52 protein-coding genes (1 of these 52 only partly in view) are annotated in these 56,174 nt (G+C 65.0%); 29 read left to right on the top strand and 23 right to left on the bottom strand.

Annotation, left to right across the window (positions count from 1 at the left end; all coding sequences use genetic code 11):
- Nucleotides 1-8 precede the first annotated feature (8 nt).
- The 5 genes from SOM28_RS05915 to SOM28_RS05895 all read right to left on the bottom strand — a co-directional run bounded on the left by SOM28_RS05915 (nt 9) and on the right by SOM28_RS05895 (nt 5,529).
- Complete coding sequence (locus tag SOM28_RS05915) at nt 9-665, bottom strand: phage tail protein (RefSeq protein ID WP_320467529.1); 657 nt, start codon at nt 663-665, stop codon at nt 9-11.
- Between the two features lie 209 nt (nt 666-874).
- Nucleotides 875-2,923, bottom strand: coding sequence for a sodium:solute symporter family protein (locus SOM28_RS05910; RefSeq protein WP_320467528.1), 2,049 nt, complete (start codon nt 2,921-2,923; stop codon nt 875-877).
- Nucleotides 2,920-3,249 carry a DUF4212 domain-containing protein gene (locus tag SOM28_RS05905; protein WP_320467527.1) on the bottom strand — a complete coding sequence of 110 codons (330 nt, stop codon included), beginning with the start codon at nt 3,247-3,249 and terminating at the stop codon, nt 2,920-2,922. The genes SOM28_RS05910 and SOM28_RS05905 overlap by 4 nt, the downstream gene beginning before the upstream one ends.
- Nucleotides 3,227-4,792, bottom strand: coding sequence for a sensor histidine kinase (locus SOM28_RS05900; protein ID WP_320467526.1), 1,566 nt, complete (start codon nt 4,790-4,792; stop codon nt 3,227-3,229). The genes SOM28_RS05905 and SOM28_RS05900 overlap by 23 nt, the downstream gene beginning before the upstream one ends.
- Nucleotides 4,789-5,529 (bottom strand): response regulator transcription factor, encoded by a 741-nt coding sequence (locus SOM28_RS05895; protein ID WP_320467525.1) that lies wholly within the window; start codon nt 5,527-5,529, stop codon nt 4,789-4,791. The genes SOM28_RS05900 and SOM28_RS05895 overlap by 4 nt, the downstream gene beginning before the upstream one ends.
- Before the next feature lie 293 nt (nt 5,530-5,822).
- Here SOM28_RS05895 and recA point away from each other — a divergent pair, with 293 nt between their 5' ends.
- The 6 genes from recA to SOM28_RS05865 all read left to right on the top strand — a co-directional run bounded on the left by recA (nt 5,823) and on the right by SOM28_RS05865 (nt 11,364).
- Nucleotides 5,823-6,899 carry a recombinase RecA gene (gene recA / locus SOM28_RS05890; RefSeq protein WP_123069054.1) on the top strand — a complete coding sequence of 359 codons (1,077 nt, stop codon included), beginning with the start codon at nt 5,823-5,825 and terminating at the stop codon, nt 6,897-6,899.
- Nucleotides 6,900-6,983: 84 nt separating this feature from the next.
- Entirely contained in the window at nt 6,984-7,451 is a 468-nt protein-coding gene (gene recX, locus SOM28_RS05885; RefSeq protein ID WP_123069055.1) for a recombination regulator RecX, read from the top strand.
- Between the two features lie 436 nt (nt 7,452-7,887).
- Nucleotides 7,888-8,451: a DUF2889 domain-containing protein gene (locus SOM28_RS05880; protein WP_005664964.1), complete on the top strand. Its 564-nt coding sequence runs from the start codon at nt 7,888-7,890 to the stop codon at nt 8,449-8,451.
- Nucleotides 8,452-8,519: 68 nt separating this feature from the next.
- Nucleotides 8,520-9,689 (top strand): ADP-forming succinate--CoA ligase subunit beta, encoded by a 1,170-nt coding sequence (sucC, locus tag SOM28_RS05875; protein WP_147935615.1) that lies wholly within the window; start codon nt 8,520-8,522, stop codon nt 9,687-9,689.
- An 18-nt stretch (nt 9,690-9,707) separates the two neighbouring features.
- Nucleotides 9,708-10,589 carry a succinate--CoA ligase subunit alpha gene (gene sucD / locus SOM28_RS05870; protein WP_320467524.1) on the top strand — a complete coding sequence of 294 codons (882 nt, stop codon included), beginning with the start codon at nt 9,708-9,710 and terminating at the stop codon, nt 10,587-10,589.
- A gap of 304 nt (nt 10,590-10,893) precedes the next feature.
- A complete protein-coding gene (locus SOM28_RS05865; protein WP_221176151.1) occupies nt 10,894-11,364 on the top strand; it encodes a pilin in 471 nt (156 codons plus the stop codon).
- Between the two features lie 66 nt (nt 11,365-11,430).
- On the opposite strand, the gene SOM28_RS05860 is transcribed toward SOM28_RS05865, so the two are convergent.
- Complete coding sequence (locus tag SOM28_RS05860) at nt 11,431-13,500, bottom strand: S9 family peptidase (protein WP_320467523.1); 2,070 nt, start codon at nt 13,498-13,500, stop codon at nt 11,431-11,433.
- A 140-nt stretch (nt 13,501-13,640) separates the two neighbouring features.
- The gene (locus SOM28_RS05855; RefSeq protein WP_123069059.1) at nt 13,641-14,096 is read right to left on the bottom strand and encodes a fasciclin domain-containing protein; all 456 of its coding nucleotides are present in this window, start codon (nt 14,094-14,096) and stop codon (nt 13,641-13,643) included.
- A gap of 272 nt (nt 14,097-14,368) precedes the next feature.
- Here SOM28_RS05855 and SOM28_RS05850 point away from each other — a divergent pair, with 272 nt between their 5' ends.
- On the top strand, nt 14,369-15,331 hold the full coding sequence (locus tag SOM28_RS05850) for a MerR family transcriptional regulator (RefSeq protein WP_229414895.1): 963 nt from the start codon (nt 14,369-14,371) through the stop codon (nt 15,329-15,331).
- Between the two features lie 27 nt (nt 15,332-15,358).
- Here the strand turns inward: SOM28_RS05850 and SOM28_RS05845 are convergent, their stop codons facing one another.
- From SOM28_RS05845 to moaC, 3 genes are all read right to left on the bottom strand, one after another.
- Complete coding sequence (locus SOM28_RS05845; RefSeq protein ID WP_123069060.1) at nt 15,359-15,754, bottom strand: VOC family protein; 396 nt, start codon at nt 15,752-15,754, stop codon at nt 15,359-15,361.
- Between the two features lie 36 nt (nt 15,755-15,790).
- Nucleotides 15,791-16,126 (bottom strand): hypothetical protein, encoded by a 336-nt coding sequence (locus SOM28_RS05840; protein ID WP_123069061.1) that lies wholly within the window; start codon nt 16,124-16,126, stop codon nt 15,791-15,793.
- Between the two features lie 117 nt (nt 16,127-16,243).
- On the bottom strand, nt 16,244-16,750 hold the full coding sequence (gene moaC / locus SOM28_RS05835) for a cyclic pyranopterin monophosphate synthase MoaC (protein WP_320467522.1): 507 nt from the start codon (nt 16,748-16,750) through the stop codon (nt 16,244-16,246).
- A gap of 101 nt (nt 16,751-16,851) precedes the next feature.
- Here moaC and SOM28_RS05830 point away from each other — a divergent pair, with 101 nt between their 5' ends.
- The gene (locus SOM28_RS05830; RefSeq protein WP_320467828.1) at nt 16,852-18,423 is read left to right on the top strand and encodes a beta-barrel assembly-enhancing protease; all 1,572 of its coding nucleotides are present in this window, start codon (nt 16,852-16,854) and stop codon (nt 18,421-18,423) included.
- A gap of 6 nt (nt 18,424-18,429) precedes the next feature.
- Here SOM28_RS05830 and SOM28_RS05825 read toward each other — a convergent pair whose 3' ends face one another.
- From SOM28_RS05825 to SOM28_RS05815, 3 genes are all read right to left on the bottom strand, one after another.
- Entirely contained in the window at nt 18,430-19,017 is a 588-nt protein-coding gene (locus SOM28_RS05825; protein WP_320467521.1) for a DUF2946 family protein, read from the bottom strand.
- 144 nt (nt 19,018-19,161) lie between these two features.
- Nucleotides 19,162-20,163, bottom strand: a complete 1,002-nt coding sequence (locus SOM28_RS05820) for a YheT family hydrolase (RefSeq protein WP_320467520.1) — start codon at nt 20,161-20,163, stop codon at nt 19,162-19,164.
- Nucleotides 20,164-20,199: 36 nt separating this feature from the next.
- Nucleotides 20,200-20,394: a zinc-finger domain-containing protein gene (locus SOM28_RS05815; RefSeq protein WP_109346137.1), complete on the bottom strand. Its 195-nt coding sequence runs from the start codon at nt 20,392-20,394 to the stop codon at nt 20,200-20,202.
- 256 nt (nt 20,395-20,650) lie between these two features.
- On the opposite strand from SOM28_RS05815, the gene SOM28_RS05810 reads away from it, so the two are divergent.
- The 11 genes from SOM28_RS05810 (at nt 20,651) to SOM28_RS05760 (ending at nt 32,060) form a co-directional block, all read left to right on the top strand.
- Nucleotides 20,651-21,403 (top strand): AzlC family ABC transporter permease, encoded by a 753-nt coding sequence (locus SOM28_RS05810; RefSeq protein WP_320467519.1) that lies wholly within the window; start codon nt 20,651-20,653, stop codon nt 21,401-21,403.
- Nucleotides 21,396-21,740 (top strand): AzlD domain-containing protein, encoded by a 345-nt coding sequence (locus tag SOM28_RS05805; protein WP_320467518.1) that lies wholly within the window; start codon nt 21,396-21,398, stop codon nt 21,738-21,740. Before SOM28_RS05810 ends, SOM28_RS05805 begins: the two co-directional genes overlap by 8 nt.
- A gap of 161 nt (nt 21,741-21,901) precedes the next feature.
- Nucleotides 21,902-23,104, top strand: coding sequence for a phosphoglycerate kinase (locus SOM28_RS05800; RefSeq protein ID WP_320467517.1), 1,203 nt, complete (start codon nt 21,902-21,904; stop codon nt 23,102-23,104).
- 59 nt (nt 23,105-23,163) lie between these two features.
- Complete coding sequence (gene pyk, locus SOM28_RS05795) at nt 23,164-24,612, top strand: pyruvate kinase (protein ID WP_123069069.1); 1,449 nt, start codon at nt 23,164-23,166, stop codon at nt 24,610-24,612.
- A gap of 123 nt (nt 24,613-24,735) precedes the next feature.
- Complete coding sequence (gene fba / locus SOM28_RS05790) at nt 24,736-25,800, top strand: class II fructose-bisphosphate aldolase (protein WP_320467516.1); 1,065 nt, start codon at nt 24,736-24,738, stop codon at nt 25,798-25,800.
- Nucleotides 25,801-26,079: 279 nt separating this feature from the next.
- A complete protein-coding gene (locus SOM28_RS05785) occupies nt 26,080-26,976 on the top strand; it encodes a phosphoribosylaminoimidazolesuccinocarboxamide synthase (protein ID WP_320467515.1) in 897 nt (298 codons plus the stop codon).
- A 4-nt stretch (nt 26,977-26,980) separates the two neighbouring features.
- On the top strand, nt 26,981-27,478 hold the full coding sequence (gene purE, locus SOM28_RS05780; RefSeq protein ID WP_320467514.1) for a 5-(carboxyamino)imidazole ribonucleotide mutase: 498 nt from the start codon (nt 26,981-26,983) through the stop codon (nt 27,476-27,478).
- A gap of 5 nt (nt 27,479-27,483) precedes the next feature.
- Nucleotides 27,484-28,668 (top strand): 5-(carboxyamino)imidazole ribonucleotide synthase, encoded by a 1,185-nt coding sequence (locus SOM28_RS05775; RefSeq protein WP_320467513.1) that lies wholly within the window; start codon nt 27,484-27,486, stop codon nt 28,666-28,668.
- A 1-nt stretch (nt 28,669) separates the two neighbouring features.
- Nucleotides 28,670-29,701, top strand: a complete 1,032-nt coding sequence (locus SOM28_RS05770; RefSeq protein ID WP_123072155.1) for an L-threonylcarbamoyladenylate synthase — start codon at nt 28,670-28,672, stop codon at nt 29,699-29,701.
- Between the two features lie 259 nt (nt 29,702-29,960).
- Nucleotides 29,961-31,322 carry an SGNH/GDSL hydrolase family protein gene (locus SOM28_RS05765; RefSeq protein ID WP_123072154.1) on the top strand — a complete coding sequence of 454 codons (1,362 nt, stop codon included), beginning with the start codon at nt 29,961-29,963 and terminating at the stop codon, nt 31,320-31,322.
- Nucleotides 31,323-31,376: 54 nt separating this feature from the next.
- On the top strand, nt 31,377-32,060 hold the full coding sequence (locus SOM28_RS05760) for an OmpW/AlkL family protein (RefSeq protein WP_320467512.1): 684 nt from the start codon (nt 31,377-31,379) through the stop codon (nt 32,058-32,060).
- Between the two features lie 148 nt (nt 32,061-32,208).
- Here the strand turns inward: SOM28_RS05760 and SOM28_RS05755 are convergent, their stop codons facing one another.
- Nucleotides 32,209-34,320 carry a putative bifunctional diguanylate cyclase/phosphodiesterase gene (locus tag SOM28_RS05755; RefSeq protein WP_320467511.1) on the bottom strand — a complete coding sequence of 704 codons (2,112 nt, stop codon included), beginning with the start codon at nt 34,318-34,320 and terminating at the stop codon, nt 32,209-32,211.
- Nucleotides 34,321-34,543: 223 nt separating this feature from the next.
- On the opposite strand from SOM28_RS05755, the gene SOM28_RS05750 reads away from it, so the two are divergent.
- The 3 genes from SOM28_RS05750 (at nt 34,544) to SOM28_RS05740 (ending at nt 37,777) form a co-directional block, all read left to right on the top strand.
- Nucleotides 34,544-36,865 (top strand): carbohydrate binding family 9 domain-containing protein, encoded by a 2,322-nt coding sequence (locus SOM28_RS05750; RefSeq protein ID WP_320467510.1) that lies wholly within the window; start codon nt 34,544-34,546, stop codon nt 36,863-36,865.
- A 64-nt stretch (nt 36,866-36,929) separates the two neighbouring features.
- Nucleotides 36,930-37,394 carry a nuclear transport factor 2 family protein gene (locus SOM28_RS05745; protein WP_320467509.1) on the top strand — a complete coding sequence of 155 codons (465 nt, stop codon included), beginning with the start codon at nt 36,930-36,932 and terminating at the stop codon, nt 37,392-37,394.
- 35 nt (nt 37,395-37,429) lie between these two features.
- Nucleotides 37,430-37,777: a hypothetical protein gene (locus SOM28_RS05740; protein ID WP_123069214.1), complete on the top strand. Its 348-nt coding sequence runs from the start codon at nt 37,430-37,432 to the stop codon at nt 37,775-37,777.
- 43 nt (nt 37,778-37,820) lie between these two features.
- On the opposite strand, the gene SOM28_RS05735 is transcribed toward SOM28_RS05740, so the two are convergent.
- Nucleotides 37,821-39,779 (bottom strand): phosphatase PAP2 family protein, encoded by a 1,959-nt coding sequence (locus tag SOM28_RS05735; RefSeq protein ID WP_320467508.1) that lies wholly within the window; start codon nt 39,777-39,779, stop codon nt 37,821-37,823.
- 95 nt (nt 39,780-39,874) lie between these two features.
- Here SOM28_RS05735 and SOM28_RS05730 point away from each other — a divergent pair, with 95 nt between their 5' ends.
- On the top strand, nt 39,875-40,723 hold the full coding sequence (locus SOM28_RS05730; protein WP_320467507.1) for an oxygenase MpaB family protein: 849 nt from the start codon (nt 39,875-39,877) through the stop codon (nt 40,721-40,723).
- Here SOM28_RS05730 and SOM28_RS05725 read toward each other — a convergent pair whose 3' ends face one another.
- Both SOM28_RS05725 and SOM28_RS05720 read right to left on the bottom strand, forming a co-directional pair.
- On the bottom strand, nt 40,724-41,917 hold the full coding sequence (locus SOM28_RS05725) for an acyl-CoA dehydrogenase (RefSeq protein ID WP_123069217.1): 1,194 nt from the start codon (nt 41,915-41,917) through the stop codon (nt 40,724-40,726).
- A gap of 108 nt (nt 41,918-42,025) precedes the next feature.
- The gene (locus SOM28_RS05720) at nt 42,026-42,538 is read right to left on the bottom strand and encodes a flavin reductase family protein (RefSeq protein WP_123069218.1); all 513 of its coding nucleotides are present in this window, start codon (nt 42,536-42,538) and stop codon (nt 42,026-42,028) included.
- 156 nt (nt 42,539-42,694) lie between these two features.
- Between SOM28_RS05720 and msrA the strand changes: the two genes are divergently transcribed.
- A complete protein-coding gene (gene msrA / locus SOM28_RS05715) occupies nt 42,695-43,237 on the top strand; it encodes a peptide-methionine (S)-S-oxide reductase MsrA (protein ID WP_123069219.1) in 543 nt (180 codons plus the stop codon).
- Between the two features lie 174 nt (nt 43,238-43,411).
- Here msrA and SOM28_RS05710 read toward each other — a convergent pair whose 3' ends face one another.
- Together SOM28_RS05710 and pdxH are read right to left on the bottom strand one after the other, a co-directional pair.
- Nucleotides 43,412-44,629: a cyclopropane-fatty-acyl-phospholipid synthase family protein gene (locus SOM28_RS05710; RefSeq protein WP_320467506.1), complete on the bottom strand. Its 1,218-nt coding sequence runs from the start codon at nt 44,627-44,629 to the stop codon at nt 43,412-43,414.
- A gap of 48 nt (nt 44,630-44,677) precedes the next feature.
- A complete protein-coding gene (pdxH, locus tag SOM28_RS05705) occupies nt 44,678-45,886 on the bottom strand; it encodes a pyridoxamine 5'-phosphate oxidase (RefSeq protein WP_320467505.1) in 1,209 nt (402 codons plus the stop codon).
- 110 nt (nt 45,887-45,996) lie between these two features.
- On the opposite strand from pdxH, the gene tcdA reads away from it, so the two are divergent.
- The 3 genes from tcdA to cysK are packed head-to-tail and all read left to right on the top strand — an operon-like array spanning nt 45,997 to nt 48,434.
- Nucleotides 45,997-46,893 (top strand): tRNA cyclic N6-threonylcarbamoyladenosine(37) synthase TcdA, encoded by an 897-nt coding sequence (gene tcdA, locus SOM28_RS05700; RefSeq protein WP_320467504.1) that lies wholly within the window; start codon nt 45,997-45,999, stop codon nt 46,891-46,893.
- 43 nt (nt 46,894-46,936) lie between these two features.
- Nucleotides 46,937-47,470, top strand: a complete 534-nt coding sequence (locus SOM28_RS05695) for an FKBP-type peptidyl-prolyl cis-trans isomerase (RefSeq protein WP_320467503.1) — start codon at nt 46,937-46,939, stop codon at nt 47,468-47,470.
- A 31-nt stretch (nt 47,471-47,501) separates the two neighbouring features.
- On the top strand, nt 47,502-48,434 hold the full coding sequence (gene cysK, locus SOM28_RS05690; RefSeq protein WP_320467502.1) for a cysteine synthase A: 933 nt from the start codon (nt 47,502-47,504) through the stop codon (nt 48,432-48,434).
- A gap of 104 nt (nt 48,435-48,538) precedes the next feature.
- Here the strand turns inward: cysK and SOM28_RS05685 are convergent, their stop codons facing one another.
- From SOM28_RS05685 to SOM28_RS05670, 4 genes are all read right to left on the bottom strand, one after another.
- Nucleotides 48,539-49,519 (bottom strand): cation diffusion facilitator family transporter, encoded by a 981-nt coding sequence (locus tag SOM28_RS05685; RefSeq protein ID WP_320467501.1) that lies wholly within the window; start codon nt 49,517-49,519, stop codon nt 48,539-48,541.
- Nucleotides 49,516-49,872: an ArsR/SmtB family transcription factor gene (locus SOM28_RS05680; RefSeq protein WP_183407392.1), complete on the bottom strand. Its 357-nt coding sequence runs from the start codon at nt 49,870-49,872 to the stop codon at nt 49,516-49,518. The genes SOM28_RS05685 and SOM28_RS05680 overlap by 4 nt, the downstream gene beginning before the upstream one ends.
- Nucleotides 49,873-49,929: 57 nt before the next feature.
- On the bottom strand, nt 49,930-52,749 hold the full coding sequence (locus SOM28_RS05675) for a M16 family metallopeptidase (protein ID WP_320467500.1): 2,820 nt from the start codon (nt 52,747-52,749) through the stop codon (nt 49,930-49,932).
- Between the two features lie 98 nt (nt 52,750-52,847).
- Complete coding sequence (locus SOM28_RS05670) at nt 52,848-53,330, bottom strand: CinA family protein (protein ID WP_123069227.1); 483 nt, start codon at nt 53,328-53,330, stop codon at nt 52,848-52,850.
- A 303-nt stretch (nt 53,331-53,633) separates the two neighbouring features.
- Here SOM28_RS05670 and SOM28_RS05665 point away from each other — a divergent pair, with 303 nt between their 5' ends.
- Nucleotides 53,634-55,670, top strand: a complete 2,037-nt coding sequence (locus SOM28_RS05665) for a sensor histidine kinase, YfiR-like protein-associated (protein WP_320467499.1) — start codon at nt 53,634-53,636, stop codon at nt 55,668-55,670.
- On the top strand, nt 55,667-56,174 hold the beginning of the coding sequence (locus SOM28_RS05660) for an EAL domain-containing protein (RefSeq protein ID WP_320467498.1). 2,096 nt of this gene lie beyond the right edge of the window; only the first 508 of its 2,604 coding nucleotides appear in the window; its start codon is at nt 55,667-55,669; its stop codon lies off the right edge, out of view. The genes SOM28_RS05665 and SOM28_RS05660 overlap by 4 nt, the downstream gene beginning before the upstream one ends.

Raw genomic sequence — 56,174 nt, 5'->3', positions numbered from 1 at the left:
GTGCGCGCTCAGGGGAAATCCGGGTACAGTCCCTCGACGCAAATGATGAAATTGGTTGCACACGAAGGCTGAACGGAACTGAGCGTGATCGAAGAAGCCGCGATCGATGCCGTGACCGCGGTCTGGCTTGCGCCGCCCGAGCTTGTGCTGGTGACGCTGACATCGGCCACTGTGGTCTGTATGGAGGCGGCGTTCAGCGCGACGTCGGGCGTGGCGCCCGCCGCATAGATAAACGCCTGAGCGGCACCCGTGGTGCCGGTGCCAAGCGCGGCGCCGGCGGTCGGATCGGCCACGCCACTGTCCTTGGTCACCTGGAAGGTAGAGGTGGCGACCAGCTGCTCGGATGCGATGTTGACTGCATGTGTGTGGCCGGGCAGGTTGTCCGCGGTGAGCATGAAGCTCGCGCCGCCAGTGATCCTGGCAACGGTGGAATTACTGCCGACTACCTGGCCATTCTTCAAGGCTTGCTGGGCCGGCGGCGGCGGCGTCAGGCTGCTGCCGACCAGAGCGCGGCCGCGCAGGTCGGGCAAACCGAACGTCGTCGACCCATTGCCGCCATATTTGCTGCCGATAAGCGAGAACAGTGCCGTATATTGCGACACCTGCAGCAGACGCCCGTCGCAGGGCATCCAGCCTGAAGGCGCGTAGTCGAATGCCGACGGCATTATTGTTCCAAGAAATACGTCCATATCATCCCTTCACGCTGCAGATAAAAGGTGCCGTATACCGGCGTCCCGCCAGGCATACGAACAGGGAAAGAATACGTCATTCGTGCCGTTACTTGGAAGTAATTGTTTGCATTGCGCAACAATATTTTTTCACTAAGTATTACAAATCACGGTAGTGGTATGCTGGAAGGTCGCCCACGTGATCCTCATTCCGGCGCCCGGATATAGTCCACCATGCCTTCGCTGCCGCGGCTGGGCCGGGGCGTGAGCAGGCTCACCGCGACGATCGTCAGCAGCCCGGCCGGCACCCCGAATACCCCGGCCGCCATCGGCAGGATGCCGAACCAGGCGGCATCCAGGTTGCCGCCCAGGGCTGGACTCGCGCGCAGCATGTAGACCAGGCAGACCGCGAAGCCGGCCAGCATGCCGGCGATCGCCCCCTGGTGGTTGGCGCGCTTCCAGAACACGCCCAGCACCAGCACCGGGAACAAAGTAGAACCAGCGAGCGAGAACGCCGCCGCGACAAGCGACAGGATGTCGGCCGGCTTTTGCGAGGCCACATAGGCGGCGATGAAGGCCACCCCCAGCAGCAGCAGCTTGGAAATCGTGACCCGCTTCTGGGTCGAGGCGCTCGGGTTGACCATCTTGTAGTAGACGTCGTGCGACAGCGCGTTGGAGATCGCCAGCAGCAGGCCGTCGGCGGTCGACAGCGCCGCCGCCAGGCCGCCGGCCGCGACCAGGCCCGCGATGACGTAGGGCAGGCCGCCGATCTCGGGCGTGGCCAGCACCAGCACGTCGGCGTCGATCGCGAATTCGGCCAGTTGCACGATGCCGTCGCCGTTGATGTCGGCCACGCTCACCAGCGGATTGGCCTTGTCCACATTGGCCCAGTACGAGATCCATGTGGGCAGCGACGAGAAGTCGCTCCCCACCAGCGAGGTATAGATGTCGTACTTGGCCAGCACCGCCAGCGCCGGAATCGTCAGGTACACCAGCAGGATGAAGAACAGGGTCCAGAACACCGAGACCCGGGTGTCGTTCACCGACGGCGTGGTGTAGGCCCGCATCAGGATGTGGGGGAGCGCCGCGGTGCCGAACATCAGGCAGAACACCACCGCCAAGAAGTTGTTGCGGCGGTTGTCCGATTCCTCTTTGGTGGCGCCGGGGAAGGGTTCGGCGTGCGGCTCGGGCGGCCGGGCGCGCGCCAGGTTGGCGTCGCGCCGCTCGCTCCACTGCGAGCGCGCCTCGTCCACCGAGTTGGGGTAGGTGGCCAGCGCGCGCTCGGCCTGGCGCACCTCGGTGAGCGAGGCATTGCGCGCGCGCGCCGCCGCCAGCTGGCGCTGGGCGTCCAGCTTGCCGGTCTCCCACGATTCAGGCAGCGCATCGACCCGCGCCGCGTAGGCGTCGGCCCTGCGGCGGAACTCGGCGCGCACCTGTTCCTCGCGCGGGTCTCTGGCCAGTTCGGCCTCGCGCGCGGTCAGCTTGGGCATCAGCGAGCCATAGGCCACCGCGGGAATCGGGTTGTCGGCATGCTTGGCCGACAGCCACATCGTTGGAATCAGGAAGGCGACCAGCAGGATGATGTACTGCGCCACCTGGGTCCAGGTGATGGCGCGCATCCCGCCCAGGAACGAGCACACCAGGATGCTCGCCAGGCCCAGGAAGATCCCGATCGAGAAATCGACGCCGGTGAAGCGCGAAGCGATCAGGCCGACCGCATAGATCTGCGCCACCACGTAGGTGAACGACACCAGGATGGTGGCGCCGACCGCCAGCGCGCGCACCGGGGCGCCGCGTCCACCGGCGCCGCCGCCGTAGCGCGCCGCCAAAAAGTCCGGCACGGTGTATTGCGCGAACTTGCGCAGATAAGGCGCGATCAGCAGCGCGACCAGCACGAAGCCGCCGGTCCAGCCCATGATGAAGGCCAGGCCGTCGAAGCCCTGCAGGTAGAGGCCGCCGGCCAGGCTGATGAAGCTGGCCGCCGAGATCCAGTCGGCGGCGGTGGCCATGCCGTTGAACATGGCCGGCACGCGCCGTCCGGCGACGTAGTATTCGGTGACGCTCGAGGTGCGGCAGATCACGCCGATGATCGCGTACAGGGCGATGGTGGCGAACATGAACAGATGGCCGATCCACAGGCGCGGCATGCCTTCCTGCTCGAGCAGGGCGACGGCGATCAGGAACAGCGCGAAGCAGCCGGTGTACCAGAGATAGTAGCGCGCCAGCTTGCTGAAATAGGGTGGCTTGGCGCTCATCGTGGCTCCGCCCCGGCTCCGACCTCGGCCTTGGCTTGCGCGGCGGCGTCGCGGTCCAGCCGGCGCATGCGCCAGGCATAGAAGCCGATGATGGCCAGCGACACCAGCGAGGCGCCTTGCGCCGCCATATAGAACGACAGCGGCCAGCCGAACACCTCGAAGCGCGCCAGCTCGCGCGCGAAGAACACGGTGCCGAAGCCGGTCGCCAACCACAGCGCCAGCAGCAGCAGGGTCATCTTGCGGGTGCGTTCCCAGTGCGTGGCGTTGGCGGCGCGGCGGCGCGCCGCGTCGTCTTGGTGGGGGTCAGGGGGCGGCGTCGGGTTCATGGAGCACAGGAGGGAAGGTCAGGCGGAACAGGCTGCCGGGGAAGCGCTTGGATTGCGTGCGCGGGTTGTTGAAAATGTCGATCTCAGCGCCGTGCTGCTGCGCGATCTCGCGCACGATCGCCAGGCCCAGGCCGCTGCCCTGGGTATTGCTGCCCAGGATGCGGTAGAAACGCTCGAACACGCGTTCGCGCTCGTTGGGCGCGATGCCGGGGCCGGTGTCCTCGACTTCGAGCAGCGCCCGCTCGCCGTCGCGCCGCACGCGCACGGTGACGCTGCCGCCGGCCGGGGTGTAGCGCAGCGCATTGTCGATCAGGTTCGACAGCAGTTCGCGCAGCATCAGCGGCTGGCCGGCGATGACGACCGGGCCTTCGTCGGCCGCCGGCGGCTCGAAGCCCAGGTCGATCTCGCCCGCGAAGGAGGCTTGCACCCAGTCCCGCACCGTCTCGCGCGCGAGCACCGGCAGGTCGATCTCGGCGAAGGCCAGGCCGGCCTGCGGCTGGTTTTCGGCGCGCGCCAGCGCCAGCAGCTGGTTCACCAGGCGCGTGGCCGATTCCGAACTCTTGGCCAGCTGTTCCAGCGAGCGGTGGATCTCGGCCGGGTCGAGCTGGCGCAGGGCCAGTTCGGACTGCATGCGCATGCCGGCCAGCGGGGTCTTCATCTGGTGCGCGGCGTCGGCAATGAAGCGCTTCTGCATCGCCATCGATTCGCCCAGGCGCTCGAGCATGTCGTTGAAGGAGCCGACCAGCGGCGAGATCTCTTCCGGCACCTGGCGCGGATCGATCGGCGACAGGTCGTCCTGGGGCCGGGCGCGGATGCGCTGCTGCAGCTCGGCCAGCGGGGTCAGTCCGCGCGACAGCGCGAACCAGACCAGCGCCAGGATCACCGGCAGGATGATGAACTGGGGCAGGATCACGCCCTTGATGATCTCGCCCGCCAGGTGCGCGCGCTTGTCGAGCGTCTCCGCCACCTGTACCAGCGCAAGGGGCGGCTCGAGCGGCGGCTGCGGGGAACGTTCATGCAGTGGGTCGAGGTTGACATAGGTGTAGGCGACCCGGATCGGTGTGCCATGGATGCTGTCGTTGCGGAACTCGACCGCGCCGCTGCGCGCATGCTCGTCGGCCGCGTCCATCCGCGGACGCGGCAGGTCGCGGTCGCCGTCCAGCAGCTCGCCGTCGGGCCCGGCCAGCAGGTAATACACGCTGTCGACGTCGTCGGCGCGCAGGATGTCGCGGCCGGACGGATGCAGCTGGCCGGCCGCCTTGCCGCCCACGCTGCGGATCTGCTGGCCCAGCACCGTGACCCGGTCTTCGAGCGCATCGTCGAAGGGCTGGTTGGCGATCGACTTGGCAACGAGATAGGTGATGGCGATGCTCATCGGCCACAGCAGCAGCAGCGGGGCCAGCATCCAGTCGAGGATCTCGCCGAACAGCGAGTGCCGGATGTTCTCGTCCGGTTCTGGATTTGGCGGGACGTAGGTCGGCTCGGCCGTCGTGGCCGGGGTGTACTCGGGGCCGGCCGTGAAACCGGCGTCGCGTTCGTTCACCTGTCGGCGACGGTTGCCGTTGCCGCTGACGTTGCAGCGGCGCGTTCGGCCAAGGCCGCCGCCGCGGCCTCGGAGAACTTCTCGAGGCAGTAGCCCAGGCCGCGTACGGTGGCGATGCGCACGCCGCCGACCTCGATCTTCTTGCGCAGGCGGTGCACATAGACCTCGATCGCGTTGTTCGAGACTTCTTCTCCCCATTCGCACAGATGGTCGACCAATTGTTCCTTGGATACCAGGCGGCCGGTGCGCGCCAGCAGCACCTCGAGCAGGCCGAGCTCGCGCGCCGACAGGTCGAGCATCTGGTCGTTGATGTAGGCGCTGCGGCCGACCTGGTCGTAGACCAGCGGGCCGTGGCGCACCACGGTCGGGCCGCCGCCGGCGCCGCGGCGGGTAAGGGCGCGCACCCGCGCCTCGAGTTCGGACAGGGCGAACGGCTTGGCCATGTAGTCGTCGGCGCCCAGGTCGAGGCCTTCCACGCGCTGCTCGACGGAATCGGCGGCGGTGAGGATCAGGACCGGCAGCAGCGAGGCGCGGGCGCGCAGGCGGCGCAGCACTTCGAGCCCCGACATCTTCGGCAGGCCGAGGTCGAGGATGAGCAGGTCGAACTCCTGGGTGGAGAGGGCGGTGTCGGCATCCTGGCCGTTCTTGACGTAATCGATAGCGTAGCCGGACTGGCGCAGGGATCGCGTCAGGCCGTCGGCAAGTACGCTATCATCTTCGGCGAGCAGAATTCGCATGGTGGCACCTCGGTTATAGGTTGATACGTCGTTCCCGCGCAGGCGGGAACCCAATCCGTATGCACTGTGACTGCGGTTTTCGCTAGCGGTTGGTGCAGAACTTGGATCCCCGCCTGCGCGGGGATGACGTGTATTGTGTTTGATTTGTCGCAACAATGCGAGTCTCACCCCATTTATTGACAAAATGGTTACGTATTAGTGCTTGCAAAAACCACTGGATTTTTATACAGTAGTGGCTATTGAAGTGCGCGTGCGCGCCCACACCTTGCCTACTCCACGATTGAAAGTACACCATGGACGACAAAAAATCCGCATTGAACGCCGCTGAAAAGGGCAAGGCGCTGGCAGCCGCCCTGGCGCAAATCGAAAAGCAGTTCGGCAAGGGGTCGGTCATGCGCATGGATGCCAATGCGCCGGTCGAAGAAGTGCAGACTGTTTCCACCGGCTCGCTGGGCCTCGACATCGCCCTGGGCGTCGGCGGCCTGCCGCGTGGCCGTATCGTCGAGATCTACGGCCCTGAATCGTCGGGTAAAACCACCCTGACGCTGCAGACCATCGCCCAGATGCAAAAACTGGGTGGCACCTGCGCCTTCATCGACGCCGAGCACGCGCTCGACGTTACCTATGCCCAAAAACTGGGCATCAACCTGAGCGACCTGCTGATCTCGCAGCCGGACACCGGCGAGCAAGCACTCGAAATCACCGACGCCCTGGTGCGTTCGGGCAGCGTCGACCTGGTGGTCATCGACTCGGTGGCGGCACTGACCCCGCGCGCCGAGATCGAAGGCGATATGGGCGACTCGCTGCCGGGCCTGCAGGCACGCCTGATGTCGCAAGCGCTGCGCAAGCTCACCGGTTCGATCAACCGCACCAATACGCTGGTGATCTTCATTAACCAGATCCGCATGAAGATCGGCGTCATGTTCGGCAGCCCGGAGACGACCACCGGCGGTAACGCACTGAAGTTCTACGCCTCCGTGCGCCTGGACATCCGTCGTACCGGCTCGATCAAGTCGGGTGACGAAGTGATCGGTAATGAAACCAAGGTCAAGGTCGTCAAGAACAAGATCGCGCCACCGTTCAAGGAGGCCCACTTCGACATCCTGTACGGAGCTGGCACCTCGCGCGAAGGCGAAATCCTGGACCTGGGCGCCGACAACAAGATCGTCGAGAAGTCGGGCTCGTGGTACAGCTATAACGGCGAGCGCATCGGCCAGGGCAAGGACAATGCCCGTCAGTTCCTGGTGGATCGTCCAGCCCTGGCGCGTGAAATCGAGAACAAGGTCCGTGCCGCCCTGGGCGTGCGCGAACTGCCGCCGGCGGCAGCCGGTGGCGACGACAAGCCGAAGCTGCAGGCAGTTGGTGAGTAATCGCCTGGCGAGGGCGGCGCGGCAGGGTAGCGCCGCGGGTTTCTACCCGTTCGTTCTCGCCATGTTGTCGATCACGGTGTCCCCATGCCAGCTCCTGCACTAAGCCTCAAGGCGCGCGCGCTGCGCTACCTGTCGCAGCGCGAGCACAGCCGGTTCGAGTTGCGGCGCAAGCTGGCCAAGTATGCCCAGGAAGACGAAGACGTCGACGCCCTCCTGGATTTCCTTGAAAAGAATAACTGGCTGTCGCAGGAACGTTTCGCCGAATCCCTGATCAACCGTAAGGCCAGCCGCTACGGCAATAGCCGTGTGGTGGCCGAACTGCAAAGCCATGGCGTCACCGGCGATGCGCTGGTTGAGATCAAGGCCGGGCTGTCCGACAGCGAGACGGCGCGCGCCGTCGAAGTCTGGCAGCGCAAGTTCGGCACGGTCGCCACCGACGCGGCGATGCGGGCCAAGCAGATGCGCTTTCTGTTGCAGCGCGGCTTTTCGCAGCGTGCGGCACGGGTGGCGATGCAGGGTAGTCCTGCGGACGATGAGTTCGATGTGAGCTGATGGATGTCGGTTCATCGGCCCGATTGCTCCAGGCGCCAGCGTGGAGCGTCATCCCCGATATGCTTAGACGCATATTCCTCAACGGGCGATGGCGCTGCACGCTGGCGCTTTTTGCCGTCTGGGCATTCCAGGTCGCTGACTGATCCTATCCCAAATACATATCTTTCATTCACGTTGTGAATAGGGTGGGGGCTGTCATTCAAGACAGGCGAATAATATAAGCGGCAAACGCGCCGTCATATTCCCTTGAAGTCCCTTCATCTCCTCGTAGTAACCCTTACCCACCTTTCTTTCCCATGCGCCGCTGTGGACGCTGTGCTAAACTTTGCGGGTTTAAGCAGCGCCGCATGAGCGGTTGTTGTCGCAGAAGCTGCGGCAACGTGCAAGTAGCACACCGGCTGCATCACTAACCGCCGTCTCGACGGCACTGGTATTTATGCCTTTGTCACCTCCCGTATCGCGCTCGCTCCGGCATACGCGCGCCATCACAGTCGAAGCGTTCGCGCGCGACGATGGCTTGTGGGACCTCGATGCCAGCATCCGCGATGTGAAAACGCGTACTGTCGCGCTTGCTTCCGGCGAACGGCCCGGCGGCACGCCGGTGCACGACCTCAAGCTGCGTGTAACCATTGACCGCGACCTCAACATCGTCGATGCCGAAGCCGCATCCGATGCCGTCCCGTATCCGGGCTACTGCGATACCATCGGCCCTGCCTACAAGAAGTTGATCGGGCTCTCGCTCGTGAACCATTTCCGGTTGCATCTGAAAGACCGCCTATCCGGCGTACTCGGCTGCACCCATTTGACCGAATTGGCCCAGGTGCTGCCGACCGCAGCCTTGCAAGCCTTTGCTGACGACAATGTCGACGCCCCAGGTGGGCTCGGCGGCTCGTCAACCGACCGTCCATTTGAGCTCGACCGTTGCCATGCCCTGCGCAGCGACGGCCCTGCCGTGGCCAAATACTACCCACGCTGGTCGATCAAGGCCGTCTCGGGTTAGCGTTCGTCGTTTTTACTTTTGTAGTTCAACCGTATTTCTAATTCAGTAATAGAAGAAGGGAAGCCAGCATGAAGATCCATGAGTACCAGGGCAAAGAGATCCTCCGAAAATTCGGGGTGACCGTTCCGCGCGGCATTCCGTGCATGTCGGTCGAAGACGCTGTCAAAGCCGCTGAAGAGCTGGGCGGTCCGGTCTGGGTCGTCAAGGCACAGATCCACGCTGGCGGCCGCGGCAAAGGCGGTGGCGTCAAGGTCGCCAAGTCGATCGAGCAAGTCAAGGAATACTCCGAGCAGATCATGGGCATGCAGCTGATCACTCATCAGACCAGCCCTGAAGGCCAGAAAGTGCGTCGCCTGATGATCGAAGAAGGCGCCGACATCAAACAAGAGCTGTACGTGTCGCTAGTCACCGACCGCGTCACCCAGAAAGTCGTGCTGATGGCCTCGTCGGAAGGCGGCATGGACATCGAAGAAGTCGCGCACAGCAACCCAGAAAAAATCCACAATGTCGTGATCGACCCTAAAGTCGGCCTGACCGATGCGCAGGCTGACGATGTCGCCGCCAAGATCGGCGTGCCTGCTGGCTCGATCGCCGATGCCCGCGCCAACCTGCAAGGCCTGTACAAAGCCTACTGGGAAACCGACGCATCGCTGGCCGAGATCAACCCACTGATCGTCACCGGCAGCGGCAAGATCATCGCCCTGGACGCGAAGTTCAACTTCGACGCCAACGCCCTGTATCGCCGTCCAGAAATCGTCGCCTACCGCGACCTGGACGAAGAAGATCCAGCTGAAGTCGAAGCATCGAAATTCGACCTGGCCTACATCTCGCTCGACGGCAATATCGGCTGCCTGGTGAACGGCGCCGGCCTGGCCATGGCGACCATGGACACCATCAAGCTGTTCGGCGGCGAGCCGGCCAACTTCCTGGACGTGGGCGGTGGCGCTACGGCCGAGAAAGTGACCGAAGCCTTCAAGATCATGCTGAAGAACCCTGACCTGAAAGCTATCCTGGTCAACATCTTCGGCGGCATCATGCGTTGCGACGTCATTGCCGAAGGCGTGATAGCTGCTTCGAAAGCCGTGTCGCTGCAAGTGCCACTGGTCGTGCGCATGAAGGGCACCAACGAAGATCTGGGCAAGAAGATGCTGGCTGAATCGGGCCTGCCGATCATCGCCGCAGACACGATGGAAGACGCAGCGAAGTCGGTCGTTGCCGCCGCCGCTGGTAAAGCCTAATTCGCTAAGGAAATAAAAATGTCGATTCTGATCAACAAAGATACCAAAGTAGTCACCCAGGGCATCACCGGCAAGACCGGCCAGTTCCACACCCGTATGTGCCGCGACTACGCGAACGGCAAGGAAGCCTTCGTTGCTGGCGTGAACCCGAAGAAAGCCGGCGAAGATTTCGAAGGCATTCCAATTTTCGCTAACGTTGCTGAAGCCAAGAAAGAAACCGGCGCCAACGTGTCGGTGATCTATGTCCCACCAGCAGGTGCAGCAGCTGCCATCTGGGAAGCCGTCGAAGCCGAGCTGGACCTGGCAATTTGCATCACCGAAGGCATCCCTGTCCGCGACATGATGGAAATCAAGGATCGCATGGCCAAAGCTGGTTCCAAGACCCTGCTGCTGGGTCCGAACTGCCCAGGCCTGATCACCCCTGACGAAATCAAGATCGGCATCATGCCAGGTCACATCCACCGCAAGGGCCGTATCGGCGTCGTGTCGCGTTCGGGCACCCTGACCTATGAAGCAGTCGGCCAGCTGACCGCACTGGGCCTGGGCCAATCGTCGGCAGTCGGCATTGGCGGCGACCCGATCAATGGTCTGAAGCACATCGACGTCATGAAGATGTTCAATGACGATCCTGACACCGACGCGGTCATCATGATCGGCGAAATCGGCGGCCCGGACGAAGCCAATGCGGCTTACTGGATCAAGGACAACATGAAGAAGCCAGTCGTCGGCTTCATCGCTGGCGTCACCGCGCCTCCAGGCAAGCGCATGGGCCACGCCGGCGCGCTGATCTCGGGCGGCGCAGACACTGCGCAAGCCAAGCTGGAAATCATGGAAGCCTGCGGCATCACCGTCACCAAGAACCCGTCGGAAATGGCGCGTCTGCTGAAGGCAATGCTGTAATCCTGACGATCTCTTGATCGACAGCTAAGACGGGGAGCTTCGGCTCCCCGTTTGTATTTATGAGTCTATTTTTCGTCGACAAACTTCGTCGCCTGACAAAAATTGCCGTGTGGCACTGACAAATTTTGTCACCCGAGGCGCCAAATTTTGTCGCGGCACAGGGTTTTCTTATCTCAGGATTAATAAAATCGACCGTTTCTTGCTGCTTTCGGGCTGGCACGCCGCTTGCATATAGGAAAGCGTAGCAGCTGAGCAGCACAAGACACGTAGTCCTAACTTTTGAAATACCACCCTGGAGAGAAAAATGAACTTCAAGCAAATGCAAACCAAAAAAGCCGAAGGCGGCTTCACCCTGATCGAACTGATGATCGTTGTCGCGATTATCGGTATCCTGGCCGCCGTCGCGATTCCCGCATATCAGGACTACGTGGCCAAGGCGAAGTTCTCTTCTGCGCTGGCTGAAGTGTCGCCTGCCAAGACTGGCTTTGAAGTTGCGTTGAACGACGGTTTGACGCCGGTGATCCCTGAAGCTGGTACGGCTGTTGGCGAAGGCGAAGCCGCCATTGGCGTCCAAGCCACTAACGGTAACTCGACGATTGAAGTGACCACTGCCACGGCTGCTGGCGTTATCACTGCAACGATCGTTGGCGGTTCCGGGGCAGTCGCCGGCGAGACCATCACGCTGACTCGCGATGAGACCACGGGCCAATGGACTTGCGCAACCACTGTTGCGCAGAACCTGGTTGGGCCAACCAGCACCTGCACTGGTGTTTAATCGAAAAGCGAAGTTCTCTACCTAGCCAAAAAGCCCGCTTCGCAGCGGGCTTTTTGCTTTCCGGCCTTACTTCGCAGCAGGCTGTGTCTTCAGATACTGATCCAGCCACCCCACCACGTTGTGATGCCACTGCACCGAGTTCGCCGGCTTGAGCACCCAGTGGTTTTCGTCCGGGAACACCAGCAACTTGCTCTCGACACCCATGCGCTGCAGCGCGGTAAAGGTGCCCAGCGCCTGCGCGGTAGGAATCCGGAAGTCCAGATCACCCTGGATCACCAGCATCGGCGTCTTCCACTTGTTCACGTGATGAACCGGATTGAAGCGCTCATGGTTCTCCGGCACCTTGAAGTAAGGCCCGCCGCTCTCCCAATCGGTAAACCACTGCTCTTCGGTCGAGTACGCCATCCCGCGCGTATCGAACACGCCGTCGTGATTCACGATGCACTTGAACTCATCCGACCAGTTGCCCGCGATCCAGTTCATCATATAGCCGCCGTACGACGCCCCCAGCGCGCAATCGCGTGAGCGATCGAGCCACGAGAATTTCTGCACCGCCGCGTCATAGCCCTTCTGCAGGTCGACCAGCGGCTTGCCGCCCCAGTCGTTGCTGATGGAATCAGTGAACTTCTGGCCATAGCCGGTCGAGCCGTGAAAGTCGATGAACACGGCCGCGTAACCCGCGCCCGCATACACCTGCGGATTCCAGCGATAGCTCCAGCTGTTGCCGAAGCTGCCCTGCGGACCGCCGTGGACGATGAAGGCGACCGGATACTTCTGGCCCGGCTGCGCATTCCACGGCTTCATCACGTAGCCATACACGGTCTCGCCATTGGCGCCGGCAAACGAGAACTGTTCCGACTCGCCAAAGCGCACGTCCTTCAATCGTTCCGTGTTCACATCGGTCAGCTGCTTCGGCTTGCCGCCCAGTTTCATCGAGAACAGTTGCGCGCCCGACTGCAGGTTGGCGTGGGTATAGACCAGCGTATCGCGCCGCAGGTCATAGGCGCCGACCGCGCCCTTGTCGGTCAGCGGCGTCACCTTGCCGCTGGCGACGTCGATCGAGAACAGGCGGTGCTGGCCGATGTCTTCGGCATCGACGATCAGCGCCTTGCCGTCCGCGCGCCACACCAGGCTGCCGGCCGAGCGGTCCCAGTCGGCCGCCAGCTTGCGCTTCTCGCCGCTGGCCACGTCCATCAGCATGACCTGATAACGGTCGGCCTCGAAGCCGGGACGCGCCATCGCGAGATACGCTAGGGTGCGGCCATCCGGCGAGAAGGTGCCCTTGGTATCCCATGCCGGATTGTCCTGGGTCAGGTTGCGCGGCGCCGCGCCGCCCGTGGCCGGCACGCTGTACAGGTTGAAATTGGTCGACCAGGCTTCGGTCTTGCCGGCGATGCGCGCCGAGAACACGATGGTCTTGCCGTCCGGGCTGAAACGGTATTCCTCGCGGTCGCCGAAAGGCTTCGACGGCACGTCGCCGTCGAGCGAGCCGGACAGGCTGACAGGCTCGCCGCCGACCTTGCCATCCGCACCCAGCGGCGCCGAGAACAGCACCGCATTGCGGTGGTCGCCCCAGGTATCCCAGTGACGCACGAACAGGCGGTCATAGACCTTGCCGGTGGCCTTGTCCTTCTCTTTGGCATCCAGGCGCGACTTCGTGCAGGCCAGGTCGGCGCAGTCGCGGAACACGGCCAGGCTGAAGGCCAGGCGGTCGCCGCTCGGGGCGAGGCGGAAGTTGTCGACGTCCAGCGGCAGGTTCGTCACCTGCACCGGCTCGCCGCCGGCCACCGGCTGGCGCCATACCTGCGACGAGCCCGAGCGCGCCGACAGGAAGTAGACGGCGTCGCCCGACGGCGACCATTCCGGATCGCTGCTGCTGGACGCATGCTGGCTCAGGCGTTGCGGCGCCGGCTTGGCGGCGCGCAGGTCGACCATCCACAGTTGGGTATTGCCGCGGTTGTTCTCCATGTCCGTGCTGCGCACGGTATAGATCACGCGCGTGGCGTCCGGCGACACGGCCGGGCTGCCGACCCGTTCCATATTGACCAGGTCTTCCACGGTAAAGCCGCGCGGCGCGGCCGTCGCGGTGGTCGCGGCCAGCAGGGCCGCTACCATCGTCAGCAAACGAAATTTCATTCCATCCTCGTCGATCAGTGCCGCAGCCGGGTGCCGCAGGCAAGCCGGCAATTTACCACGATGTCATCAGGCATGAAGCCGACATATTCCTACCGCCGGAAATGAACGGGATGGGAACTATCTCGACGAGGAGGCCAGGTTTACTTCGGCATGATGACCGTATCGATCACATGGATCACACCATTATCGGCTGCGATGTCGGTCTTGGTGACGGTGGCCTTGTCGACCATGACCTTGCCGCCCGCAACTTTTACTGCGAACGCGCTACCCTCGACGGTCTTGACGTCGCCAGGCTTGACGTCGGCAGCCATGACTTTTCCCGGCACAACGTGATAGGTCAGTATCTTGGACAGTGCTGCCTTGTCTTTCAGCAGGGCGTCCAGCTTGGCTTTCGGGATTTTTGCAAAGGCGGCGTCAGTCGGGGCAAAAACAGTGAATGGGCCCGGACCCTTCAGGGTATCGGTCAGGCCGGCAGCTTGTACCGCAGTGACCAGGGTATTGAAGGTGCCGGCCGATTTCGCGGTATCCACGATGTCCGCCGCCTGGACGGAGGTGAAGGCGAACGCGAGGGGCAAAGCAATCAAGATCTTTTTCATATTGGCTCCAGAAGTTGGGTTGAATAGGTTCGCAATGAACCGACCTGAAGCCAATTTACGTGGATTTAGTATCGTAGTCTAATGTGTGAATCGAATCTGTCCTATAAAATGGGTTCAAACCTTGTTCATTTGATGTGAGCTCCAGGCAGGGGAGCACTCGTGCGCGAGCAACTGGTCGGACTGCCGCGTACTGTTGAACACGTAACCGTCATTTTCTCCAGTGTATGACAGCATTCGTTGTCAATATCTGGTTCAATTTGGGACACTTAATCATGGATTCATTCAAAACGGGACAAGAGCGGATCATGTACCGCACTGGCGCAGCGGCACGGTTAGCCGGCTTGCCAGTTGAAACACTCCGCGTATGGGAGCGCCGCTACAGTCTGTCGGATGCCCAGCGCTCCGAGCGTGGCCAGCGCCTCTACTCGGCCGAACAGGTCGCGCGCCTCGGCCTGCTCAAGCAGCTGGTAGACCAGGGGCACTCGATCGGTGTCCTTGCTGGCCTGAGCCGTGATCAGTTGCAATCGATGCTGGGCCTGGATGGACAGGCACGGGCCATCCAGGCAGCGCCGGTGCGTGTGCTGCTGGTGGGCGCCATGCTGGCGCGGCGCGTCGCCGCCATGGGGCAGAGCGCCCTCGGCCTGGATGTACGCGGCAACGCCGCGGGCCTTGCAATGGCGGAAGAGTTACCACGTGACGCAGGCGCCGACGTACTGGTGATCGAGCAATCCGAACTCGATGAACGCGTGATGCCGGCTATTGCCGCCGCGCGTGAGGCGAGCGGCGTTGCTGCGGTCGTCGTGCTGTACCGCTTCTGCTCGAGCGCCACGATCCGCACCCTGCGTGCGCAAGGCTGCCTGGTCGCGCGTATTCCGGCCGACCTGAACGAACTGGCGCTGCTATGCCAGTCCGCCCTGACCGGCCATCGCCCGCCGCTACAGGAGCCGGTGGCCGCCGCCGTCGCCCCGCCGCGTTTTGCCGACGAAGACCTGGCCAATATCGCGGCCGCTGGTAACCGCCTGACCTGCGAATGCCCGCGCCACTTGACCGAATTGCTGATGATGGTGGGTAGCTTCGAGCGCTACAGCCAGCATTGCGCGTCGCGCAATCCGGAAGACGCTGCCCTGCACGCCGAACTTGCGCTGGCTTCGGGCCGCGCGCGGGTCGTGCTGGAAGCGGCGATGGAACGCCTGGCTCTCCAGGAAGGATTGCCGCTGCCAAAAGGCTGGGCCTGAAAGACCAGCGAGGTCGAACGCGCCGGCTCAGCTCAGGTTGATCTGCCAGGACACGCCAAAGCGGTCGTTCAGCCAGCCGAACTTGCGGCTGAATCCATAATTATCCGCCGGCATCAGCAGCTTGCCGCCGTCCGCCAGCCGGGCGAAGGCGGTGTCGAACTCGGCCTCGTCCACGCACTCGACGAATAGCGACACCGACGGCGTAAAAGTGAACGCGTGCCTGGCCGGGCTGTCGATGCAGATCACATGCTGGCCGGCGAGGGTGAAATCGGCCCGCTTGACGGTTCCTTCGGGCCCCATCTCGCCGCTTTTATAGTGCTCGATCTGCTTGACTTCGGAACAGGCGAACAGCGAGACATAGAAGCGCATCGCTTCCTCGGCCGCACCTTCGAACATCAGGAATGGAGTGATGCTGCGTGCCATCGACAACTCCTTTCGAGGGGTGATGAAGCGGGACGCTCAACGCGCGGGTTTCCAGCCGGACGTCATGGCGTCGGCAAAGCTCTGGCCCATGATCTCGACCGCCTTCTGGTTGGCGCTGATGAGTCGGCCGAATGACTGTTGCTGGACCGACACGGCATTCCTGGTCAAGGCTTCGGCGCACGACTGCGAGGCGGCGATGAAGGCCTTCATCGTCTCTTCCATGATGATCTTGGACGAGCTGATCCAGAGCTGCTCCAGGCTGGCCCGGGTCGAATCCGCGTAGACATTGGCGATTTTCAGGAATGTATCTTGATAGGGCAGGGCGTTCAGCTGGGCGGTCGCTGCGGTGAACTGCGGGTATGCGGTCGTCATGACACATCCTCTCGGGCAGATAGCTGGTTGGAGTAGGGAAAGACGCATTGCGCGTCGCCCATCAGTATAGGCCGAGTATTGACGTTGTCTACAGCATTGGGCAAGTTGTCGAACTGGTCAGGCGTCGATGTCGGCCGTCCAGTCCCCGCTCTTGCCCCCATGCTTCTCCATCACCCGCACATTGGTCATCACCATCCCGCGATCGACCGCCTTGCACATATCGTACACAGTCAGCAGGCCCACCTGCACCGCAGTAAGCGCTTCCATCTCGACGCCAGTCTTGCCGATGGTTTCCACCTGGGCCCGGCAATGCACGCTATTGGCCGCGTCGTCGATCTCGAAATCCACCGCCACGCGCGTGATCGGCAGCGGATGGCATAGCGGCACCAGGTCGCTGGTGCGCTTGGACGCCATGATCGCCGCGATGCGCGCGATCCCGATCACGTCGCCCTTCTTGGCATTGCCCGACGTGATGAGGGCCAGCGTCTCCGGCTTCATGCGGATAGTCCCGGCCGCCACCGCAGTGCGGTGCGTGTCCTGTTTCGCGCCGACGTCGACCATATGGGCCTGGCCGGTGGCGTCGAAGTGGGTCAAGTGGTCTGCGGTCGGGATTGGATTCGTCATTACTAGGTCGGTGTGTTCGGATTACAAAAAGGTTCGCTGAGCAGCAACATGCACGCGGATGCAGGTATGATAGCACCGTGAAATCCGTCGTCCGTCCAGCAATGGTGCGCCGCTGGCGCTCCTCCTTGTCCGTCATGGCCTTGTGCATGGCGACCGCCTTCCCCGTCGCAGCGCAGTCCGACGTGTTCAGGCGGCCCGATTCGACCCGCCTGCCCACGCTCGGCGATACCGCGCGTGGCGACCTGTCGCCTGTCGTCGAGCGCAAGCTGGGCGAGGAGTTCATGCGCGACGTGCGGCGCGATCGCGATTACCTCGACGATGAACCGATCTCCGAATACCTGAACAATTTCGGCAATGGCCTGGTCGCCGCCGTGCCCGGCGCGCGCGGCGAGACCAATGCCGACTTTCACTTCTTCGCCGTGCGCGATCCGGCCCTGAACGCGTTCGCGATGCCGGGCGGCTTCATCGGCGCCCACTCGGGCCTGATCATCGCGGCCCAGACCGAATCGGAACTGGCCGGCGTGATGGCGCACGAGATCGGCCACGTCACCCAGCGCCATATCGCGCGCAGGATCGGCCAGCAGCGCCAGGACATCCTGCTGCCGCTGGCGTCGATGATCCTGGCGGCGCTGGCGGCCCGCGCCAGCTCGGATGCAGCCATGGGCGTGCTGATGGGTGGCCAGGGCCTGGCTGTCCAGCGCCAGCTGAATTTCAGCCGCGACGCCGAGCGCGAAGCCGACCGCGTCGGCTTCCAGATCATGGAGGCGGGCGGCTACGATACCACCGGCATCGTCGCTTTCTTCCGGCGCCTGCAGGCCGCCTCCAGGTTGTATGGCGACCTGCCGCCCGGACTGGCCAGCCTGAGCAGCCACCCGCTGACCCAGGACCGGATCACCGACATGCAGGCGCGCATCCGCGAGATTCCCAAGAAACAGCGCGTTGACAGCCTCGATTTTCATCTGGTGCGGGCGCGCGCCCGCGTGCTGCAGGACGGGAGCGAGCAGGGCCGGCGCGAAACGCGCAGCGCCTTCGAGGCCCAGCTCAGGGATCAGCCCCACCGCCAGTGGCAGGCCGGGGCCCAGTATGGCCTGTCCTACCTGGCGCTCAAGGAGAACGACCTGGCCGGCGCCCAGCGCTGGCTCGACAGGGCGCGCGAGACCATGAAGCCACGTGAAGGGGTGCTGTCGGCGGCGCCGTCGAACGTGGGCGATGGCGCGACCATGTTCGCCGGGCTGGCGCTGGAGATCAAGATGGCGCCGGGCCAGCCGAGGTCCGTGCTGGAAGAGGCGGTCAAGGAAGCGGATGCGGCGCGCCAGCGCTACCCACTGTCGCGCTCGCTCGCGCATCAGTACGCGCAGGCCCTGATCGCGACCGACCGCTTCGACGAGGCGGCGCTGTTCCTGCGCGACCAGGCCCAGCAGTATCGGGAAGAACGCAAGCTGCACGACATGCTGGCCAGGACCTATGCCAAGCAGGGCAAGATCGCGCTGCAGCACATGTCGCTGGCGGAGTCGTATGTGCTGGCCGGCGCTGTGCCGGCGGCAGTGGCCCAGCTCGAACTGGCGCGCAAGGCCAGCGATGCGTCGTTCTACGACCAGGCCGTGATCGATGCCCGCGTGCGCGAACTGGAGGAGAAACAGAAGAAGGCGAAGGAAGAGGCCGAAGAGCGCTGATCGCGCCTACGGCGCCGGCATTCGGTTGAATCCGAACCTGGCCGGTATCTCTTCTTCTACCACGCGCTCGACGGCAAACGGCTTGCCGTTCCATGGCAGGACCAGGCGGCCGCTGCCACTTTCCAGCCACGCCATCACCGCCTCGTCCGAGGCCGCGGCGCCATCGAGCTCGAGCAGACCCAACACCTGGGCCACGTCGCGGTCGTCCAGCTGCGCCACCGTCTCACCCGTCACGAACACCAGCGCGCCGGTGTCGCTCAGGCAGATCCGTTCGACCTCCGCCAGCGCCTGCCCGGTTTGCAATACCAGTCCCCGCTGCGGATCGGTGCGCGCGATGAAGGGCGCGGCCTCGAGGTTCACGTACACGCGCTGCGGCCCGTTCTGGAAATACCAGTTGCCGCGCTCGTCGTGCAGGTAGTTGCGGTTGATGAAACCCACCAGCTTTTCATTGTTCAGCCGGTCGCCCGCCGCATTGGCGCGCTGGGCTGCTTCGTCGCGCATGCGCCAGCCGCCGCGCGCGTCGAGCGCGAGCCAGCCGTAGCAGTGGGGCACGTTCGGCCACTTGGCCATTGCCTGTTTTACGATATCGTCCATAGTTTTTAGAACCTGTCCCGGTGGGTGAGAGTCGTTCCTGCCGCGCCTGGCAAGCGTGCGCTGCGTTGCTCGTCGTTGCATGGCTCGCCATGCGGCCTCCTCGCGCCTTGCTCACGTTCGCCATGCATCGCCATGAACTTCCCCTCACCCACCGGGACAGGTTCTAGCAGCATCGCACGGTTCGGCCGGCGCCAGCGCGCGCGTGCCACTGACCGTGTCGAAATGGTGGAGGATGCGCCGCGGCAGCCAGTCGATCCGTCCCGGGAACGGGCTGGCGGCAAAGCCGACGTGTCCGCCCTGTTCGGGATACTCGAGCGTCACCGCGTTCGACGCCGACGTCGGCAGGTGAACGCCCGGCAGGAAGGGATCGTTGCGGGCATTGAGCACCAGGGTCGGCACCGTGATGTCATGCAGAACGTGGCGGGCGCTGGCGCGGTGCCAGTAGTCGTCGGTGTCGCGGTAGCCGTGCAGCGGCGCCGTGACGACGTTGTCGAAGGCATACAGGTCGCGCGCCGCGAGTAGGGCGGTGCGGTCGAACAGGCCAGGGAATTGCTCCAGCTTGGCCAAACATTTCGGCTTGAGCGTCTGCAGGAACATTCGGGTGTACAGCAGATTGAAGCCGGACGACAGCGCCTCTCCGCCGCGCGCCAGGTCGAGCGGTGCCGACACGGCGCAGGCGGCATCGACGATGTCCGCGCCGTGGCCCGATTCGCCCAGCCAGCGCAGCAGCGCATTGCCGCCCAGCGAGACGCCGGCCGCATACAGCGCACCTCGATGGGATGCGCGCAGCTTGCGCACGATCCAGTCGACTTCGCTCGCATCGCCCGAGTGATAGAAGCGTGGCGCCAGATTGGCTTCGCCGGAGCAGCCGCGAAAATGCGGCACCACGCCCGACCAGCCGCGCGCGGCGAGCGCTGCCATCAGGCCGCGGGCGTAGTGGCTATTGGAACTGCCTTCCAGGCCATGGAACAGCACCACCAGCGGCTGTCCGGGCTGGCCATCCACGAAGTCGAGGTCGACGAAGTCGCCGTCCGCGCTGTGCCAGCGCTCGCGGCGGTAGGCGACAGGAGGCTTGGCGATGCAGGTCGCCGGATAGATGGTTTGCAGGTGGCCGCCAGGCAGCCACGAGGGTGCGGGATAGTGCATGAAAAAGAGGCACCGCAGTGCCTCGTGGGAGCAAAATCAGTGGTGCTTGAGCACGGTGCCCGGCGCCAGGCGATACCCGGTGCCGCAGTAGGGGCACTTGGCCTCGCCGTGGTGGTCGAAGTCGAGGAAGACGCGCGGGTGCGAGGACCACAGCGGCATTGCCGGGTTGGGGCAATAGGCCGGCAGGTCCTTGGCCGTGAGCTCCACCACAGGCATCGTCTTTTGATTCATCTGTTTCTCCGTCAGGCAAGTTGGGCAAAGACTGGATTTTAACGGATTCGCTCTATTGCCGAAATGACCGTAAAATAATGCGCTCAGCATAAAGAGCTAGAGCGACGCCTGTTATATTGGACGTCTCACCCGTGCCACATCCATCCATGCGTTTCATGCCCGACCGTTTCAAGCCTGCCGCCTTCCCAGACATCCTTGGTCGCCGTTGCAAGAATGCCACACGTTTTGTTGTAATGCGTGCTGTGCTGAGCGCTGCATGAGCGCGTCCGACGATCCGGGCCAGCTTACCGCCGCCATCGGCGACGCGCCGAACCGCGACGCCTGGAACGAAGGTTTCAAGACCGGCCTGCCGACCCTGTTCGGCATCGCCGCCTGGGGCCTGGTGGTCGGCATCGCCATGGTCAAGAGCGGCCTGTCCGTGCCGCAGGCACTGGGCATGACCTTATTGGTGTTCGCCGGTTCGGCCCAGCTGGCCTCGCTGCCGCTGATCGCCGCCCAGGCTCCGATCTGGGTCATCTTCGCCACCGCCCTGGTGGTCAACCTGCGCTTCGTGATCTTTTCGGCGCTGCTGGGGCCGCATTTCGCCCACTTGCCGTGGCGGCAACGTTTTTATCTTGGTTATATCTCGGGTGACCTGACCGTCGCGCTCTTTTTGCAGCGCTATCCGACCCTGGCGCCGGTGGCGGGCAAGCTGTCTTATCTAAAAGGGTTGATGTATCCGAACTGGTTCGCCTGGCAAATCGGTTCCTGCATCGGCATTTTCCTCGGCAGCGCGGTGCCGGCCGAATGGGGACTGGGCTTTGCCGGCACCCTGGCCATCCTGTGCATCATGGTGCCATTGATGATTAATAACGCGGCCCTGTGCGGCGTGCTTGTGGCGGGGGCGATCTCGGTGCTGGCCTACGACTTGCCCTACAAGCTGGGATTGCTGCTGGCGGTGCTGGTGGGCATGGTCACCGCGATGGTGATCGAAGAAACGCTGGCGAAAGCGAAGGTGCGCCGTGGCTGATTGGGAAATCTGGGTCGTGATCGGCGTGCTGAGCGTGGCCACCGCCGCCACCCGCAGTTCGTTCTGGATGATCGGCCACCGTGTGACGATTCCGCCGCGGGTGCAGGAAATGCTGCGCTACGCCCCGGCCTGCGCGCTTGCGGCCATCATCGGGCCCGACTTCCTGATCGATACGCAGGGAGACGTTCAGTTCACGTTGGCCAACCCGAAGCTGCTGGCCGGCGTCGCCGCCTTCGCCTTTTATATGTGGCGTCGTAACATGCTGCTAACGATTTTATTCGGCATGCTTGTATTTACTTTGCTGCGTGTAATGCACGTTTTCGGCGCCGCCAGCTAGCAGGCCTCGAAAAATCTGCTGCGCGTTGCGGTGCCGGTTTGCGATGCTCGCTGTACATCCGTACAGCTGCGCTTCTCAACCGCCACCGCTGCCGCTCGCGACGATTTTTCGAGGCCTGCTAATGTACAATGACGTTTTTTCACTATTGCCACGCCGACCAAATGGACGCTCTCCGTTTCACCCGCCTGCAAGACCTGATCGACCAACAAGCGCTGCAAGGCAAGCGCGTCTTTATCCGCGCTGACCTGAACGTCCCACAAGATGACGCTGGCAATATTACCGAAGACACGCGCATCCGCGCTTCGGTGCCGGCGATCCAGGCCGCTGTGAAGGCTGGCGCGGCGGTGATGGTGACGTCCCACCTGGGCCGTCCGACCGAAGGTGAATTCAAGCCGGAAGACAGTCTGGCGCCGGTCGCCAAGCGCCTGTCCGAGCTGCTGGGCCAATCGGTCGAACTGAAACAGGACTGGGTGGACGGCGTCGACGTTGCTCCCGGCTCGGTCGTGCTGCTGGAAAACTGCCGCGTCAACAAAGGCGAGAAGAAAAACAGCGATGAACTGGCACAGAAAATGGCCAAGCTGTGCGACGTGTATGTGAACGATGCCTTCGGCACCGCCCACCGCGCCGAAGCGACCACGCACGGCATCGCGAAGTTCGCCCCGGTCGTGGCCGCCGGCCCGCTGCTGGCCGCCGAACTGGACGCCCTGGGTAAAGCCCTGGGCCAGCCGCAGCGTCCGCTGCTGGCCATCGTCGCCGGCTCCAAGGTCTCGTCCAAGCTGACCATCCTGCAAAGCCTGGCCGACAAAGTGGATAACCTGATCGTCGGCGGCGGTATCGCCAACACCTTCATGAAGGCCGTCGGGCTGAACATCGGCAAGTCGCTGGTCGAGAACGACCTGGTCGACGAAGCCCGTGCCATCATCGAGAAAATGTCCCAGCGCGGCGCGCAGGTGCCGATTCCCGTCGACGTCGTGTGCGCGAAGGAATTCGCCCCGACCGCGGCCGCCACCGTCAAGGACGTGGCTGACGTTGCTGACGACGACATGATCCTCGACATCGGCCCGAAAACCGCCGCCATGCTGGCCGAGCAGGTCGCCAAGGCCGTCACCATTGTGTGGAACGGTCCGGTCGGTGTCTTCGAATTCGACCAGTTCGCCGAGGGCACCAAGACCCTGGCGCTGGCCATCGCCCAGTCCCGGGGCTTCTCGATCGCCGGTGGCGGCGACACCCTGGCCGCGATTGCAAAATATAAGATTGCCGACCAGATCGGCTACATTTCGACGGGTGGCGGCGCCTTCCTGGAATTTTTGGAAGGAAAAACCCTGCCAGCTGTCGACATCCTGCTGCAACGCAGCGCTCACTAGAACTAGCCTGAGACCCTAGCGCAGCCAGTCTGCGCTTTGTTTTTATACAAGGACAATCCATGTACCGTGGCACCAAGATCGTCGCAACCATCGGCCCTGCTTCGACCGACTTCGATATTCTCGTCAAAATGATCCGCGCCGGCGTCGACGTCGTGCGCCTGAACTTCTCGCACGGGAAGGCGCAGGACCATATCGATCGTGCTGCCCTGATACGGCGCGCCGCCGACGAGTGCGGCCGCGAAGTGGCCATCATGGCCGATATGCAGGGTCCGAAGATCCGCGTCGGCAAGTTTGAAGAAGGCAAGATCTTCTTGACCAATGGTGACCGCTTCATCCTGGATGCCAAGTGGGGCGATGACGGCGAGCTGGGCAACCAGGAACGCGTCGGCCTGGACTACAAGGCGCTGCCGCGCGACGTCAAGCCGGGCGACAGGCTGCTGCTGAACGACGGCCTGATCGTGCTGATCGTCGACCGCGTCGTGGGCCACGAGATCTACACCACGGTCAAGGTTGGCGGCGAACTGTCGAACAACAAGGGCATCAACCGCCAGGGCGGTGGCCTGACCGCGCCGGCGCTGACCTCGAAGGACATGGAAGACATCAAGACCGCGATGAGCTTCCAGGCCGACTACCTCGCCATCTCGTTCCCGAAAAGCGCGACCGATATGGAAATGGCGCGCCAGCTGGCGAACATCGCCGGCGAGCCGTATGGCCACAAGCCAATGATGATCGCCAAGATCGAGCGCGCCGAAGCGATTCCGCTGCTGCAAGAGATCCTGGACGCGTCGGATGGCATCATGGTCGCCCGCGGCGACCTGGCCGTCGAAGTCGGCAACGCCGCCGTGCCGGCGCTGCAGAAGCGCATGATCCGCATGGCGCGCGATTCGAACAAGCTGGCCATTACCGCGACCCAGATGATGGAGTCGATGATCGTCAACGCCGTGCCGACCCGCGCCGAAGTGTCGGACGTGGCCAACGCCGTGCTGGATGGCACCGATGCCGTCATGACCTCGGCCGAGACCGCATCGGGCAAGTACCCGATCGAGACCGTCGAGATGATGGCCGCGATCTGCGTCGAAGCCGAGCAGTCCGAATACAACAAGATCGACGTCGACTTCCTGAACAAGCAGTTCACCCGCATCGACCAGACCATTGCCTACGGCACGCTGTTCACCGCCCACCACCTGGCCGTGAAGGCGATCGTGGCGCTGACCGAGTCGGGTTCGACCGCCCTGTGGATGAGCCGTCACAGCATCGACACCCCGATCTTCGCCCTGACGCCGCTGCAGGCGACGCAGCGCAAGGCATCGCTGTACCGCAACGTGCGAGCATTCAATCTGCCGCAGGAAGGCGGCAGCCACGCCGTGCTGCGTAAGGCCGAGGAACTCTTGATGAAAGAAGGGTTCGTACGCAAGGGCGACCTGATCGTCGTCACCTGGGGTTCGCCGATGGGGCAGGCTGGTGGCACCAATGCGCTCAAGATCGTGCGCGTTGGCGAATATGATTAAAGGGAATCAACGAGTAGCCTAACGCGAACAGCGACATTTGCCCGGCGCCGTCCAGGACGGATGGCGCCGCGCTCGGCATTCGGGATTCCCGGACAAGTTTCTTTATTGTTTTGGAGTACAACCATGGCACTCGTATCATTGCGTCAATTGCTGGACCACGCCGCCGAAAACGGTTACGGCCTGCCGGCATTCAACGTCAACAACCTGGAGCAGGTGCAGGCCATCATGGCCGCCGCCGATGCCGCCAACAGCCCGGTCATCATGCAGGCCTCGGCCGGCGCACGCAAGTACGCGGGCGAAGCCTTCCTGCGTCACCTGATCGACGCCGCCGTCGAAGCCTACCCGCACATCCCGGTCGTCATGCACCAGGACCACGGGCAGTCGCCGGCCGTCTGCATGGCCGCGATCCGTTCGGGCTTTTCCTCGGTGATGATGGACGGTTCGCTCGAAGCCGACGGCAAGAGCGTCGCCAGCTATGAATATAACGTTCAGGTGTCGCAAGAAGTCGTCAAGTTCGCACACTCGATCGGCGTGACCGTCGAAGCCGAGCTGGGCGTGCTGGGCTCGCTGGAAACGATGCAAGGCGACAAGGAAGACGGCCACGGCGCGGATGGCAAGATGACCCGCGAACAGCTGCTGACCGACGTCGACCAGGCGGCCGACTTCGTCAAGCGTACCCAGTGCGACGCGCTGGCGATCGCCATTGGCACCTCGCACGGCGCCTACAAGTTCACGCGCAAGCCGACCGGCGACATCCTGGCGATCGACCGCATCAAGGAAATCCATGCCCGCATCCCCAACACCCACCTGGTGATGCACGGCTCGTCGTCGGTGCCGCAGGAACTGCTGGCCATCATCCGCGAATTCGGCGGTGACATGAAGGAAACCTATGGCGTGCCGGTCGAAGAGATTCAAGAGGGCATCAAGCACGGCGTCCGCAAGATCAATATCGACACCGACATCCGCCTGGCGATGACGGCCGCGATCCGCAAATACATGTTCCAGAACCCGTCGAAGTTCGATCCGCGCGACTACCTGAAACCGGCGCGCGAAGCGGCGATGGAAGTGTGCAAGGCGCGCTTCATGGCGTTTGGCTGCGAAGGCCAGGCGAGCAAGATCAAGCCGATCCCGCTGGACAAGATGGCCGAGCGTTACAAGGCCGGCGAACTGGCGCAGATCGTTCAGTAAGCATCACCCCGTCCTCAACCAACGTCGTTCCCGCGCAGGCGGGAACCCAATTTTCCCTGAGCAGTGGCAAGATTAAATATCACCACAATGCATGCAGGCTTGGGTTCCCGCCTGCGCGGGAACGACGTTCAGGGGGTGCGGGCCGGTAATTGTCGTCAGTGGTTTCGATCGACCGCAGCGCAAATTGACGTAAAATATCGCATTGCACAGGCCCACACAGCCTGACTTTCTCAACCGGCGGCCCTTGTCGCCGGTTTCCGCTTTCCTGATAGCCCATCTATGAACAGCCTCTACCAATCCTCCATCCAGTCCCTGCCACTGCTCGGTCACGGCAAGGTGCGCGATAACTATGCCGTCGGCGACGACAAGATCCTGATCGTCACCACCGACCGCCTCTCGGCCTTCGACGTGGTCATGAACGAGCCGATCCCGGGCAAGGGCATGGTGCTGAACCAGATGAGCGATTTCTGGTTCGAGAAGCTCGGTCACATCGTGCCGAACCACCTGACCGGCGTGGCGCCGGAGAGCGTGGTCGCCGAGAACGAGGTGGAGCAGGTGCGCGGCCGCGCCGTCGTGGCCAAGCGCCTCAAGCCGATCATGGTCGAAGCCGTCGTGCGCGGCTACATCATCGGTTCGGGCTGGAAGGACTATCAGCAAAGCGGCGCGATCTGCGGCATCCAGCTGCCAGCCGGCCTGCGCCAGGCCGACAAGCTGCCGGAACCGCTGTTCACCCCGGCCGCCAAGGCCGATATCGGCGAGCACGACGAGAACATCTCGTTCGCCCAGATGGAAGAAAAGATCGGCGCCGAACTGGCCGCTAAGATGCGCGATATCAGCATCAAGCTGTACACCGCCGCCGCCGAATACGCAGCCACCAAAGGCATCATCATCGCCGACACCAAGTTCGAATTCGGCCTCGATGACAACGGCGTGATGCACCTGATGGACGAAGTCCTGACCGCCGACTCGTCGCGCTTCTGGCCAGCCGACTCGTACGCGCCGGGCATGTCGCCGCCGTCTTTCGACAAGCAGTTCGTGCGCGACTACCTGGAAACCCTGACCGACTGGGGCAAGGCCGCACCGGCGCCAGCGCTGCCGGCGGATGTCATCGAAAAAACCCAGGCCAAGTATTTCGAAGCCATCGAACGCCTGACCGGCGAAAAGCTGAAGGTGTAAGCAGATGACGGATCAAACCAAGCCGTTGGTCGGCGTGATCATGGGTTCCTCGTCCGACTGGGACGTGATGCAGAACGCGGTCGCCATCCTGAAGCAATTCGGCGTGCCGTTCGAAGCGCAGGTAATCTCGGCCCACCGCATGCCGGACGAGATGTTCACCTATGCCGAACAGGCGCGTGGCCGCGGCCTGCGCGCCATCATCGCCGGCGCCGGCGGCGCGGCCCACCTGCCTGGCATGGTGGCCGCCAAGACCATCGTGCCGGTGCTGGGCGTGCCGGTGCCGTCGAAATACCTGCGCGGCGAGGATTCGCTGCTGTCGATCGTGCAGATGCCGAAAGGCGTGCCGGTGTCGACCTTCGCCATTGGCGAAGCCGGCGCCGCCAACGCGGCCCTGACCGCGGTGGCGATCATCGCCGCCAATGACGACGCACTGGCCGACAAGCTGGAGCAGTTCCGCCGCGACCAGACCGCCTCCGCCCAGGCCATGACCCTTCCCGTATAAGTAATATGACTCAACCGTTTCTCCCATCCGCCGATCCGTCGACCTGGCTTGGCGTGATGGGCGGCGGCCAGCTCGGCCGCATGTTCGCCCACGCCGCCCAGGCCATGGGCTACAAGGTCGCCGTGCTCGAGCCGAGCGCCGATTGCCCGGCCGGCCACGTAGCCGACCGCACCATCGAAGGCGATTACGCCGATGTCGCTGCATTGAACGAACTGGCGGCCCTGTGCGCGGCCGTCACCACCGAATTCGAGAACGTCCCGGCCGACAGCCTGGCGCAGCTCGCCGCCGACAGCTTCGTCGCGCCATCGAGCCTGTGCGTGCAGATCGCGCAAGACCGCATCCTCGAGAAGAAGTTCTTCGTCGACTGCGCGCCGAACTCGAAGGTGTTGCCGGCCCCGCACAAGACCATCGCCTCGCATGCCGATATCGACGCCATCGGCGACGACCTGCTGCCGGGCATCCTCAAGACCGTGCGCATGGGTTACGACGGCAAGGGCCAGGTCCGCGTGCGTTCGCGCGAGGACGTGCGCGCCGCCTTCGACAGCATGGATGGCGTGACCTGCCTGCTCGAAAAAATGCTGCCGCTGGCCTATGAGGTCTCGGTGCTGACCGCGCGCGGCCACGATGGCGAGTCCGTCGTCTACCCGATCGCCGAGAACGTGCACCGCGACGGCATCCTGTTCACCACCACCGTGCCGGGACCGAACGTGTCCGCGGTCTGCGCGCAGCAGGCCCAGGATGCGGCGCGCGCCATCGTCGCCCAACTGGGTTACGTGGGCGTGCTGTGCATCGAGTTCTTCGTGCTCGAAGACGGCACGCTGGTCGTCAACGAGATGGCGCCGCGTCCGCACAACAGCGGCCACTACACGATCGACGCCTGCATCACCAGCCAGTTCGCGCAGCAGGTCCGTGCGATGGCGCGCCTGCCGCTGGGCGACGTGCGCCAGCATTCGGCCAGCGTCATGCTCAACATCCTGGGTGATGTCTGGTTCGAAGGGGATCGCGAAGACGCACGCGAACCGGCCTGGGACCGGGTACTGGCGCTGCCTGGCGCCAACCTGCACCTGTACGGCAAGAACGACCCGCGCCGCGGCCGCAAGATGGGCCACGTGACTTTCGTGGCGCCGACGCTGGCCGAGGCGCAGGGCAATCTGCGCGCCGCCTGCGCCATCCTGGGAATCGAGCCTTAAGATGGACACGCAGCAGTTCGACGCGGCGGCCATCGACGCCGCCGCCCGTGCACTCGAATCGGGCGCGCTGGTCGCCTTCCCGACCGAGACCGTGTATGGCCTGGGCGCCGACGCCGAGAATCCGGCGGCGGTGGCCGCCATCTACGCCGCCAAGGGCCGGCCGCAAGACCATCCGGTGATCGTGCACCTGGCGCCGGAGGCGCCGCTCGATTACTGGGCCTGCGACATCCCGCCGCAGGCGCAAGCGCTCGCCGCCGCCTTCTGGCCAGGCCCGCTCACCATGATCCTCAAGCGCGCCCCGAACATCCCGGACGCCGTCAGCGGCGGCCAGGACACGGTCGGCCTGCGCTGCCCGGCGCACCCGGTGGCGCTGGCGCTGCTGCGCGCCTTCAAGGGTGGCAAGGGCGGCGTCGCTGCGCCGTCGGCGAATAAATTCGGCCATGTCAGCCCGACGCTGGCCGAGCATGTGCAGCAGGAATTCGGGAGCGATGGCAGCGTGGCCATGGTGCTCGATGGCGGCCCCTCGCAGGTCGGCATCGAATCGACCATCGTCGACCTGTCGCGCCTGGATACGCACGGCCCGGTGCTGCTGCGTCCCGGCCAGATCAGTGCCGAGGCGATCGCCGCCGTGATCGATCAGATGCCGGCCGCGCCGGATGCTGCGGCGCCGCGCGCCTCGGGCACGCTCGAATCGCATTACGCGCCGCACACGCCGGTGGCGATGCAGGAACGGGCGACCCTGCTGGACACCGTGGCCGCGCTGCACGGCGCCGGCCGCAAGGTGGCCCTGATCCATATGAGCGATATGCCGGCGACCCACGCCGCACTGCGCCTGCCGGCCGCGCCCGACGGCTTCGCCCACGCGCTGTACGCCGCGCTGCGCGCGATGGACGGGCAGGGCGCCGACGTGATCCTGGTCGAGGCGCCGCCGCAGGGCGGGGACTGGCTGGGCGTGAATGACCGCCTGCGCCGCGCAGCCCATGGCTCGACGGGCATTGTGCACGGTTTGCTCAACAGCCAAGCAAAAGTTTAATTTGTATCAATAAAGCGAATGACGGAGCTCAAACGCTCCGCGTTTCGCACTCCTCCGTTACAAATTCGTCTCTTTCTACAAAGAAAACGCTGGTTATAATCCGTTCCCTCTAGCTTACCCATCTCTTTTGATAGGTGTGGTAGCCAAATGCCAACGTGCAATTGAATTTGCTATACAAGCGGTTTCAACGCTGGCATAGTTACCATGAGGCGAATAGCACGGGCGTTCGTTTCACAATAATTTCAATCCAGGAGACACAATGCGTCATACCAAATTCGCGCTGGCCGTTCTGACGGCCGCGCTCCTGACCGCATGCGGCGGCGGCACCAGCCCAGCCGGCGGCGACCAGACCGTCAAGCTCACCTTCACCAATATGGTGTCGTTCGGCGATAGCCTGTCGGACGTGGGCACCTACCGCGTCGGCGCCGTTGCGGCGGCCGGCGGCGGCAAGTTCACCATTAATGGCGACAGCACTGCCAAGAACGTTGACCTGAGCGGCAAGATCTGGCTCGACTTCATGGCCGCCCAGCTCAAGCTGCCGGCGCCGTGCGCCGCCCAGACCGGCCTGCAGGGCGATGCGTCGCTCGGCTTCAACGTGCCGATCGTGAACCATGCGAATTGCTTCAACTATGCGCAAGGCGGTTCGCGCGTGGTCAATCCGATTGGCCCGGGCAATGCCGCGACCGGCTCGCCGATCGGCGAAATGACCACGCCGATGGTGACCCAGATCGCCAATCACCTGACCAAGACCGGCAACAAGTTCAGCGGCACCGAACTGGTGACCGTGCTGTCGGGCGGTAACGACGTGCTGATGCAGCTGGCCGCCGTGACGGGTGCCGGCACCGCCGCCGGCGCGCAAGCCTTCGCCACCGCCCTGGCCACCCGCCTCGCGGCCGGCGCGACCAACCCGCAAGCCGCGGCGCAAGCCATCGGCGTGGCGATCGCTACCGAGAACGCACGTCCGGGCAAGACCGACCAGACCGTGGTGCAGGCCGCCGTGCGCGCCGCCGCAACCCAGCCAGGTAACCAGGCTGTCGCCCAGCCGGCCGTGTACGGCCCGATCGTGGCCGCCGCCCAGGCCGACGGCACCGCCGCCGGCAATACCGCGGCCGGCGCCTACGCCACCGCCAACGCGACCGCCATGGTCACCGCACTCGGCACCGCCGGCGCGCAGATGGCCGGCCTGGTCAAGAGCGAACTGCTGGCCAAGGGCGCCAAGTACGTCATCGTCGCCAACCTGCCGGACGTCGCCAGCACCCCGACCGCCAAGTCGCGTCCTGTGGCGATCCAGCAACTGGTGACCGCCATGGTCAACGCCTTCAATACCCAGCTGAAAGCCGGCTTGGGCGCCGACGATGCGCGCGTGCTGTACACCGACCTGTACACCGTCAGCAACGACCAGGTGAAGAACCCAGGCCCATACGGCCTGACCAACACCAGCGCCCCGGCCTGCGCCGAAAACGCGCTGGGCACCACCTCGCTGATCTGCACCGCGAACAACACGGTCGCAGGTGATGTGAGCCGCTACATGTTCGCCGACGGGATCCACCCGACCCCGTTCGAGAACGACCTCATCGCCCGCTACGTCTTCAAGGACATGGCAATCAAGGGCTGGCTGTAAGCAGCGGCAGGCCCGCCTCGATGGCGGGCCTCATCACACACATCAGGAGATAGTATGAATATTCGTTTCAACAGCATGATCAAGGTGCTGGGTGTGGCTGCCGGGCTGGCATTCGCGTCCGGCGCATACGCGCAGTCGGCCGGCCAGATCACGGCCAAGGTCGGTTTCAACCGCTTGATGCCGAAGGTCGAGAGCGGCGACATCAGCGCCCCTGCGCTGCCGGGCACCAAGGCCGACGTCGGCAACGACATGCAGCCGGTGCTGATCCTGTCGTACAGCCTGACCGACAATATCTCGGTCGAAGGCGCGCTCGGTACGCCGTACAAGCACAGCATCTACGGCGCCGGCGCGATCCAGGGCACCGGCAAGCTGGGCGAGGTCGAGGCGCTGCCGCCGACCGCCTTCGTGCAATACCGTTTCGGCGCGCCGACCTCGGCGTTCCGTCCCTTCATCGGCTTCGGCCCGACCTATGCCTACTTCATGAAGGAACGCGGTTCGAGCAAGATGACCGCGATCACCAATCCGGGCAGCGACGTGCCGACCACCTTCAAGATCGACAACAAGCTGACCTATAGCGCGCAAGTCGGCGTGGCGATGAACTTCGACGAGCGCTGGTTCGCCGACGCTACCGTCATCAAGACCCGCCTGCGCACCGACGTGCACTTCTCGACCGGCCAGACCCAGTTCATGAAACTGGATCCGGTGGCGATCGTGCTGGCGGTGGGTTACAAGTTCTAAGCGTTTTTCGTTAGCTTCAATACGTCGTCCCCGCGCAGGCGGGGACCCAATTCCTTTGTGTAGCCACTACGTTTTACGTAGCCACTGCGCTGGAAAACTTGGGTCCCCGCCTTCGCGGGGACGACGTTTTTACGTCTGTGGTGCAAGCTCAATGCACCCCCCGCGCGTACTGCGTGAAATGCTCGGCGCTGAGCGCATGCTGGTACAGGAAACCCTGGTAGAGATAGCAGCCGGCATCCGACAGGAACTGCCGCTGCCCCAGCGTCTCGACCCCTTCGGCAATCACCTGCAGTCCCAGGCTGTCGCCCAGCGCGATGATGGAGCGCACGATCGAGGCATCGTTCTGGTCGGTGAGCACGTCGCGCATGAAGGAGTGGTCGATCTTGAGCTGGTCGAGCGGCAGCTTGCGCAGGTAGGCCAGCGATGAATATCCGGTGCCGAAGTCGTCCAGCGAAAAGCTCAGGCCGCGCCGCTTGAGCGTGGCCATGGTATGCGCGGTCTGGGTAAAGTCGGTGATGACCAGGCTTTCGGTCAGCTCGAGTTTCAGGCCCGATGGCTGCACCCCACTGTGCTCGAAGATCCCCTGCAGCATGGGCACGAAATCCGGCTGGTTGAACTGGCGCGCGCTGACGTTCACCGATAGCGTCAGGCCGGCCGTGTCGGGCGAGCGCTGCCAGCGCGCCAGCTCGGCGCAGGCGGTGCGCAACACCCATTTGCCGATCTCGACGATGATCCCGCTTTCTTCCGCGGCGCGGATGAACTCGGCCGGATACAGCACCTTGCCATTGGGCAGGCGCCAGCGCAGCAACGCCTCGGCCCCGAGCACCCGGCCGGAGCGGTCGAGCTGGGGCTGGTAGTGCAGTATGAACTCGTCGTGTTGCAGCGCGCGCCGCAGGCTGCCTTCGAGCTCGGCGCGCGCCGACCAGGCGGCCTGCACCGCCGGATCGTGGAAGCGGAAGGTGTTGCGGCCCGCGGCCTTGGCCTGGTACATCGCGCCGTCGGCCTGGCGCAAGGTCGATTCCACCGTGTCGTGGACGCCGCACAGCGTGACCACGCCGATGCTGACCGACACCGAGTAATTCAGGTCGCCCAGCTGGAACGGCGCGGCCAGCGCCGCCACCACCTTGGCGGCGACGATTTCAGCCTGGTTCGCGGCCAATTCGCGCGCATCCTCCACCGGCTGGATCAGCACCACGAACTCGTCGCCGCCCAGGCGCGCCACCATATCGGCCTCGCGCACGCAGTGCTCGAGGCGGCGCGCCACCGCCTGCAGCAGCTGGTCGCCGGCCGCATGGCCCTGGCTGTCGTTGAGGAATTTGAAGTTGTCGAGGTCGCAGAACATCAGCGCGCCCCACTTGCGCGTGCGCGTGCTGGTGAGCAGGGCGCGGCGCAGGTGGTCGAGCAGGTTGGCGCGGTTGGGCAGGTCGGTCAGGTGGTCGAAGAAGGCCAGATGGAAGATCCTGGCTTCGTTGATCTTGCGTTCGCTGATGTCGGTGCCGATCACCAGGATCTTCTGGCAGGCGTCGAGGGTGTGGTCCGCGCCCAGCAGGGTCCAGCTGGTATCGGTGTCGACCGTCGAGCCGTCGCGCCGGATATGGGCCAGTTCGCCCGCCCACTCGCCCGACTCGAGCGTCTGCCTGAAGGCGGCCTCGTAGAGTGCGGGCTTGTCGCACAACAGGTCGCAGAAGCGCTTTCCCAGCGCCTCCTGGGCGCTCCAGCCATACAGGCGCTCGGCGCCATGGTTCCAGTAGCTGATGACGGAATGCATGTCCATCGCGATGATGGCGTCGCGCGCCCGTTGCAGGAACGAGGCCTGCTCCTGCATCTTGAGGTCGGCCTTCTTCAGGCGCGTGAAGTCGGACAGGAACCCTTCCAGCATGCCGGGCGCGCCGCCCGACAGGTTGAGCGAACCCTGTTCGCAGAGCCAGCGTATGTCGCCGCTCGCGGTACGGATCCGGTAGGTCATCTGGTAGGCGCGGCCCTGGGCCAGCGCCAGGGCGACCGCAGCATCGACCAGGGTGCGATCTTCGGGAAGAATGATGGAGCCAAATGGCAGGCCGGGCCGCGCGGTGAAGGCTGCGGGAGAATAACCGGTCAGTTTTTCGACGCCGTCGCTGATGAATTCGATGGTCCAGTCACGGTCGTTATGACAGCGATAGACGGCCCCCGGCAAGTTACTCAGCAGCAGGTCGAGCGACAGGGCGCCCGACTGCTCGGGCAGGGAAGGATCCGGCGGCGTCGTACTTGTCTGCGCACTCATTTTTCCTCACGCTCAAGAAGTAGAGACTGGCACGATCTCCATGCATCGTGCATTGATGGTAGCGTAAATATCCATGCACACAGAGTGGACATGAGGCTGATAGCGCTAAAGATTGTCAAATGAGAACGCCACACCACGGAATGTGACATGTTCAACAATCACTTTCACAGTCGCAACCCATGGTGCATGGAATGGTGGTTGTATTTTGTTTTTAACAACCTCCATGCTAGACTGCCCGGCCCCTATCCCGAGCGATCCCTCTGACGTGACCCTGCGCCGACTTCTTGTCCTGTTTGCCGCCTTCCTTGGCGCGAGCGCTGCGGATGCATCCGGCGACCGCGACGGCTTGCGCGCGCTGCGCATCGGCGCGCCCGAGGCGCCCGCCATCGACGGCGTGCTCGACGAGGCGGCCTGGCAGCGCGCGCCCTTGTACGACGATTTCCACAAGCATTTGCCGCGCGACGGGGAACCTGCCCCAAGGGGCTTGCGCACCACGGTGCAACTGCTGGTCGACGATGGCGCGCTGGTATTCGGCATCCGTGCCTGGGACCCGGCGCCTGAGCGGCGCCGCGGCCAGCTGGCGCGGCGCGACAAGGTCGCCGCCGACCAGGACTTCATCGGTATCTGGATCGACCCGGCCGGCCACGGCCGCTCGGCCCAGTTCGTGCGCATCAATACCCTGGGCGTGGTCAGCGACGGCATCCACCGCGCTGACGACGACGAATCCGACCTGGGTCCGGACTTCCCGGTCGAGACCGCCGTCAAGCTCCTGCCCGACGGCTACAGCATGGAAGTGCGCTGGCCGTTGTCGAACTTGCGGTTCCCGTACGCGGACGGACGCAACTGGCGCATGATGGTCGAGCGTAGCATCCCGCATGCGCAAGGAGCGTTGCTGGTGACGGCGCCGTTCCGGATCGACGCACTGAGCCACCTGAGCTTCTTGCAGGAGATCGCGGGCATGGACGCCACCGTGGAAGCGGTGCGCGACCGCGGCTTCGTCGAGCTGCGTCCCGAACTGACGGTGCGCAGCGCACGCGCCTGGAGTCCGGGCCAGCGGATGCGCGGCTCGCAGGCGGAGCTGGGCCTGGAGATTAACGCCCGCCCGCGCGCCGACTGGGTGTTCAACGCCACCATCAACCCGGATTTCTCGCAGGTCGAGATCGACGAGCCGGTGTCGCAGGGCGCCAGCAACGTGGCGCTCAGCCTGCCCGAGAAGCGCGGCTTCTTCCTGGAGAGCGCCGACGTGCTGGGCCTGCCGCTGCCGGCCTTCTATTCGCGCACCGTGAACGATCCGGAATACGGCCTGCGCGCGACCTGGCGCGGCGCGCACATGGACGCTACCGCGATGAGCCTGCGCGATGAGCCGGGCGGCCTGGTGCTGCGCGGGCGTCCCTACGAAACGCTGCAGTACGCGCAGACCCTGCGCACGATGGCCAGCCTGGCGCGTGCGCGCTGGCACCAGGACGGCCTGCTGCTGGGCGCCTTCGTCTCGCAGCGCGACTACCACCGCTTTGGGTCGAATGAAGTGCTGGGCCTCGATGCGCAATGGCGTGGCGAGACCGACGACGGCGTCCAGCACCAGCTGTCCGGGGTGGCGATGGCCTCGCGCACGACCGCGGGCTTTACCGACGACGACGTGCCGGCAATGGTGGACGGACGTTCCGGCGGCTACCTGTGGGGCAAGTACCTGCACAAGACCGCACGCTGGTGGCACGAGGCCGAGGTGGAGGCGATCGCGCCGGGCTTCGTGAACGACAACGGCTTCGTACCGCAGGCCGGCATCGCCCGCATTACGGGATCGATGAACCGCATCCTGGGCCCGCAATCCCTGGGCGCGCTCGAACTGTACGAATTCGAGACCTATCTCATCGTGCACGAGATGCGTACCCTGTCCGACAACATCAGCGGCCAGCGCGGCGGAGAGACGGTCGAGAGGAAGCTCCAGCCCGGCGTATGGATGGCGGCGCCGCTGCAGACCGGCCTGTGGGTCGAGCTGGGCTTCGACCGCCAGCGCGCCGGGCCGGGCGGGCGCCTGCACGATACCCGGGTCGTCAACTTCGGCGTCGAGACCACGCCGGCGCCGTGGATCTCGAAGATCGCGGCGGAAGTCGCGCTGGGGCGCCAGCTCGACGTCGATGCCGACCGCGTGGGGCCGGGCGGGAACGTGATCCTGGACGTGGGGCTGCGCTTTCCCTTGCGCCGAGGCTGGTCGCTGGAGCTGGACCACCACGTGAACCGGGCCTGGGTGCAGGGCACGCTGGGCCAGCCCGCGTTTTCCGACACCGCCTGGCGCTGGCTGGCGATGCTGCACTTCAGCTCGCGCGATTCATTGCGCCTGCTGGCCCAGAACACCTGGGCCGCGCGGCGCGACGATGGCGTGACCCAGCTGGAGGCGTGGAACGACCGCCAGGTCCATCGTTCGCTGCTGTACCGCCACCAGTGGCGGGTCGGGCGCACGGTGTCGTTCGGCATCGTGGACGACAAGCTGCCGCTGGCGGATGAGCGGAGCAGGTCGCTGACCTTCAAGCTGCAGTGGGAAGTCTAGGCCCTATCCCGCGGCGGTGCCCGCTGGCATAGTACGGGTACCCAATGACGAGGAGGGAGCAAACATGAGTAAGGGATTGCTGGCGGCATGCCTGATGGCGGCAAGCGCCATGGCTTGGGGCGCCGATGACGGCCAGGACCGGGCGCGCCTGGCGGCGGACATCATGACCGCCGATGCGCGCCTGTTCGGCGGCATCAATGCGCGCGACATCGGGCCGATGAAAGAAGGCTTCAGCCGGCGCCTCGAGTTCTATCACGACCGCAGCGGCGTCACCGGCTATGACGAGAATATCGCCGCGTTCGAGAAGATGTTCAAGGCGGCGAACCGGGTCCGTCGCGAGGCCATGCCGGAGACAGTCGAGGTCTTCCCATCCGGGCCGGATCACGCCATGCACATCGGCAAGCACCGCTTCTGCAACAAGCCGTCGGCCAGCGAGCCCGAAGGCTGCAGCGTGTATCGCTTCTCGATGGTGTGGGCGCGCGAGGACGGCGCCTGGAAGCTGCTGCGCGTGCTCAGCTACGATCACTGACACCGCGCCGTGCGCGCCGGTGATATGCTGGCGCCATGACTACCGATTCCGATATTGAACTGTCCGGCGCCTTCCAGGCCAAGGATGGGCAAGGCCGCACCCTCGACGTGAAGAACATCACCATCTTCGACGAGGGCTACGGGATTATTGACGTGTACGTGAAGTTCGCGGCCAAGCTCGAACCGGGCGCCTACAAGGACACGGTCCTGGTGCGCCAGCTCGTCGACCGCCTGCGCGCGGTCGGCTACAAGGGGCCGGACTTCGGCCACAGCGATCCGGGCCTGCAGGAGAGTCGCCTGATCGTGCTCGAAGCGCCCGAGGAATTCGCGGCCTTCGCCAAGAGCCGCGGCTGGAAGAACCTGGCCGAAGACTTCGACGAGTAAGCCAAACTGAAAAGGGCCGGGATCGCTCCCGGCCCTTTCTACATCATGCGCCCAGGCGCAGTTCCAGCCCGGTCGCGGTATAGGTCGGCGTCACCGTGAAGCCCTCGACCGTAATGGTCTCGAACTTGCCTTTCAGGCTGCCCGCCGTGATCACCTTGAGCGTCGCGCCGGCCGCCGGCTTGTAGCCGTTCTGGAACACGATGCGCAAGGTGCCGCCGCCGATGGTCACCGCGCCGCTGACGCTCAGGTGGCCGTGGGTCACTGCGCCGACGCGCATTTCCAGCGTGCCGCCCTTGAGCTGGGTGTACTGCTTGGCCAGGGCCAGCGTGCCCGCCGTATTGTTCACCACCGTGGCGCCGCTGGCGACGTACACGTCGCCGGTGCCGAAGGCCGTCATCGACAGGGCTTCGAGCGTGCCGCCTTCGACCTGGGCGCCGCCGGTCCAGCTGTTCTTGCCGCCCAGCTTCAGGTTGCCGCTGCCTTGCTTGACCAGCTTGCCGCTGCCGCTGATGTCGTTGCGCCAGCGGTCGACGGCGTTGAAGCCGCCCTTGCTCGCATCCATGTTCACGACCACGTTGCCGGTGAAGACGGCATAGCCCTCGCCCGCGGCGAACAGATTAAGGCGGCCCCAGCCTTCAGGATCGTCCAGCACCGGATAGCCGGAAGGGATCGCGGTCGTCTTGAGCACTACGCGGCGCTGCGCCTCGCTCAGGTAGGGCAGGCGGGTTTCCAACATCACCTCGGCGCCTTTCGGCACGACGGCCGGCGCAGTGGTCGAGCCGATCTGCGGCAGGCCATACGTCATGCGGCGCAGGTAATTGGCCTTGCTGGTCGCATAGTCGGCGAAGCGGTCGTTGGCTGGGGTGCCGGAAACGGCGTAGTTCGCGAAGTTACCGGCATTGGTATCGGTCAGCTTCCTCAGCGTGGACTGGGCCTGGGCGCGGGCGGCGGCGCGGGTGGTGGCGCCGGCGGCGATCAGGTTGGCGGCGGCGACGGCTTGCGCCTGCACGCGGCCGCTGATCACGTCCAGCGGCGAGTGCATGCCGGCGAAGATGCGGCTCTCGCCCAGCTCGAGGCCGCGGCCGACCAGTTCCTGGAAGCGTTCCGGCACCACATAGGCCATGGCGACGGCGTTGCGGGTCGCCTCGGCCGAGTGGCCGCTGGTGAAGCCGCCGTCGGTGCCCGGCGTCGTGCTCTTGGCCGGTTCCAGCTGCGGCACCACCTGCACCGCGCTGCTCCAGCGGTAGGGGCGCGCGTATTTGTAGAAGCGCTTGGCCGGCTCGGTCGAGCCGTTGGCGCCCATCGCGTTGACCAGGTCGATCACCTTGCCGAACTCGGGATTGGCGTCGCCGCCGACGCCGTTGTTGTTGCCGCCGTCTTCGTATTTGACGGTGACGGCGTCCTGCGGCATGTCGTTGATGGTGGTGGTCTGGCGCGCGGCGCTGCGCCATGCGTTGGTCAGCGGGCCCATGCCGCTGGCGGTGCTGTAGCCCTTGCCGCGGCGGTCGTCCAGGTAGGCCAGCAAGGTCTGCTCGGGCGTGCGGCTGGCGGTGGCCTTGACCACGTAGTCGATGTTCGCGTTATGCACCTGCGCGTTGACGATCGTGCCGCCGTTGGTGCCGTCGTTCGGCACGCCGGTCCAGGTCGAGGCGACGATGGCCGGGAAACCGTCCACGGCCGGCGCGGTCACGCCGGCATCGACGATCTCGGCCACCGGCTTGAAGATGTCGAGCATGCCGCCCAGGACGCGCACGCCGGCGTTGGTGGCCAGCGTGGCGTAGCGCGCGTCGCCGCGCTGGTTGGTGGCGACGGTGTCCACGAAGGCCGTGACGCCCGGCACCGGCGCGCTGTCGGCCGCGCCCTGGTCGGCCGGCGCCGGGGGGATGACGACCACGACGTCGGCATCGTCATGGTGGTCCGAGCCGCCGCAGGCGGAGAGGGCGAGGACGGCGCCGATGGCGATGGCGAGGGGAAGACGGCGCAGCTGGACTACCTGGTGCATGTGAAATCCTTCAATGAATTGTGAAACACAAAAATTGAAGGGATGATATGAATGCGCCATGACATGTTGATGACGGGATCATCAGGAGGAATGGAATGCTCGATGCGGTACGCGACCTGATGCAGCCCCCGGCGGGCATGGCCTTCGACTTCAGTCAGCCGGCGGGCGAGGCGGCGCTGGCGCCGCATGACGGCGTCTCGTGGCGGGTGTTCGCCAATCCCATTGGGCTCTTTGTTGGCGGCGTGACGGCGGTGCTGCTCGAACTGGCCGAACCGTCGGTGCGCTCCGGCGTGTGGGACCACAGCAGCTTCCAGCGCGACCCGGGCACGCGCCTGCGCCGCACCGGTTTCGCGGCGATGATGACGGTGTACGGCCCGCGTTCGGCAGCCGAAAAAATGATCGCGCACGTGGTGCGCATGCATGGCCGGGTCAAGGGCACTACGCCCGATGGCGTGGCCTACCAGGCCAACGATCCGCGCCTGCTCGATTGGGTGCAGGCGACCGCCTCGTTCGGGTTTACCGAGGCCTATCACCGCTATGTCCGTTCCCTGTCCGCTCAGGAGAAGGACGCCGCCTTCGCCGAGTCGGAACCGGCCGCGCGCCTGTACGGCGCGACCGGCGCCCCGGGTTCATGGAAAGAGTGGGAAGCGCTACTGGCGCAGACCGCGCCGGCCCTGGAGGGCTCGGAGATTCTTGCGGACTTCATGCGGATCATGGGCGAGGCGCCCATCCTGCCGGCGCCCTTGCGGCCATTGCAGCGGCTGCTGGTGCGCGCCGCGGTGGAGATCACGCCCGAGCCGGTGCGCTCGCTGCCGCAGCTGCGCGGGCGGGGCTTGCGCTTCGGCGAAGCGACGCTGGTGCGCGCGCTGGCCACGGGAGCGGCGCTGGCGCCGCTGGGCGACACGCCGCAGGCCCAGGCCGCGCGGCGCGTCGCCCGACCTTGATTAGAACGCGGCGATGCCGGTCTGGGCGCGGCCCAGGATCAGGGCGTGGATGTCGTGCGTGCCTTCATAGGTGTTGACCACCTCGAGGTTGACCATGTGGCGGATGATGCCGAACTCGTCCGAGATGCCGTTACCGCCCAGCATGTCGCGTGCGACGCGGGCGATGTCCAGCGACTTGCCGCACGAGTTGCGCTTCATGATCGAGGTGATCTCGACCGCCGCCGTGCCTTCGTCCTTCATGCGGCCCAGGCGCAGGCACCCTTGCAGGCCGAGGGTGATCTCGGTCTGCATGTCGGCCAGCTTCTTCTGCACCAGCTGGTTCGCCGCCAGCGGCTTGCCGAACTGGGTGCGGTCCATCGTGTACTGGCGCGCGGTGTGCCAGCAGTCTTCGGCCGCGCCCAGCGCGCCCCAGGCGATGCCGTAGCGCGCCGAGTTCAGGCAGGTGAACGGGCCCTTCAGGCCGCGCACCTCGGGGAAGGCGTTTTCTTCCGGGCAGAACACCTCGTCCATGACGATTTCGCCGGTGACCGAGGCGCGCAGGCCGAACTTGCCGTGGATCGCCGGCGCCGACAGGCCTTTCCAGCCTTTCTCGAGCACGAAGCCGCGGATTGCGCCTTCGTCGTCCTTGGCCCACACCACGAACACGTCGGCGACCGGCGAGTTGGTGATCCACATCTTGCTGCCGGTCAGGCTGTAGCCGCCATCGACCTTGCGGGCGCGGGTGACCATCGAGGCCGGGTCCGAGCCGTGGTTGGGTTCGGTCAGGCCGAAGCAGCCGATCCATTCGCCGGTGGCCAGCTTCGGCAGGTATTTCTGGCGCGTTTCCTCATTGCCGAATTCATAGATCGGCACCATGACCAGCGAGGATTGCACGCTCATCATCGAACGGTAGCCGGAGTCGACGCGCTCGACTTCACGTGCGATCAGGCCATAGGCGACGTAGTTGAGGCCGGGGCCGCCGTACTGCTCGGGAATGGTCGGGCCCAGCAGGCCCAGGTCGCCCATTTCGCGGAAGATCGAGACGTCCATCGTTTCATGGCGGAAGGCCTCAAGGACGCGCGGCTGCAGCTTGTCCTGGCAGTAGGCGGCGGCCGCGTCGCGCACCATGCGCTCGTCGTCGGTCAGCTGGCTGTTCAGCAGCAGCGGGTCATCCCAGTGGAAGGAAGCTTTCTTGGACGAGTCGGTACGGGTCATCGCAAAATCCTGTCTCTAAGTTCTAGTTCGGTAGGTGCCGTGTAAGGCGCGCCTGAACATTATAGAAACGTGCCGCCCACGTATCTTTTGAAACTGCGACAGGAATTTCTATTTTTGACCAGCCGTGCTGCCGAATTTGCCGCCGTGGAAGATCAGGGCCGACTGTGGATGGACCTGGCATTCCTCGACCTCGCCGACGAAGATGACGTGGTCGCCTTCGGGATAGCGGCTGCGGTTGTGGCATTCGAACCACGCCGACACGCCTTTGAGGATCGGCAGGCCGGTGCGCGACAGTTCGTACTCGACGCCCTCGAACGGGTTCTCGGTGCGGCGCGAGAAGCGCAGCGCCAGTTCTTCCTGGCCGGCGGACAGCACGTTGATGACGTAGTGCGAGTTGCCGCTGAAGATGGGCATGCTGTTGGCGCCGGCGCCCAGGCTCCACAAGACCAGCGGCGGGTCGAGCGAGACCGAGTTGAACGAGCTGGCGGTCAGGCCGCGGAAGCTGCCGTCGGCGAGGCGCGTGGTAATGACGGTCACGCCGGTCGCGAATTGCGACAGGGCGTGGCGGAAATGTGTTGTATCGAAGCCGCGCGTCGTTGCGCGGGAGGACAGTGTATTCATGCGGTTCCTGAGCGTTGGCGCTCATTATGCCATCGTCGGGGGTGTCCTTGCCGCGAGCGGGCCGTCGCCATGGTCACTATCCCGGCAGTTCAATGCAGAACGGTGCGCTTTGCGCTACATTAAAGATATCTAATCTTACAAATGCCAAGGTGAACTATGAGTGAGCAAAAAGCAACCGAAGTGGCCATCCTGGGCGGCGGATGCTTCTGGTGCGTCGAAGCGGTATATCTCGAGGCGCGCGGCATTACCCGCGTGGAATCGGGCTATATGGGCGGCCAGGTCGACTATCCGAGCTACGAAGCGGTGTGCAGCGGCACCACCGGCCACGCCGAGGTGGTGCGTCTCGAATTCGACCCCGCCGTGATCGCCTACCGCGACATCCTCGAGATCTTCTTCACCATCCACGATCCGACCACCCTGAACCGCCAGGGCAACGACGTCGGCACGCAGTATCGCTCGGTAATCTTCACCACCTCGCCCGAACAGGACGAGATCGCGCACAAGGTGATCGGCGAGATGGGCCTGGTGTGGGATGCGCCGATCGTCACCGAGGTGAAGCCGCAGGAAACCTGGTACAAGGCCGAGGACTATCACCAGAACTACTTCGCCCAGCACCCGCTGCAGGGCTATTGCGCCTTCGTGGTGGCGCCGAAGGTGGCCAAGTTCCGCAAGACTTTCACGGATCGTTTGAAGGCATAAGCACCATACGAGCAGCCCACGTCGTTCCCGCGCAGGCGGGAACCCAAGTAAGCATGAGCCGCCTCTGCAATAATTTTCCGTGGCAGCGCTGAGGACTTGGGTCCCCGCCTTCGCGGGGACGACGTGCTTAGGCCGTGTAATAGGGACGATGCGCCTGATCGATCGACATCGACATCAGGCATACATATACCTCCTCGACCACGGCAACTGCGCTACGTCGCTCCCCGCCTTGCCGCACACGATCTGGTACAGGCTGATCCGGTCGTGGGCGAAGGCGTAGGCGCAGCCGGCCAGGTAGACGTGCCAGATGCGGAAGCGTTTCGGGTCGGTCAGGGTGCGGATGTGGGCGGCATTGCTCTCGAAATTGTCGGTCCAGAGCGCGCAGGTGTGCGCATAGTGGCGGCGCAGGTTTTCCACGTCGCGCACTTCCAGGCCGCCTTCCTGCATCGCCCGCACCACGGTCGCCAGGTGCGCCAATTCTCCCTGCGGGAACACGTATTCGTCGATGAACTGGCCGCCACCATAGGGCGTGGCGCCGTTGTCGGCGTCAGTGGTGGTGATCCCGTGGTTCATCACGACGCCTCCCGGCGCCAGCAGGCGCGCCACCTGCGCGAAATAATCCTTCAGGTGCTGCACGCCGACGTGCTCGAACATGCCCACGCTGGTGATGCGCTCGAAATGGCCATCGACGTCGCGGTAGTCCTGGATCCGGATCTCGACACGGTCTTGCAGCCCGGCCTTGATGACCCGTTCGCGCGCCAGCGCGGCCTGGTTCTCGGACAGCGTGATGCCCACGCAGCGTGCGCCGAATTTTTCGGCTGCGCGCAGCACCAGCGCGCCCCAGCCGCAGCCGATGTCGAGCAGGGTCTGGCCGGGACGCAGGTCGATCTTGCGCAGGATGTGGTCGATCTTCTTGACCTGCGCGGTGGCCAGGTCTTCGTCGCCCCCCTCGAAGTAGGCGCAGGAATACACCATGCCGGGATCGAGCCAGGCGGCGTAGAACTCGTTGGAGACGTCGTAGTGGTAGCGAATCGCTTCGCGGTCGGATTCGCGCGTGTGGTTTCGCCGGAAACCCAGCGCGTCGGCCAGGCGGCCGCGCCCGCTGTCTGCGCCGGACGCCGCCAACGCATTGCCGACCGCGATGATGTCGGCCGCGCGGCCCATCACCTCGATCGCGCCTTCGACGTAGGCGCGGCCCAGGCTGTAGAGGGAAGGGGAGCGCAGGTAGCGCAGCGCGGCGGGGCCGGGGAGGCGGATGGTGACCCGCGGTGGATCGGGCGACAGGTCGATGCGTTCACCGTTCCACAGCTCCACGCGCAGTGGCAGTGACAGTTGCGGCAACTTGCCGCGCAGGCCCGATTGCCAGGCCGACAGCTTGATCTGATCGAACACGGTCCACCCCTTTATATAAAGGCGTAGCCGGCCGCGGCTCCTGGCCGGTTACGGTTGCAAACGCTGGCGCGTCCAGCTGCCGTCTTCCTGACGCTCGTAGACGATGCGGTCATGGAAGCGCGAACGCCGGCCTTGCCAGAATTCGATACGGTCGGGGATCAGGCGGAAGCCGCCCCAGTTGTCGGGACGCGCCGGATCTTCGCCAGCCCCCTGCGCCACGACGTCGTAGTTCTGTTCGAGTTGCGCACGGCTGTCGATCGGCGCGCTCTGGCGCGAGGCGATCGCCGACAACCGGCTCTTGAGGGGACGGCTGCGGAAATAACGGTCGCTTTCGTCCGGCGCAGTACGCTCCACACGTCCTTCGATGCGCACCTGACGTTCGAGTTCGCTCCAGAAGAACAGTAATGCGGCGTAGCTGTTGTCGCGCAAATCCGCGCCCTTCTTGCTGTCGTAATTCGTGTACCACGAGAAGCCGCGCGCATCGAATTGCTTGACCAGCACGATGCGCGAGCTTGGCCTGCCGCTGACGGCCACGGTGGACAGCGACATCGCATTCGGTTCGTTCACTTCGGCTTTCAGGGCCTGCTCGAACCAGGCGGTGAATTGCGCGATCGGATCGTCGCTCACGTCGGCTTCGTCCAGGCTGGCCTGGCCGTAGTCCTTGCGCAGGTCGGCCACGGCCTGGCCCACGACCGGCGCCAGCGGGGCCACCGTTGCCCCTGGCGCTGCGATGCCGCGGCGCAGCTGCATGGCCTGGCCCAGGCGCGCCATCTGCTCCGGCGAGAACAGGCGCATCGCCATCGGCGCCATGGTGCTTTCTTCGCGCTCCATATGGGAGGTATAGCTGGCCACGAAGCGCCGCACCTGGTTTTCCGACAGCACCGTGCCGGTGCCTTCGGCAATGCCGGTCAGCTGCTCGTGCAGGTCTTGCCACAGCGCATCCATATCCTTGTGGTCTTGCAGGATGGTCGGCGCCAGCGCCTGCAGGATGGCGGCGTCGTCGCCCTGGGCGGTGGCGCGCAGCATCGGGATCAGGTCCTGTTCCTCATCGTCGTGGTGCAGGTGGGCCGCCTTGTCGAAGTAGCGCAGCACCGCGCTCGCGGCCTGGCGCGCCTGCTCGTCGGCGCCGTGCTGCGGCAGGTGTTCCAGCAGTTTTTCAAGCGTCGCGAGTTGCTTGCGGATGCGTCCGTGGCAGTGCTTGAGCACGGCGATCGGCTGGGTGAAATCGGGGGCGGCGTCGTGCAGGAGGGAGCTCATGGCGTTCCAGTAGCATTTTGGTGACAGGCAAGTTATTTGCTCATCACTATTTGGTTATCTAAGAGGTATTTTAGTGCAGATGCGAAAGGCGTGTCCGCTACAATATTGGGATGAACCAGATCAACTCTCAGCTCTTTTCGGCAACGTTGGACGAAGAAGTCGACTTCGCGCGGCGCTTTGGCGGCATCGCCCGCCTCTACGGTGAGCGCGCGCTGGAACGTTTTCGTTCCGCACACGTTTGCGTGATCGGCGTCGGCGGCGTCGGCTCGTGGGTGGTCGAGGCACTGGCGCGCAGCGCGGTCGGCCGTCTGACCCTGATCGACCTCGACAATGTGGCAGAGTCGAACATCAACCGTCAGATCCAGGCGCTGACTTCGACCGTCGGCATGGCCAAGATCGAGGCGCTCAAGCAGCGCATCGCCCAGATCAATCCGTTCTGCCAGGTCACGCTGGTCGAGGATTTTATCGATCCCGAGAATATCCCGGCAATGATCGGCGATAAGGATTTCGATTACGTGGTCGACGCCATCGACAGCGTGAAGCCGAAGGCGGCCCTGATCGCCTGGTGCAGCGCCAACAAGATGCCGCTGGTGGTGGTGGGCGGCGCGGGCGGCCAGATCGATCCGACCAAGGTCGAGATCCGCGACCTGGCCCGTACCGAACAAGAGCCCTTGCTCAAGAAAGTGCGCAAAATCTTGCGCGCACAATATGGTTTCTCGCGCGGCGAGAAACAGAAATACCATATCGATGCCGTGTTCTCGATGGAACCGCTGCGTTATCCCGACGCCGGCGATGCCTGCGATGTCGATCCGAACAGCATCACGGGCCTGAACTGCGCCGGCTTCGGTTCGAGCATGGTGGTCACCGCCACCTTTGGCATGGTGACGGCCGGCCAGGTGCTGCGTCGCCTGGCTGAGGCCGCCAATGCCGAGGCCGAGGCTGCCCTGGAGGCCCAGGCTGCCCTGGTCGGGCAAACTGTGCAAGCAGAAGCGGCCTTGTTATCATAAGATTGTTGCAACCGTCCGGTTGCGTATTCTTGGAAGAGCACACATGATTCGTCGATCCGCATTCATTGCACTGCTGCTGGCCGCCGCGAGCGTCCAGGCGCAGGAAGGCGCGCAGGACGCCAGCAAGCCGACCACCCAGCCGCCGCCGGACGTGCAGCAGTCGAGCACCCCGCCGGTCGCGCCGCCGGACAACCAGGTGCCGGCGCCAGTGGCCGAGGCGCCCGCGCCGCAGGTCGAGATCGTCGATCGTGTGGTCGGCACCGGCAAGGAAGCGTCGCTGGGCAGCAATGTCGTGGTCAACTATTCCGGCTGGTTCCACAAGCCGCTGGCCCGGCAGCAGCGCGGCCGCAAGTTCGATTCGTCGCTCGACGCCGGCCGCGATCCGCTCGAGTTCCAGCTCGGCGCGGGCCGCGTGATCAAGGGGTGGGAGCAGGGCGTGGCCGGCATGAAGGTCGGCGGCAAGCGCACCCTGATCATCCCGAGCGCGCTGGCCTACGGCAAGCGCGGCGCGGGCGGCGGCATGATCCCGCCGGATTCCGACCTGATCTTCGACGTGGAACTGCTGGACGTCAAATAACGTCAATATTTGTTCGGCAACGGAGGCGGTAATGAGAATCGCGAACGATGTCACTGAACTGATAGGCAATACCCCGCTGGTGCGCATCCGCAAGCTGGCGCGCGGCAGCGGAGCCGACCTGGTCGGCAAGCTGGAATTCCACAATCCCGCGCACAGCGTCAAGGACCGCATCGGCCTGGCCATGATCGAGGCCGCCGAGGCGGCCGGTCTCATCGACTCCGACACGACCATCGTCGAACCCACCAGCGGCAATACCGGCATCGCGCTGGCGATGGTGTGCGCGGCGCGCGGCTACCGCTGCAAGCTGGTGATGCCCGAGACCATGAGCAGCGAGCGGCGCATGCTGCTGCGCGCCTACGGCGCCGAGCTGGTGCTCACCCCCGGCAGCGAAGGCATGCTGGGCGCCATCCGGCGCGCCGAAGAGATCGTGGCAAGCGACCCGCGCGCCTTCATGCCGCAGCAATTCAACAATCCCGCCAACCCCGAGGTGCACCGCCGCACCACGGCCGAGGAAATCTGGCGCGACACCGACGGCAAGATCGACATCCTGGTGGCGGGCGTGGGCACCGGCGGCACCATCACCGGCGTCAGCGACGTCATCAAGCCGCGCCGGCCCGGCTTCCAGGCCATCGCGGTGGAACCCGAGGCGTCACCAATGCTGTCGAAGGGCACCAAGGGTCCGCACCCGATCCAGGGCATCGGCGCCGGCTTCGTACCGCAGGTATTGAATACCGCATCCTACGACGAAGTGATCTGCGTGAAGAACGAGGATGCCTTCGAGACGGCGCGCGCTGCGGCGCGCGAGGAAGGGCTACTGGTCGGCATCTCGTCGGGCGCGGCGCTGTGGGCCGCGATCGAGGTGGCGCGCCGGCCGGAGAACGCGGGCAAGCTGATCGTCGTCATCATCCCCTCGTTCGGCGAGCGTTATCTCAGCACGGCCTTGTACGCGAACCTGGCCGGCTGACCTGGGCTGAACGCGTGGACGGGAAACCCGACTGCGCGTCTCGGTCCACCCTACTGGATATGCGTGCCAGTAGGGTGGACGGCTCCGCCGTCCACGCGTTCAACTTAGTGGGCGTGGCCCTGCAAGGTGCAGTGGTGATGAATCGTCCCCTGTTCCACCTGCAGCGTGCAATGGTGGATCGCATACTTTTCGCGCAGCGTGTGCTCGATGGCGTCGAGCGTCGCATCTCCAGGGTAACCGCCCGGGATCACCAGGTGGGCGGTGAGCGCGGTCTCGGTCGTGCTCATGGCCCAGATATGCAGGTCGTGCACTTCGGTCACGCCCGGCTGGCCGGCCAGGAAGGCCTGCACCTTGCCCGCGTCGACGTTTGGCGGCACGGCCGCCATCGACAGCTGCACCGACTCGCGCAGCAGCGACCAGGTGCCGATCACGATCACCACCACGATCACCAGGCTCACGATCGGATCGATCCAGGTCCAGCCCGAATACATGATCGCCAGCCCCGAAATCACCACGCCCAGCGACAGCGCGGCGTCGGCCGCCATGTGCAGGTAGGCGCCGCGGATGTTCAGATCGCCCTTGCTGCCGGCCAGGAACAACCAGGCCGAGAAGCCATTGATGACGACGCCAATGGCGGCCACGATCGAGACCGTCGCACCGGCCACCGGCGCCGGTTCGGCGATGCGCTGCACCGCTTCCCAGGCGATCGCGCCGCAGGCCACCATCAGGAGCAGGCCGTTGCCCAGCGCCGCCAGGATCGACGAGCCGCGCAGGCCATAAGTGTAGCGGCCCTTGGGCGCGCTCTTGGCCAGCAGGGCGGCGCCCCAGGCCAGCATCAGGCCCAGCACGTCGGACAGGTTGTGGCCGGCGTCGGCCATCAGGGCGGTGGAATGGGCGATGAAACCGTAGGTGAACTCGACGATGACGAAGGCCAGGTTCAGGCCGATCGCCAGGGCGAAGGCGCGGCCATGGCCGTCGGGCGAGGGCATGTGGTGGTGGTGGTGGCCGAAGCCATGGGAATGGCCGTGACCGTGGTCATGGTCGTGGTGATCGTGTCCGTGCTTGTGGTCGTGTGCGTGGCTCATGCGTCCATTCCGTTGGCGGGTTCGGCGATGTGCTCGAACATGGTGGAGAGCAGGCTGCTGATGTGGGCATCGGCAGCCGAATAGAAGACTTGCTTGCCCTGGCGCTCGGCCTTGACGATGCGGGCCGCGCGCAGTAGGCGCAGGTGGTGGCTCACTAGCGAGCTCGACAGCGCCAGCCCGGCCGCGATATCGCCCACCGCCGTCGGCTGGGCCAGGCAGGCCAGTACGATGCGCAGCCGGGTCGGGTCGCCCAGCAGGTGGAACAGGTCGGCCAGCTGACCGATCGCTTCCTCGGGCGGCGGGGCAATCGGCTGGGCAGGCGGGTGTGCGATAGTCAAGTTTGGCTCTAACATGTGAATAGGTGTTCATATGTTAGGTGAAACAACCGCGCCGGGCAAGCGCGGTCTCGTTCAGTGTTGCTTCTTGTCCATCACCTGCCCGTCGTCGTCGCGGATCTCGGGCGGGCCCAGTCCGAGTTTCTGCAGCTGCGGCAGGATCTTGCGCCGCTCGCCGACCGCTACCACGGTCATCTTGTCTGGATCGAGATAGCGGCGCGCCACGTCCTGCACATCTTCCACGCCGACCTTCGCCAGCCTGCGCGCCAGCTCGTCGTAGTAATCCGGCGCCAGGCCATAGACGAACAACTCGGTCAGGCTGGCGCCGATGTCGGCATTGGTCTCGAACTGGCCCGGCAGCGACAGCAGCTGGGCGTTGCGCGCTGCATCGAGTTCGGCCTGCGACAAGGGCTGCTCGCGCATCGCCGCGATCTCGCGCAGGATCTCGCGCACCGATGCGCCGGTGGCGTCCTGCTGCACGCTGGCCTCGACCGAGAACGGCGCCGGGGTGCGGTCGTAGTCGAAGTGCGAGTAGATGCCGTAGGTATAGCCCTTGGTCTCGCGCAGATTGTTGTTCAGGCGGCTCGAGAACATGCCGCCCAAAACGCCGTTCATCACCTGCAGGGCCGGGAAGTCGGGCGTGTCGCGGCTCGGGCCCATGCAGGCCACCTGCAGCGCCGTCTGACCGGCGTCCGGCTGGTCGACCAGCACCAGGCGCGCCGGCGTGGGACGGGTCTCGGCCGGCTTGACCTCGGGCGCGTCGGCCGCCGGCCAGGCGCCGAACTGCGCCTCGGCCAGCGCTTGCAGCTCGGCGCGCGTGATGTCGCCGGTGACCACCAGCGCCGCATTGGACGGCACGTAGTGGCGCTTCCAGAAGCCGGCGATGTCCTCACGCGTGGTGGCGCGGATCGCCGGCTCCAGGCCCAGCTGACCGTAGGCCTTCGGATGCGCGCTGCCGAATAGCGCGCCGGCCGCCGCCAGCGCCGCCACCGTTTCCGGATCGTCGCGTTGCTGCGTCAGGGAGCCCAGGCGGTCCTGCCGCTGGCGCTCGATCTCGGCCGCGGGGAAGGACGGGTGCTGGACGATGTCGGCCACCACCTCGAGTGCGCGCGCAAAGGTCGCGCGCAGGGCCAGCAGCGACACGGTCGAGACGTCGTCGCTGCTGCCGGTATCCATGAAGGCGCCCAGTTGCGCCACCTCGTCGGCGATCTGCGGCGCGCTGCGGGTGGCCGTGCCTTCTTCCAGCATCTGGGCCGTGAAGCCGGCCAGGCCGGGCAGGTCGACCGGATTGGCCGCGCCGCCGCTTTTCAGCACCAGCTGGCTCGACACCAGCGGCAGCGCCGGATTGTGGTGGTGGATCACGGTCAAACCGTTGGCGAGCTTGAAGGTCTCTCCGCGCGGCAGCGTCACCTTGGGCGTGGGCCCGGCCACGGGCGGCGTCGCGCGCCACGGTTCGGCCTCGTTGAGCGCAGCCTGGGCGGACTGCGGCGCGGTCTTGACCGGCTTGGGCGCGCGCGGATCGTCGATCTTCGGCTTGCCGGGCAAGCCAGTCACCATGGCGCGCGCCTCCGGCTTGAGCCAGGTCTGCACCGCGCGCTGCACGGCGGCGGCGTCGATGCGGCGCAGGCGCGCCAGGTCCTTGGCCAGGTAGCCCGGGTCGCCCGTGTACAGGTTGTAGTGGTTGAGCTGTTCGGCCAGGCCGTCGCCGCCGAGTTTTTCGAGCGACGCCAGCAGGGCCGTTTCCAGGCTGTTGCGGGCGCGTTCGACTTCGCGCTCGCTCGGGCCGTCCTTGCGCAGCCGTTCCAGCTCGGCGTCGATCGCCGCTTCGAGTTCCTGCGGCGTGTGGCCGGCGCGCGCGGTGACGTCGACCACGAAGGTCGAGCTCAAGGCCAGCGAAGTCTGCGTGCTCGACACGTCCTGCGCGATCTGGCGCTCGTACACCAGCGCCTTGTACAGGCGGCTCGACTTGCCGCCGCCGAGGATAGTGGCGGCCACCGCCAGCTCGGCGTCGCCCGCCTGGTAGGCGGCCGGCGTCAGCCAGCCCATGAACACGCGCGGCAGCTCGACCCGGTCGCGCACCACGACCCGGCGCTCGGCCGTGATCGGCGGCGTGACCACCTTGGGACGCACGACGTCCGGGCCGCGGCGCAGGCCGCCGAAGTAGCGCATCACCAGTTCGCGCGTCTTGCCCTTGTCGATGTCGCCGGCGATCACCAGGCTGGCGTTGTTGGGGCCGTAGTAGTTGGTAAAGAATTCACGGACGTTCTCCAGCCGCGCACCCTGGATGTCGGCGTGCGAGCCGATGATCGAAGCCGCGTACGGATGGCCCTTGGGGAACAGCGTTTGCAGCAGCGCTTCCTCGACCAGGCCATACGGCTCGCCCTCGGTGGTCTGGCGGCGTTCGTTGCGCACCACGTCCTGCTGGTTGCTCAAGGCCTGCTGGTCGAGCACGTCCAGCAAAAAGCCCATGCGGTCGGCATGCACCCACAGCGCCAGTTCGAGCTGGTTGCTCGGCACCGTGTCGTAGTAGCTGGTGCTGTCGAAGCCGGTGCCGCCATTGCTGTCGGTCGCGCCGGCGCCTTCGAGCAGGCGGTCGGCCTCGCCGCGCGGGATGTGGCCGGTGGCGGCGAACATCATGTGCTCGAACAGGTGGGCGAAGCCGGTCAGGCCGGGCGCCTCGTTGGCCGGGCCCACGTGGTACCACAGGTTGACGGCCACGATCGGCAGGCGCTTGTCCTCGACCAGGATCAGCTGCAGCCCGTTGGGCAGCACCGTCTTTTCAAAAGCGATCGACGGTATCGGCGCCGACGCCGGCGCAGGGGGCTGGTCCTGAGCCTGGCCGGCCGCGGGAGCGGCCGCCAGCATCAGCGGGACCATCAGGGTGGGAATGTTCAAATACTCTCCGTAATTCAATGACAATGCCCTTGCCGCGATCGAGCGGCGCACGCCTTGCCATTATCCCGGATACGGAGAAACTTGTGGCAAGGCGACGCTTACTCGACGAAGCGCAGGATGCCGCGCAGCGCGTGGGCGATGGACTGCTCGCGCACCGCCTGGCGGTCGCCCTGGAACACCAGGCGTTCGGTGTGAACATGGTCGCCGCGCGCCCAGCCGAAGCACACGGTGCCGATCGGCTTGCCGGGCACGGCGCCGGTCGGGCCGGCGATGCCGGTGGTCGAGACGGCGATGTCGGCATTGCTGTTGGCCACGGCGCCCGCGGCCATGGCGGCGGCCACTTCTTCGCTGACCGCGCCGAACTGCGCGATCACGGCATCGGGCACGTCCAGCATCTCGTTCTTGGCGGTGTTCGAATAGGTCACGAAGCCGCAGTCGAACCAGTCGCCCGAGCCGGGGATGGCGGTGAGCGTGTAGGCGATGCCGCCGCCGGTGCAGGATTCGGCGGCGGCCAGCATCAATTTTTTGGGGCCGAGGGTGTCGCTGACTTTCTGGGCAAGGTCGATGAGTTCGTTCGTCACGTGGGTCTCCTTTGCAAGCCGCCGGCCGGGCGAGTGCCACGTCGGGAAACCGGTCGGACTGCCTTCATTCTAGCGCGCTGCGCGGGCGCACGGGAAGCGAACGGCAGGTCAAAGTTTCAAAAATTGCTACCCAAACCGCAGGCGAACGTTTACAGTGCCAGCCGCATTCTCATCCTGGCCCGGCCTGATAAATGTTTCGTGCGACACACAGCACGGGCGTGCTGCTATGCTGGGATGACCAATTTCTCGTCTTTGTTAGAACTTTTACATGCCGCGCATGCGTGAGCGGTCCGTGGAGGAAGCATGAGCCGCCAGCGCTCTATCCGCAAGAAGCTGGTGGCGGTGGTGATGACGACCACGTTCGTCGCGCTGCTGGTCTCGATCGCCATCGTGATCGCCTATGACCTGCGCAGCTACCACCGCGCCCTGGTGAACGACCTCTCGACCCAGGCCGAACTGGTCGGCCACATGACGTCCGCCGCCCTGAGCTTCGACGACCCGCGCCTGGCCAACGAGAACCTGGCGCTGCTGCGCACCAGTCCCCTGGTGCGCGCGGCCGCCATCTACGATGCCAAAGGCGCGCTGTTCGCCTCCTATGCCGCCGTCGGCGTACCCCGCAATATTCCCCAGCGCCTGGACGCGACTGGCCTGTCCGAGGGGGCCACCGACGACCTGGTGGTGCGCCAGCCCATCGTCGAGAATGGCGACACGGTGGGCACCGTCGTGCTGCGCGCCGAGAACCGCCTGCTGGCGCGCACCATCGACTATCTCGCGATCGCGGCCGGGGTGACCCTGCTGGCGATGGCGATCGCCTATCTGCTGATGTGGCGCCTGGGACGCGTGATCACGGCGCCGATCGTGGCCGTCACCGAGATCGCGCGCGAGGTGGTGACCACGCGCGACTATTCGCGCCGCGCGCCGCGCATCGGCGACGACGAGGCGGCCGAGCTGGCCGATTCCTTCAACGCCATGCTGACCGAGATCGAAGGCCGCACCCGCGAGCTCGAGGATTCGCACAGCACCACCCTGCGCGAAGCCCAGCAGCGCACGCGCGCGCAGCAGGAAGTGATGCGCCTGAACGAGCAGCTCGAGCAGCGCGTCGACGAGCGCACCTTGCAGCTGGCGCTGGCCAACGCCGAGCTGGCCAACGCCAACGAGGAAGCCAAGAGCGCCAACCAGGCCAAGTCGGCCTTCCTGTCCTCGATGAGCCACGAGCTGCGCACGCCGCTCAACGCGATCCTCGGCTTCGCCCAGATCCTGACGTCCGACACGCTGCCGTCGACCCTGGAGCAGAAGAAGGAATTCGCGAACCACATCCTCAAGTCGGGCCGCCACCTGCTCACCCTGATCAACGAGATCCTCGACCTGGCCAAGGTCGAATCGGGAACCATCACCCTGTCGATGGAGCCGGTGGCCCTGACCGACATCCTGCTCGAAGTGCGCACCATGATCGAGCCGATCGCCGCCACCCGCAAGGTGCGGGCCCTGTTCCCGGATGCGTCGGAGGCGGTGGTGATGGCCGACCGCACGCGCCTGAAACAGGTGTTGCTCAACCTGTTGTCGAACGCCGTCAAGTACAACCGCGAAGAGGGCGCGGTGGTGGTCAGCTGCGAACATCCGACCCCCGACCGCCTGCGCCTGTCGGTGCAGGACACCGGCAACGGCCTGAACCCGGAGCAGCTGGCCAACCTGTTCCAGCCCTTCAATCGCCTGGGGCAGGAAGCCGGGGCCCAGGAGGGCACCGGCATCGGCCTGGTGGTGACCAAGCGCCTGGTGGAACTGATGGGCGGCGAGATCGGCGTGACCAGCAGCCCGGGCGTGGGCAGCGTGTTCTGGATCGAGCTGGCCAGCACCGCGCCGCTGGCGTCGGCGCTGCCCGAGCGCGGCCCCGAGGCGGCGAGCGCGTCGAGCGACCTGCCCGACGAAGGCGAGCCGCACCTGGTGCTGTACGTCGAGGACAACCCGGCCAACCTGCGGCTGGTGGAAGAAATCGTCGCCTTCCGGCGCGACCTGCGCCTGCTGTCGGCTCCCGACGGCCACCTTGGCCTGGAGCTGGCAAAGGCGCACCGCCCGGAAGCCATCCTGATGGACCTGAATCTGCCGGGAATGAGCGGCTACGACGTGCTGCGCCAGTTGCGCGCCGATCCCGAGACCACCTGGATTCCGGTCATCGCGCTGACGGCCAACGCCATGCCGCGCGACATCGAGCGCGGCATGGCCGCGGGCTTCCACCGCTATCTGACCAAGCCGATCGACATCGACAAATTCACTGAAGCGATCAATAGTACGCTGGCAGAGCAGCCCAGGACGGGCCAGCCAGGCGAAAGGAAGGCTAGATGATTTCCCTGTCCGACATCCGGCGCGCGCGCATCCTCGTCGTCGACGACGAGCCGGTGAACGTGCAGCTGCTCGAATACCTCCTCAAGACCACCGGCTACGAGAACGTCAGTTCCACCCAAGACCCGCGCCAGGTGGTGGCGCTGCACCTCAAGCACCGCTTCGACCTGATCATCCTCGACCTGCACATGCCGGGCATGGACGGCTTCGAGGTGATGGAAGCCCTGAAGCCGCTGGAGAGCGATTCGTGGTTGCCGGTGCTGGTGGTGACGGCCGAGCCGGACAAGAAACTGGCGGCGCTCGAGGCGGGCGCGCGCGACTTCATCGGCAAGCCGATCGACACGGTCGAGGTGATGACCCGCATCCGCAACCTGCTCGAGGTGCGCCTGCTGCACCGCGAGTCGCTCGACTACGGCAGCCAGCTGGAGCGCCAGGTGCGCGAGCGCACCGCCGAGCTGGCGCGCTTTCGCGGCGCGATGGACGCCACCCAGGACGCCCTGTTCCTGA

The organism is Massilia sp. CFBP9026 (genome assembly GCF_034045165.1).
Classification (GTDB): Bacteria; Pseudomonadota; Gammaproteobacteria; order Burkholderiales; family Burkholderiaceae_D; genus Telluria; species Telluria arenae.
This window is presented reverse-complemented; position numbering and strand designations above follow the sequence as displayed.

What these genes read in the sequence shown, in the direction of transcription:
- SOM28_RS05915 (WP_320467529.1), bottom strand. Translation starts at nt 665, where the DNA reads ATGCCGTCGGCATTCGACTACGCGCCTTCAGGCTGGATGCCCTGCGAC.
- SOM28_RS05735 (WP_320467508.1), bottom strand. Translation starts at nt 39,779, where the DNA reads ATGCACCAGGTAGTCCAGCTGCGCCGTCTTCCCCTCGCCATCGCCATC.
- SOM28_RS05765 (WP_123072154.1), top strand. Translation starts at nt 29,961, where the DNA reads ATGCGTCATACCAAATTCGCGCTGGCCGTTCTGACGGCCGCGCTCCTG.
- SOM28_RS05800 (WP_320467517.1), top strand. Translation starts at nt 21,902, where the DNA reads ATGGACGCTCTCCGTTTCACCCGCCTGCAAGACCTGATCGACCAACAA.
- sucC (WP_147935615.1), top strand. Translation starts at nt 8,520, where the DNA reads ATGAAGATCCATGAGTACCAGGGCAAAGAGATCCTCCGAAAATTCGGG.
- SOM28_RS05860 (WP_320467523.1), bottom strand. Translation starts at nt 13,500, where the DNA reads ATGAAATTTCGTTTGCTGACGATGGTAGCGGCCCTGCTGGCCGCGACC.
- recA (WP_123069054.1), top strand. Translation starts at nt 5,823, where the DNA reads ATGGACGACAAAAAATCCGCATTGAACGCCGCTGAAAAGGGCAAGGCG.
- SOM28_RS05760 (WP_320467512.1), top strand. Translation starts at nt 31,377, where the DNA reads ATGAATATTCGTTTCAACAGCATGATCAAGGTGCTGGGTGTGGCTGCC.
- SOM28_RS05810 (WP_320467519.1), top strand. Translation starts at nt 20,651, where the DNA reads ATGAGCGCGTCCGACGATCCGGGCCAGCTTACCGCCGCCATCGGCGAC.
- cysK (WP_320467502.1), top strand. Translation starts at nt 47,502, where the DNA reads ATGAGAATCGCGAACGATGTCACTGAACTGATAGGCAATACCCCGCTG.
- pdxH (WP_320467505.1), bottom strand. Translation starts at nt 45,886, where the DNA reads ATGAGCTCCCTCCTGCACGACGCCGCCCCCGATTTCACCCAGCCGATC.
- SOM28_RS05880 (WP_005664964.1), top strand. Translation starts at nt 7,888, where the DNA reads ATGCCTTTGTCACCTCCCGTATCGCGCTCGCTCCGGCATACGCGCGCC.
- SOM28_RS05850 (WP_229414895.1), top strand. Translation starts at nt 14,369, where the DNA reads ATGGATTCATTCAAAACGGGACAAGAGCGGATCATGTACCGCACTGGC.
- SOM28_RS05825 (WP_320467521.1), bottom strand. Translation starts at nt 19,017, where the DNA reads ATGGACGATATCGTAAAACAGGCAATGGCCAAGTGGCCGAACGTGCCC.
- purE (WP_320467514.1), top strand. Translation starts at nt 26,981, where the DNA reads ATGACGGATCAAACCAAGCCGTTGGTCGGCGTGATCATGGGTTCCTCG.
- SOM28_RS05685 (WP_320467501.1), bottom strand. Translation starts at nt 49,519, where the DNA reads ATGAGCCACGCACACGACCACAAGCACGGACACGATCACCACGACCAT.
- SOM28_RS05905 (WP_320467527.1), bottom strand. Translation starts at nt 3,249, where the DNA reads ATGAACCCGACGCCGCCCCCTGACCCCCACCAAGACGACGCGGCGCGC.
- SOM28_RS05755 (WP_320467511.1), bottom strand. Translation starts at nt 34,320, where the DNA reads ATGAGTGCGCAGACAAGTACGACGCCGCCGGATCCTTCCCTGCCCGAG.
- SOM28_RS05695 (WP_320467503.1), top strand. Translation starts at nt 46,937, where the DNA reads ATGATTCGTCGATCCGCATTCATTGCACTGCTGCTGGCCGCCGCGAGC.
- SOM28_RS05740 (WP_123069214.1), top strand. Translation starts at nt 37,430, where the DNA reads ATGACTACCGATTCCGATATTGAACTGTCCGGCGCCTTCCAGGCCAAG.
- SOM28_RS05770 (WP_123072155.1), top strand. Translation starts at nt 28,670, where the DNA reads ATGGACACGCAGCAGTTCGACGCGGCGGCCATCGACGCCGCCGCCCGT.
- SOM28_RS05750 (WP_320467510.1), top strand. Translation starts at nt 34,544, where the DNA reads ATGCTAGACTGCCCGGCCCCTATCCCGAGCGATCCCTCTGACGTGACC.
- SOM28_RS05815 (WP_109346137.1), bottom strand. Translation starts at nt 20,394, where the DNA reads ATGAATCAAAAGACGATGCCTGTGGTGGAGCTCACGGCCAAGGACCTG.
- recX (WP_123069055.1), top strand. Translation starts at nt 6,984, where the DNA reads ATGCCAGCTCCTGCACTAAGCCTCAAGGCGCGCGCGCTGCGCTACCTG.
- SOM28_RS05665 (WP_320467499.1), top strand. Translation starts at nt 53,634, where the DNA reads ATGAGCCGCCAGCGCTCTATCCGCAAGAAGCTGGTGGCGGTGGTGATG.
- SOM28_RS05865 (WP_221176151.1), top strand. Translation starts at nt 10,894, where the DNA reads ATGAACTTCAAGCAAATGCAAACCAAAAAAGCCGAAGGCGGCTTCACC.
- SOM28_RS05830 (WP_320467828.1), top strand. Translation starts at nt 16,852, where the DNA reads ATGGTGCGCCGCTGGCGCTCCTCCTTGTCCGTCATGGCCTTGTGCATG.
- pyk (WP_123069069.1), top strand. Translation starts at nt 23,164, where the DNA reads ATGTACCGTGGCACCAAGATCGTCGCAACCATCGGCCCTGCTTCGACC.
- SOM28_RS05855 (WP_123069059.1), bottom strand. Translation starts at nt 14,096, where the DNA reads ATGAAAAAGATCTTGATTGCTTTGCCCCTCGCGTTCGCCTTCACCTCC.
- moaC (WP_320467522.1), bottom strand. Translation starts at nt 16,750, where the DNA reads ATGACGAATCCAATCCCGACCGCAGACCACTTGACCCACTTCGACGCC.
- SOM28_RS05910 (WP_320467528.1), bottom strand. Translation starts at nt 2,923, where the DNA reads ATGAGCGCCAAGCCACCCTATTTCAGCAAGCTGGCGCGCTACTATCTC.
- msrA (WP_123069219.1), top strand. Translation starts at nt 42,695, where the DNA reads ATGAGTGAGCAAAAAGCAACCGAAGTGGCCATCCTGGGCGGCGGATGC.
- SOM28_RS05785 (WP_320467515.1), top strand. Translation starts at nt 26,080, where the DNA reads ATGAACAGCCTCTACCAATCCTCCATCCAGTCCCTGCCACTGCTCGGT.
- SOM28_RS05840 (WP_123069061.1), bottom strand. Translation starts at nt 16,126, where the DNA reads ATGACGACCGCATACCCGCAGTTCACCGCAGCGACCGCCCAGCTGAAC.
- SOM28_RS05680 (WP_183407392.1), bottom strand. Translation starts at nt 49,872, where the DNA reads ATGTTAGAGCCAAACTTGACTATCGCACACCCGCCTGCCCAGCCGATT.
- sucD (WP_320467524.1), top strand. Translation starts at nt 9,708, where the DNA reads ATGTCGATTCTGATCAACAAAGATACCAAAGTAGTCACCCAGGGCATC.
- SOM28_RS05720 (WP_123069218.1), bottom strand. Translation starts at nt 42,538, where the DNA reads ATGAATACACTGTCCTCCCGCGCAACGACGCGCGGCTTCGATACAACA.
- SOM28_RS05845 (WP_123069060.1), bottom strand. Translation starts at nt 15,754, where the DNA reads ATGGCACGCAGCATCACTCCATTCCTGATGTTCGAAGGTGCGGCCGAG.
- SOM28_RS05775 (WP_320467513.1), top strand. Translation starts at nt 27,484, where the DNA reads ATGACTCAACCGTTTCTCCCATCCGCCGATCCGTCGACCTGGCTTGGC.
- SOM28_RS05725 (WP_123069217.1), bottom strand. Translation starts at nt 41,917, where the DNA reads ATGACCCGTACCGACTCGTCCAAGAAAGCTTCCTTCCACTGGGATGAC.
- tcdA (WP_320467504.1), top strand. Translation starts at nt 45,997, where the DNA reads ATGAACCAGATCAACTCTCAGCTCTTTTCGGCAACGTTGGACGAAGAA.
- fba (WP_320467516.1), top strand. Translation starts at nt 24,736, where the DNA reads ATGGCACTCGTATCATTGCGTCAATTGCTGGACCACGCCGCCGAAAAC.
- SOM28_RS05820 (WP_320467520.1), bottom strand. Translation starts at nt 20,163, where the DNA reads ATGCACTATCCCGCACCCTCGTGGCTGCCTGGCGGCCACCTGCAAACC.
- SOM28_RS05895 (WP_320467525.1), bottom strand. Translation starts at nt 5,529, where the DNA reads ATGCGAATTCTGCTCGCCGAAGATGATAGCGTACTTGCCGACGGCCTG.
- SOM28_RS05745 (WP_320467509.1), top strand. Translation starts at nt 36,930, where the DNA reads ATGAGTAAGGGATTGCTGGCGGCATGCCTGATGGCGGCAAGCGCCATG.
- SOM28_RS05730 (WP_320467507.1), top strand. Translation starts at nt 39,875, where the DNA reads ATGCTCGATGCGGTACGCGACCTGATGCAGCCCCCGGCGGGCATGGCC.